The sequence below is a fragment of the Bradyrhizobium sp. CCBAU 11361 genome (genome assembly GCF_028128935.1).
Classification (GTDB): domain Bacteria; phylum Pseudomonadota; class Alphaproteobacteria; order Rhizobiales; family Xanthobacteraceae; genus Bradyrhizobium; species Bradyrhizobium niftali.
The window spans coordinates 57672-114207 of record NZ_LBJZ01000178.1 but is presented as its reverse complement, the minus strand read 5'-3'; the positions used below and the strand labels follow the sequence as shown (position 1 = coordinate 114207).

54 protein-coding genes are annotated in these 56536 nt (G+C 64.0%); 14 read left to right on the top strand and 40 right to left on the bottom strand.

What is annotated here, in order from left to right; genetic code table 11:
• Positions 1 to 34: 34 nt before the first annotated feature.
• The 3 genes from XI08_RS22430 to XI08_RS22420 all read left to right on the top strand — a co-directional run bounded on the left by XI08_RS22430 (position 35) and on the right by XI08_RS22420 (position 4267).
• Positions 35 to 1342 carry an MFS transporter gene (locus tag XI08_RS22430; RefSeq protein ID WP_271575999.1) on the top strand — a complete coding sequence of 436 codons (1308 nt, stop codon included), beginning with the start codon at positions 35 to 37 and terminating at the stop codon, positions 1340 to 1342.
• A gap of 186 nt (positions 1343 to 1528) precedes the next feature.
• Entirely contained in the window at positions 1529 to 2848 is a 1320-nt protein-coding gene (locus XI08_RS22425) for an epoxide hydrolase family protein (protein WP_271575998.1), read from the top strand.
• Between the two features lie 144 nt (positions 2849 to 2992).
• Positions 2993 to 4267, top strand: a complete 1275-nt coding sequence (locus XI08_RS22420) for a hypothetical protein (RefSeq protein ID WP_271575997.1) — start codon at positions 2993 to 2995, stop codon at positions 4265 to 4267.
• A 96-nt stretch (positions 4268 to 4363) separates the two neighbouring features.
• Here the strand turns inward: XI08_RS22420 and XI08_RS22415 are convergent, their stop codons facing one another.
• Positions 4364 to 4957 (bottom strand): DUF6647 family protein, encoded by a 594-nt coding sequence (locus XI08_RS22415; protein WP_271575996.1) that lies wholly within the window; start codon positions 4955 to 4957, stop codon positions 4364 to 4366.
• 170 nt (positions 4958 to 5127) lie between these two features.
• Complete coding sequence (locus XI08_RS22410; protein WP_271575995.1) at positions 5128 to 5871, bottom strand: hypothetical protein; 744 nt, start codon at positions 5869 to 5871, stop codon at positions 5128 to 5130.
• A gap of 575 nt (positions 5872 to 6446) precedes the next feature.
• Between XI08_RS22410 and XI08_RS22405 the strand changes: the two genes are divergently transcribed.
• The 3 genes from XI08_RS22405 to XI08_RS22395 all read left to right on the top strand — a co-directional run bounded on the left by XI08_RS22405 (position 6447) and on the right by XI08_RS22395 (position 8537).
• The gene (locus XI08_RS22405) at positions 6447 to 6746 is read left to right on the top strand and encodes a hypothetical protein (RefSeq protein WP_027545764.1); all 300 of its coding nucleotides are present in this window, start codon (positions 6447 to 6449) and stop codon (positions 6744 to 6746) included.
• Positions 6747 to 6795: 49 nt separating this feature from the next.
• Positions 6796 to 7572: a TetR/AcrR family transcriptional regulator gene (locus tag XI08_RS22400; RefSeq protein WP_442869853.1), complete on the top strand. Its 777-nt coding sequence runs from the start codon at positions 6796 to 6798 to the stop codon at positions 7570 to 7572.
• 74 nt (positions 7573 to 7646) lie between these two features.
• A complete protein-coding gene (locus tag XI08_RS22395; RefSeq protein ID WP_271575994.1) occupies positions 7647 to 8537 on the top strand; it encodes a DMT family transporter in 891 nt (296 codons plus the stop codon).
• On the opposite strand, the gene XI08_RS22390 is transcribed toward XI08_RS22395, so the two are convergent.
• Positions 8532 to 9320 carry a helix-turn-helix transcriptional regulator gene (locus XI08_RS22390; RefSeq protein ID WP_271575993.1) on the bottom strand — a complete coding sequence of 263 codons (789 nt, stop codon included), beginning with the start codon at positions 9318 to 9320 and terminating at the stop codon, positions 8532 to 8534. The genes XI08_RS22395 and XI08_RS22390 overlap by 6 nt on opposite strands.
• A 108-nt stretch (positions 9321 to 9428) precedes the next feature.
• On the opposite strand from XI08_RS22390, the gene XI08_RS22385 reads away from it, so the two are divergent.
• Positions 9429 to 10508, top strand: coding sequence for a zinc-binding alcohol dehydrogenase family protein (locus XI08_RS22385; protein ID WP_271575992.1), 1080 nt, complete (start codon positions 9429 to 9431; stop codon positions 10506 to 10508).
• Positions 10509 to 10639: 131 nt separating this feature from the next.
• Here the strand turns inward: XI08_RS22385 and XI08_RS22380 are convergent, their stop codons facing one another.
• The 9 genes from XI08_RS22380 to XI08_RS22340 form a co-directional block, all read right to left on the bottom strand.
• Positions 10640 to 11344, bottom strand: coding sequence for an ABC transporter ATP-binding protein (locus XI08_RS22380; protein ID WP_271575991.1), 705 nt, complete (start codon positions 11342 to 11344; stop codon positions 10640 to 10642).
• Positions 11345 to 11351: 7 nt separating this feature from the next.
• Positions 11352 to 12632 carry a lipoprotein-releasing ABC transporter permease subunit gene (locus XI08_RS22375; RefSeq protein WP_025575620.1) on the bottom strand — a complete coding sequence of 427 codons (1281 nt, stop codon included), beginning with the start codon at positions 12630 to 12632 and terminating at the stop codon, positions 11352 to 11354.
• A 73-nt stretch (positions 12633 to 12705) separates the two neighbouring features.
• Positions 12706 to 14025: a proline--tRNA ligase gene (gene proS / locus XI08_RS22370; protein ID WP_271575990.1), complete on the bottom strand. Its 1320-nt coding sequence runs from the start codon at positions 14023 to 14025 to the stop codon at positions 12706 to 12708.
• 152 nt (positions 14026 to 14177) lie between these two features.
• Positions 14178 to 15734 carry a copper resistance CopC/CopD family protein gene (locus XI08_RS22365; protein ID WP_271575989.1) on the bottom strand — a complete coding sequence of 519 codons (1557 nt, stop codon included), beginning with the start codon at positions 15732 to 15734 and terminating at the stop codon, positions 14178 to 14180.
• Entirely contained in the window at positions 15734 to 16252 is a 519-nt protein-coding gene (locus XI08_RS22360) for a YcnI family copper-binding membrane protein (RefSeq protein WP_271575988.1), read from the bottom strand. Before XI08_RS22360 ends, XI08_RS22365 begins: the two co-directional genes overlap by 1 nt.
• A 20-nt stretch (positions 16253 to 16272) precedes the next feature.
• Complete coding sequence (locus XI08_RS22355) at positions 16273 to 16704, bottom strand: hypothetical protein (RefSeq protein ID WP_271575987.1); 432 nt, start codon at positions 16702 to 16704, stop codon at positions 16273 to 16275.
• Positions 16704 to 17225 carry a copper chaperone PCu(A)C gene (locus XI08_RS22350; protein WP_271575986.1) on the bottom strand — a complete coding sequence of 174 codons (522 nt, stop codon included), beginning with the start codon at positions 17223 to 17225 and terminating at the stop codon, positions 16704 to 16706. Before XI08_RS22350 ends, XI08_RS22355 begins: the two co-directional genes overlap by 1 nt.
• 41 nt (positions 17226 to 17266) lie before the next feature.
• Entirely contained in the window at positions 17267 to 19726 is a 2460-nt protein-coding gene (locus tag XI08_RS22345) for a TonB-dependent receptor (RefSeq protein ID WP_271575985.1), read from the bottom strand.
• An 84-nt stretch (positions 19727 to 19810) separates the two neighbouring features.
• Positions 19811 to 20185: a DUF2946 domain-containing protein gene (locus XI08_RS22340; protein ID WP_271575984.1), complete on the bottom strand. Its 375-nt coding sequence runs from the start codon at positions 20183 to 20185 to the stop codon at positions 19811 to 19813.
• A 480-nt stretch (positions 20186 to 20665) separates the two neighbouring features.
• On the opposite strand from XI08_RS22340, the gene XI08_RS22335 reads away from it, so the two are divergent.
• The 4 genes from XI08_RS22335 to XI08_RS22320 all read left to right on the top strand — a co-directional run bounded on the left by XI08_RS22335 (position 20666) and on the right by XI08_RS22320 (position 24788).
• The gene (locus XI08_RS22335; RefSeq protein WP_271575983.1) at positions 20666 to 21064 is read left to right on the top strand and encodes a globin; all 399 of its coding nucleotides are present in this window, start codon (positions 20666 to 20668) and stop codon (positions 21062 to 21064) included.
• A gap of 136 nt (positions 21065 to 21200) precedes the next feature.
• Positions 21201 to 22223 (top strand): sugar ABC transporter substrate-binding protein, encoded by a 1023-nt coding sequence (locus tag XI08_RS22330; protein WP_271575982.1) that lies wholly within the window; start codon positions 21201 to 21203, stop codon positions 22221 to 22223.
• Positions 22224 to 22244: 21 nt separating this feature from the next.
• On the top strand, positions 22245 to 23747 hold the full coding sequence (locus XI08_RS22325; protein ID WP_271575981.1) for a sugar ABC transporter ATP-binding protein: 1503 nt from the start codon (positions 22245 to 22247) through the stop codon (positions 23745 to 23747).
• 12 nt (positions 23748 to 23759) lie between these two features.
• Positions 23760 to 24788: an ABC transporter permease gene (locus XI08_RS22320; RefSeq protein WP_271575980.1), complete on the top strand. Its 1029-nt coding sequence runs from the start codon at positions 23760 to 23762 to the stop codon at positions 24786 to 24788.
• Positions 24789 to 24965: 177 nt separating this feature from the next.
• Here XI08_RS22320 and XI08_RS22315 read toward each other — a convergent pair whose 3' ends face one another.
• Positions 24966 to 25241, bottom strand: a complete 276-nt coding sequence (locus XI08_RS22315) for a hypothetical protein (protein ID WP_271575979.1) — start codon at positions 25239 to 25241, stop codon at positions 24966 to 24968.
• A gap of 856 nt (positions 25242 to 26097) precedes the next feature.
• Here XI08_RS22315 and XI08_RS22310 point away from each other — a divergent pair.
• Positions 26098 to 27552, top strand: coding sequence for a DUF1254 domain-containing protein (locus XI08_RS22310; RefSeq protein WP_271575978.1), 1455 nt, complete (start codon positions 26098 to 26100; stop codon positions 27550 to 27552).
• Positions 27553 to 27917: 365 nt separating this feature from the next.
• A complete protein-coding gene (locus XI08_RS22305; RefSeq protein WP_271575977.1) occupies positions 27918 to 28754 on the top strand; it encodes a hypothetical protein in 837 nt (278 codons plus the stop codon).
• An 87-nt stretch (positions 28755 to 28841) separates the two neighbouring features.
• On the opposite strand, the gene XI08_RS22300 is transcribed toward XI08_RS22305, so the two are convergent.
• From XI08_RS22300 to XI08_RS22280, 5 genes are read right to left on the bottom strand one after another with little or no spacing between them, the layout of a single operon-like run.
• Positions 28842 to 29879, bottom strand: coding sequence for an ABC transporter ATP-binding protein (locus XI08_RS22300; protein WP_271575976.1), 1038 nt, complete (start codon positions 29877 to 29879; stop codon positions 28842 to 28844).
• The gene (locus tag XI08_RS22295) at positions 29872 to 30852 is read right to left on the bottom strand and encodes an ABC transporter ATP-binding protein (RefSeq protein WP_271575975.1); all 981 of its coding nucleotides are present in this window, start codon (positions 30850 to 30852) and stop codon (positions 29872 to 29874) included. The genes XI08_RS22300 and XI08_RS22295 overlap by 8 nt, the downstream gene beginning before the upstream one ends.
• Positions 30849 to 31670 (bottom strand): ABC transporter permease, encoded by an 822-nt coding sequence (locus tag XI08_RS22290; protein ID WP_271575974.1) that lies wholly within the window; start codon positions 31668 to 31670, stop codon positions 30849 to 30851. The genes XI08_RS22295 and XI08_RS22290 overlap by 4 nt, the downstream gene beginning before the upstream one ends.
• Entirely contained in the window at positions 31667 to 32590 is a 924-nt protein-coding gene (locus XI08_RS22285; protein WP_271575973.1) for an ABC transporter permease, read from the bottom strand. The genes XI08_RS22290 and XI08_RS22285 overlap by 4 nt, the downstream gene beginning before the upstream one ends.
• A 60-nt stretch (positions 32591 to 32650) precedes the next feature.
• Positions 32651 to 34240, bottom strand: coding sequence for an ABC transporter substrate-binding protein (locus tag XI08_RS22280; RefSeq protein ID WP_271575972.1), 1590 nt, complete (start codon positions 34238 to 34240; stop codon positions 32651 to 32653).
• Positions 34241 to 34540: 300 nt separating this feature from the next.
• Between XI08_RS22280 and XI08_RS22275 the strand changes: the two genes are divergently transcribed.
• Complete coding sequence (locus XI08_RS22275) at positions 34541 to 35416, top strand: hypothetical protein (RefSeq protein ID WP_271575971.1); 876 nt, start codon at positions 34541 to 34543, stop codon at positions 35414 to 35416.
• A gap of 137 nt (positions 35417 to 35553) precedes the next feature.
• On the opposite strand, the gene mtnK is transcribed toward XI08_RS22275, so the two are convergent.
• The 22 genes from mtnK to XI08_RS22165 all read right to left on the bottom strand — a co-directional run bounded on the left by mtnK (position 35554) and on the right by XI08_RS22165 (position 56081).
• Entirely contained in the window at positions 35554 to 36843 is a 1290-nt protein-coding gene (gene mtnK / locus XI08_RS22270; protein ID WP_271575970.1) for an S-methyl-5-thioribose kinase, read from the bottom strand.
• Between the two features lie 35 nt (positions 36844 to 36878).
• Positions 36879 to 37226 carry a hypothetical protein gene (locus XI08_RS22265; RefSeq protein ID WP_027548089.1) on the bottom strand — a complete coding sequence of 116 codons (348 nt, stop codon included), beginning with the start codon at positions 37224 to 37226 and terminating at the stop codon, positions 36879 to 36881.
• A gap of 94 nt (positions 37227 to 37320) precedes the next feature.
• On the bottom strand, positions 37321 to 37596 hold the full coding sequence (locus XI08_RS22260) for a DUF1467 family protein (protein WP_027548090.1): 276 nt from the start codon (positions 37594 to 37596) through the stop codon (positions 37321 to 37323).
• Positions 37597 to 37605: 9 nt separating this feature from the next.
• The gene (gene mce / locus XI08_RS22255; protein WP_157330446.1) at positions 37606 to 38010 is read right to left on the bottom strand and encodes a methylmalonyl-CoA epimerase; all 405 of its coding nucleotides are present in this window, start codon (positions 38008 to 38010) and stop codon (positions 37606 to 37608) included.
• 11 nt (positions 38011 to 38021) lie between these two features.
• The gene (locus XI08_RS22250) at positions 38022 to 39692 is read right to left on the bottom strand and encodes a ribonuclease J (RefSeq protein WP_271575969.1); all 1671 of its coding nucleotides are present in this window, start codon (positions 39690 to 39692) and stop codon (positions 38022 to 38024) included.
• On the bottom strand, positions 39692 to 40498 hold the full coding sequence (locus XI08_RS22245; protein WP_271575968.1) for a biotin--[acetyl-CoA-carboxylase] ligase: 807 nt from the start codon (positions 40496 to 40498) through the stop codon (positions 39692 to 39694). Before XI08_RS22245 ends, XI08_RS22250 begins: the two co-directional genes overlap by 1 nt.
• A gap of 1 nt (position 40499) precedes the next feature.
• A complete protein-coding gene (gene nuoN / locus XI08_RS22240) occupies positions 40500 to 41936 on the bottom strand; it encodes an NADH-quinone oxidoreductase subunit NuoN (protein WP_271575967.1) in 1437 nt (478 codons plus the stop codon).
• Between the two features lie 22 nt (positions 41937 to 41958).
• On the bottom strand, positions 41959 to 43467 hold the full coding sequence (locus tag XI08_RS22235; RefSeq protein ID WP_027548095.1) for an NADH-quinone oxidoreductase subunit M: 1509 nt from the start codon (positions 43465 to 43467) through the stop codon (positions 41959 to 41961).
• Entirely contained in the window at positions 43468 to 45546 is a 2079-nt protein-coding gene (gene nuoL, locus XI08_RS22230) for an NADH-quinone oxidoreductase subunit L (protein WP_271575966.1), read from the bottom strand.
• A gap of 8 nt (positions 45547 to 45554) precedes the next feature.
• A complete protein-coding gene (gene nuoK, locus XI08_RS22225) occupies positions 45555 to 45863 on the bottom strand; it encodes an NADH-quinone oxidoreductase subunit NuoK (protein ID WP_027523804.1) in 309 nt (102 codons plus the stop codon).
• Positions 45860 to 46498, bottom strand: coding sequence for an NADH-quinone oxidoreductase subunit J (locus tag XI08_RS22220; protein ID WP_027548097.1), 639 nt, complete (start codon positions 46496 to 46498; stop codon positions 45860 to 45862). The genes nuoK and XI08_RS22220 overlap by 4 nt, the downstream gene beginning before the upstream one ends.
• A gap of 9 nt (positions 46499 to 46507) precedes the next feature.
• A complete protein-coding gene (gene nuoI / locus XI08_RS22215; RefSeq protein ID WP_026232873.1) occupies positions 46508 to 46996 on the bottom strand; it encodes an NADH-quinone oxidoreductase subunit NuoI in 489 nt (162 codons plus the stop codon).
• Between the two features lie 13 nt (positions 46997 to 47009).
• Positions 47010 to 48077 (bottom strand): NADH-quinone oxidoreductase subunit NuoH, encoded by a 1068-nt coding sequence (gene nuoH, locus XI08_RS22210; protein WP_084302793.1) that lies wholly within the window; start codon positions 48075 to 48077, stop codon positions 47010 to 47012.
• Between the two features lie 10 nt (positions 48078 to 48087).
• Positions 48088 to 50163 carry an NADH-quinone oxidoreductase subunit NuoG gene (gene nuoG / locus XI08_RS22205; RefSeq protein ID WP_027548099.1) on the bottom strand — a complete coding sequence of 692 codons (2076 nt, stop codon included), beginning with the start codon at positions 50161 to 50163 and terminating at the stop codon, positions 48088 to 48090.
• A gap of 5 nt (positions 50164 to 50168) precedes the next feature.
• On the bottom strand, positions 50169 to 51494 hold the full coding sequence (nuoF, locus tag XI08_RS22200) for an NADH-quinone oxidoreductase subunit NuoF (RefSeq protein WP_271575965.1): 1326 nt from the start codon (positions 51492 to 51494) through the stop codon (positions 50169 to 50171).
• 15 nt (positions 51495 to 51509) lie between these two features.
• A complete protein-coding gene (locus tag XI08_RS22195) occupies positions 51510 to 51716 on the bottom strand; it encodes a hypothetical protein (protein ID WP_011087679.1) in 207 nt (68 codons plus the stop codon).
• On the bottom strand, positions 51716 to 52327 hold the full coding sequence (nuoE, locus tag XI08_RS22190) for an NADH-quinone oxidoreductase subunit NuoE (protein WP_135176018.1): 612 nt from the start codon (positions 52325 to 52327) through the stop codon (positions 51716 to 51718). Before nuoE ends, XI08_RS22195 begins: the two co-directional genes overlap by 1 nt.
• Before the next feature lie 11 nt (positions 52328 to 52338).
• Complete coding sequence (locus XI08_RS22185; protein ID WP_271575964.1) at positions 52339 to 53316, bottom strand: FkbM family methyltransferase; 978 nt, start codon at positions 53314 to 53316, stop codon at positions 52339 to 52341.
• Complete coding sequence (locus XI08_RS22180) at positions 53316 to 54512, bottom strand: NADH-quinone oxidoreductase subunit D (protein ID WP_271575963.1); 1197 nt, start codon at positions 54510 to 54512, stop codon at positions 53316 to 53318. Before XI08_RS22180 ends, XI08_RS22185 begins: the two co-directional genes overlap by 1 nt.
• Positions 54513 to 54514: 2 nt before the next feature.
• Positions 54515 to 55126: an NADH-quinone oxidoreductase subunit C gene (locus XI08_RS22175; protein WP_027548105.1), complete on the bottom strand. Its 612-nt coding sequence runs from the start codon at positions 55124 to 55126 to the stop codon at positions 54515 to 54517.
• An 11-nt stretch (positions 55127 to 55137) separates the two neighbouring features.
• The gene (locus tag XI08_RS22170; RefSeq protein WP_371090238.1) at positions 55138 to 55719 is read right to left on the bottom strand and encodes a NuoB/complex I 20 kDa subunit family protein; all 582 of its coding nucleotides are present in this window, start codon (positions 55717 to 55719) and stop codon (positions 55138 to 55140) included.
• Positions 55716 to 56081 (bottom strand): NADH-quinone oxidoreductase subunit A, encoded by a 366-nt coding sequence (locus XI08_RS22165; RefSeq protein ID WP_008136158.1) that lies wholly within the window; start codon positions 56079 to 56081, stop codon positions 55716 to 55718. The genes XI08_RS22170 and XI08_RS22165 overlap by 4 nt, the downstream gene beginning before the upstream one ends.
• Positions 56082 to 56536 lie beyond the last annotated feature (455 nt).

The following is a 56536-nucleotide window of genomic DNA, read 5'->3' as shown; positions in this document are numbered from 1 at the left end:
GGCTGGTTCCCTTGACGCCACCAATGCAGGACACATGTCTCAAGCGACCTCTCCCCGCGCGACCACGGCCTCCGCGCCCCCTCACCTCGCCATCGTCCTGTTCTCGCTCGCGATGGGCGGCTTTGCGATCGGAACCACCGAATTCGCATCGATGAGCCTGCTGCCGTTCTTCGCCGCCGACCTTCGGGTCGACGAGCCGGCCGCGGGACACGCGATCAGTGCCTACGCGCTCGGCGTGGTGCTGGGCGCACCGCTGATCGCCGTGCTTGGTGCGCGTTTCGCCCGGCGCACGCAGCTCCTGGTCCTGATGGCCGTGTTCGCGCTCGGTAATGCGCTCACCGCGCTTGCGCCGGGCTTTGGCTGGATGATCGCGGCCCGTTTTCTATCGGGATTGCCGCATGGCGCCTATTTCGGCATCGCCGCACTGGTCGCAGCCTCGCTCGTTCCTCAACATCGCCGCTCGCGCGCGATCGGCCAGGTGATGCTCGGCCTGACCGGCGCCACGATCATTGGCGTGCCCTTGGCCAATCTGGTCGGCCAGACGGTCGGCTGGCGCGCCAGCTTCGGCCTCGTGTCGTTGCTGGCGCTGCTCACGGTCCTGCTTTGCGCCCTGTTCGCGCCGCGCGACCAGGCCGGCAGGTCGGACCCGCTGCGAGAGCTCGGCGCCCTCCGAAGCGGCCGCGTCTGGATCACGCTGGCGATCGCCGCCATCGGCTTCGGCGGCATGTTCGCCGTCTATACTTACCTTGCGACGACATTGATCGAGGTCACCAAGGTCAGCCCGGCGGTGATTCCGGTCTTTCTCGCCGTGTTCGGCGTCGGCGCGACGCTCGGCAATCTGTTCGTGCCGCGCTTCGCGGACCGCGCCTTGATGCCGACGGCGGGCGGCATCCTGTTGTTTTCAGCGGCCGCGTTGCTGGTCTTCCCGCTTGCGGCCGGCAATCCCTGGCTGCTCGCGGCAGACGTCTTCGTGATCGGCGCCAGCGTCTCGCTCGGGGCTGTCCTCCAGACGCGCCTCATGGACGTCGCGGGCGACGCGCAGGCGCTCGCTGCGGCGCTCAACCATTCGGCGTTCAACACCGCCAACGCGCTCGGCCCGTTCCTGGGCGGCCTCGCCATTCGCGAAGGGCTGGGCTGGACCTCCACCGGTCCCGTCGGCGCCGCGCTCGCGCTTGTTGGCTTCCTGATTTGGATCGTCGCCGCGCGCGAGGCCGGAGCCGCGCCGGTCGCGGACACATCAAGCGACGCTGCCTTGCTGAAGACCACTCCCGCGAGGCCGGCGCCACCGCTGGCGCCGGATGACCGGAGCCGTTCGGATGCCGTCAGGGATCCGGTGGCTTAGCGGCAGCTCGAGCAACTCTTAGGGATCATCAACCGCCAGATCTGACAAACGTGCAGGTCTTTCGAGAAAGCACGACTCCACGTTCCGGATCCCGCAATCGCCGTTGATGTGAATTTGCGTGATTTGACCGCGATGCTATCTCCCGCCCGCTCTCGACAACAAAGACGAGAGAACTGGAGAATGTTCATGTCTGTCACGAACACTGGAATCGGCCGGCGAGACTTCATCGCATCCTCGCTGATCGGTACCATTGGCCTCAATCTTTCGCTCGCAGGAAGCGCCTCACCCGCACAGGCCGCAGAAGGCGCTGCAAGCCCTGCTGGTGACACCAGCATTCGCAAATTCAATATCGACATCCCTGAGTCCGCCCTCGACGATTTGCGCCGGCGCATCGGCGCGACGCGCTGGCCCGACCGCGAAACGGTGCCCGACACCTCGCAAGGCGTGCAGCTCGCGCGGCTGCAGGCGCTTTGCGGCTACTGGGCCAGGTCCTATGACTGGCGCAAGATCGAGAAGCGGCTCAACGGGCTGCCGCAGTTCATCACGCAAATTGACGGCCTCGACATCCATTTCATCCATGTCAGGTCGCCCAATCCTGACGCCCTGCCCATCATCATCACCCACGGCTGGCCGGGCTCGATCCTCGAAATGCTCAAGACCATCGGGCCGCTGACCGATCCGGTGGCGCATGGCGGGCGCGCGGAGGACGCCTTCCACGTCGTCATCCCCTCGATTCCCGGTTACGGCTTCTCGGCCAAGCCGCGCGAACTCGGATGGGGTCCGGACCGCGTGGCGCGCGCCTGGGACGTGCTCATGAAGCGGCTCGGCTATGTCAGGTACGTCTCGCAGGGCGGCGACCACGGCTCGGTGATCTCCGACGCGCTCGCGCGCCAGAAGCCCGCTGGCCTTCTGGGTATCCACGTCAACATGCCGCCGACCGTGCCTGCCGAATACGTCAGGGGCATCAATGCCGGCGACCCGCCGCCCGCCGGCCTGCCCGAGCCGGAACGCGTGGCCTTCGAGACCCTGAGCAAGTTCTTCGCGCGAAGCGCGGCCTATGGCGCGATGATGGTGACGCGCCCGCAGACGATCGGTTACGGGCTTTGCGACTCGCCCGCGACACTCGCCGCCTTCATGTACGAGAAGATCGCCGAGTGGACGGACAGCGGCAGCGAGCCCGAGCGCGTGCTGACGAAAGACGAGATCCTGGATGCCATCTCGCTCTACTGGCTCACCAATACCGGTGCGTCGGCCAGCGGGTTCTACTGGGAGAATAATAACAACAACTTCAGCTCGGCCGCGCAGAAGACCACGGAGATCACGGTGCCGGTCGCGGTGACCGTGTTCCCCGCCGAGATCTATCGCGCGCCGAAGACATGGACGCAGCGCGCATATCCGACGCTCCATTACTTCAACGAGGTCGACAAGGGCGGCCACTTCGCAGCGTGGGAGCAGCCGCAGCTCTTCGCAACGGAGATGCGGGCGGCCTTCAGATCGCTGCGCTAGGCCGTTCGATCCGTGAGCCGGGCGGTGCTGTCGTGGCCCGCCCGGCGCAATAAACGCGCACATGCATGCGACCGAAAGTTGTACGCGCGCCGATCATCATGTAACGTCAGCGTCTATCTTCACCGCGCGTGGCCCAGTCGTTACATGCTTGCCCGTATTTTGTTTCTCGTGGCCATGCTGCTTCCATGCGCACTGCATGCCAAGGAAGCGCCTGCCGAAAAAACCGGATTTGCATCGAGGCTGACGATCTATCTGGCCAAGGGAGCACCGGACGCGTGCGGGCCGGGCTGCGACCGCTGGATCGCCATCGAGGGCGAGATCGATGGGGATGCAAGCCAACGCATTCGCCGCTTCCTGGCCGGCGTCAAGGACACGCAGCGTCCGATCTACCTTCATTCACCTGGCGGAAACGTGGAGCAGTCCTACGTCATCGGCCGGCTGCTGCGCAGTCGCAAGGCGGTCGCGCGGGTCGGACGGACGATCGCGACGGCGTGCGCCGCCGGCACACAGGTGGACGCCGCGTGCTTGAAGACGAAGGCCGCCGGCGGCGAGGTCGAGGCGGAGCTCACGACCTACCATGCGATGTGCAGCTCGGCCTGCGGTTACCTGTTTCTCGGGGCGACATCGCGCGAGGTGGCTCCCGACGCCGCGCTGGCGGTCCATAACTCCAGGCTGGTCCTCGTCTTTCACGGGCATCCGGCTCCGCAGGCGGTCGCGGAATACAGGCAGCGCCGGATCGCGAATGCCGAACGCGACCGCGCCGCATTCATCGCAGCGATGGGGATCAGCCGCGAGCTCGACAATCTCATCCGGACGGTGAAGTTCGAAAACCTGCATATGCTGACGCGAGCCGAGCTCTATCGTTTCGGAATCGACACGCGAGCGTTTGCCGAAGGGATGTGGAGGCTGGAAAAGGCAACGCCGCCGTTCATCAGCAAGATTGCGGTGATGAAGAAGGAGAGCGGCTCTTCGTTCCGGACCATGGAGTGGCGCATGTTTTGCGACACCAGGAATCGTGTGCCGCTGATGTTCGCGGGCGAGATCGACGAGGCGAGCGTCGGCAAGAGTACGATCATGATGACCGCGGACGCCGACAAGGACCACGAAGCCGGAGGTTTTCCGGTGCGAGCCACGAAGTACGAGATGTGGAGCGGCAGTATCGACCCTGACATGGTCAAGGCGATCATGGCGTCCCACTCTCTCCATGTCCGGCGGACCACGCCGATGCCGGACGAAAAGGTGAACGTCACGAAATTTGACATCGACCTGACGGGCCTGGCATCGATGCGAACTCAGCTTGCGGCGGCGTGCTCGTCGGTCGCGGCCAAGCCGAAAGGTCCCTGGCCGGCGAGCCCTGGGCCAGCAATTCCGCTGCCGAACGTCACCGCACCTCCGCCCTCGGCCGTGCCGTCGCCGTAAGCGCAGGAGCGCAATTCGAAGGCCCGTGGCATAACGTAGGTTCACTCTGGGGCCGTTGCTGATTTCGCCTGCGCGACTGGGATCGACCGGTCACAATCAATACATGCATGCTGAAGAAATCAACACTGTGAACATATCGACGTCGAACTCATTCTCCAAGCTAAGTCCGAACCGCTCTAACCATTTATCCTGAGCCAGGTAGGCCAACTTCTCTCGCGCCTGTGGGCAATCAAATTTGAGCTTTCCAACATTCTGAAGGTGATGGACCATTTCGTGTACCAGGACCGATTGGTCCGTCGGCGAAGTGCCGCCCCAATCATCAGGAAGCAGGATCGTTCTCGTCTCGTTGTCGTAAAGTGCGACAACCTCGCGCTGAGCTAGTTGCCCATCGCTTTCCATGAAGCCTTGCGAAGAAGTGCGGTCCCTCGCACGCAACCTCGCCAGCTCCATCTTCGACGCAAATTCAACGACGGGACGCTGTTTGATGGCAGGCAGGTCGAAATTCGATGAGAGCCAAGTCACAATGTCATCCAACAGGGCTTCCGTAAGTTGAGCTGTATCAGAATGCAACGAAACCGAACGCGACTCGGCGGACGCGCTGCGCTCCAAAGCATATTCGCAATGGGCTTTAGTGGATGTGGCTAACGTTAGGGAGACTATCGCCGCGACCAAGAGGAATTGCTTGAACATGATCCTCTCCTCAGAGGCTGTTCGAAAAAGAAGCTCTTCAAAAAATCAGTCGGCAGTTAAACAGCTGGAACATAGCATTCGCCTGGCGACGTCGTTGTGAACCCATTCACACCCAAGAACTCACAACGCCGCTGTCAGCGCTCGCCTGCTCGAAACTCGGTTGTTCGTCTTCACGGTGGCAGCAGAGCGGCCGCGATTCCGCCGCTGAGGTCAGGCGGCCGCACGAAGAGAAGACGGGAGGTCGCCGGTATTTCCGCGTCATCCCTGCCGTCCTGGCCGATCAGGATCAATCCGGCTCCGCCATTCGCCACATTGAGAACCACCGGCTCTCCGCTCCACGTCTTGATTGGCTGCATTCCCACGATGAGGAATTCGCCCATGGGCTGATCAAGATATTGAAGGCGCAATTGCGGACCGACCTCCGCTGCCGCAAGTTCAAAGCCGAGTTGCCGGGCTCGCGCGTAAATGACGGCCAGAGGTACGCTATCGGATTTAAAGCCAAGCTCGACCGCGGATACCGCCACAAGCTCTACGTCCATCTTGCTGGAACTGACGATGAAGGCCGGTCGAGCGAGAACTTCCGCGGCCAGCCCGCCGATATTGCAACCGACGGCATCCAACGCATTGCGCAGCGCAACGGAGTTGCCAAAGGTACCGACGGCAATCGTCTTCCATGTCGGCACATCGCGGGCGGACCCGATGAGTTTTTGCGGCAAATCAACTGCGCGAACTTTGCCGAGCTTCAGTTGATTCTGTAAGACGTCACGCGCCGAGCATTGTCCCCACGCCTTGGGCGTGACCTGAAACAAGGAAGCGGCACAGAGCAATGCAACCATCAAGCAATGGCTGCCCCACCTCGCGTTCAGATGGTGATGTGGTGCGGCGCGATCCGCTCGGCTTGCCAGAATGCACATGTCGAATATCGACTTGTTGCAAAATTCAACTGAAAAGAACCCGCCTCCGAGTCAATGGGAAGAACGGAGGCCAATGAAAAACATCGTCCGACCGAGCTCAAAAGGGGAGCCGGAGGCGGGGCACTATTGGCTCAAGTATTCCAATTTCAAATGAACGGGCGGCGGTCCGTAAGCCCGATCGCTCGTCGCATCAAACCGAAAACGGAATGACGTGCTCAAACGTAGCACCACGAGTCCCTCGGTACAATCGGCAACTCCGCCCACCAGCGTGCATAGCGCGCTTCACCGCGATCGCGACGTTCGAACAACCACTCTGGCACTCGAAGTGCGTTACGTGGGTTTAACTCAGAAAATCTCAGGTTCGCCGCGAACACCACTCCGCGCGAAAACTTGCTTGCCAGTGACGGTGCGCCGCCATCCGCCGAGAAACGGCAGAGTTGCTTCCGCTTGCGAAGACTGAACCAGGATCACGCCGCTGAAGACGAACCTTCATCGAGATTGAACTGGAGGTTCGCTCCTCGAACGTTGCTCGATACATGCCTCTCGGACATTTTACACAACTATGGAGGTATCCCATGCCGATCGTCCAATTTACTCGCTTCAAAACCGACAAGGCCGAGGAAATGGTCCAGATCATCAGGCAGGCGAAGAAAATCTTTGAAAAACACGGTGCCGAATTTCTTCGGCTCTCCCGTTTCCACACCGGTCCTTGGGCAGGAGAGTTGCTGGTTACGACGCGCTACTCCAGTTGGGAAGTTTACGGCAAGGTGCAGGAGGCCGTGTCAAAGGACCCGGAGTTTGCGCAGGTGCAGGCTGACGGAATGAAGATTGCCGAACTACAGGCCCGTAACATCGCCGTTAGCATCGATCTCTAGTTGGGGCGCCGCCCCGCAAACCATATTAAGCGCGGAGGCCACTCGACATATGCCGGTGGCCTTCCCGATCCGATCACAGCAAGCGGCAGCTTGGCGGGCCAAGCCGGGTTCAATCGCCTTTCGAGCGTTCAATTTCGCCGGCCAAGAGGCATCCGGCTTCAACGCACTCCGGGCCTTGCGATTTAAAGACCACTTGGTCTATATATTGGCAATGAGCCGCCAAGCCCCAATGCAGTTGCCCCGCGGTCGCCCCCGCAGTTTCGACGTGGAAGCCGCTGTCGAGCGCGCCATGGATGTGTTCTGGTCGCGCGGCTATCACTGCACGGCGCTCCCCGACCTTCTTCGTGCGACGAAGCTTTCACGTGGCAGCCTTTACGCTGCTTTCGGTGACAAGCACTCGCTGTTCTTGCGTGCGCTTGATCGCTACATTGCCGATGCTCTGACGCGGATGGATATCGAGCTCGCCCCCCGCAGGGAGCCGGTCGACGGCCTGCGGACCTTTCTTGCCGGCTATGTCGACCGCACAAGCGGTGCCAATGGCCGGCGCGGATGCCTGCTCGTGGCCACAGCCATGGAACTGGCAGGCCAGGACGCCGAAGTCGGTCGGCGCGTCGCGAGCTTTTTCAAGGCCATGGAGGCCAGGCTGGCCGATGCACTTTCGCGTGCGGGGGCGGCGGGCAAGCTGGCCGACGGTGTCGAGCCTTCAAGAGCCGCCCGAATTCTCGTCTGTTTCGTCGAGGGGCTGCGCGTGGTCGGCAAGACGGCACCGGCACGGATGACGTCGCAAGCCACCGCCGACGCTCTGCTCGACCGCTTCATCAGGTGAACAACCCATGCCGCGCCTTGCGCCATTGTCGCGCGCCAATATTTGGACCGATCGGTCTTGAAAGGAAGGATGCCATGTCTGCCATCCAGATCGTCTGCGCGGTCGTCGTTCCCCTGCTCTGGGGTTACCAGTTCGTGGCCATTAAGGTGGGCGTGACGGAGTTTCCGCCTCTCTTCTTCCTCGCGCTGCGCTTCCTGGCCATCGCGCTGCTGCTCGTTCCGTTCGTCAAGAGGCCCGCGCGCCACGAGGTCGGCCCCGTCGCAGCCATTTCGATTTTCCTTGGCGGACTGAATTTCGGGCTCTTCTATGTTGGCCTTGGGCTCGGCTCGGGAAGCATCTCGGCGGTCGCCTATCAGCTCGCCACGCCCTTCACCGTCCTGCTCGCCTGGCCGCTGCTCGCGGAGAGGCCGTCTGCCACCACGTCCGCCGGTGTGGCGCTCGCATTCGTCGGCGTGGTCGTGTTGGCGGCGGAGCCCGGCCAGGCGGCAAACGCGCTTCCGCTGCTGCTCGTGGTCGGGGCAGCCTTCGCCTTCGCGGTGTCCAACGTTCTGACGAAGCGCTACGGCCCTTTCGATCCCCTGATGTTGATGGGATGGTCGTCGCTGCTCACGGTGCCGCAGGTCATGGTGATGTCGCTGCTCCTTGAGTATGGACAGCTGGCGAGCCTCGTCACGGCGGATGAACGTGGCTGGCTGGCCCTCGCCTATACCATCTTCATCGGAGGAATTGTCGGGTTCGGCCTCTGGTTCTGGCTGATCGCGCGCTGCTCCATGGGCCGCGTCGCACCTTTCGGTCTGCTGCTTCCGGTGTTCGCCTTGATGTCGAGCGTGCTGTTCCTTGGCGACCGCATAACCCCGAAGTTGATCGTCGGTGGGCTGCTCGCGATCTCCGGCGTCGCCATGACACAAATCAGACCGAGCGTTCGGGCCAACCTACCCCCCGGAAGCCAACGCTCGGCCTCATGAGCCGCCGCCCCTGACCGGCGTGTAGATCACGAGCTTCAGCGCGGGATCGTCGTTGGCCTGGAAGCTGGTGTGCTCGAAATGCAGCACGCCGAGGGTCGGATGCGACATGGTCTTGAGGCCCGACGACGTGCTGCGGATCTCGTGCGCCTCCCACCATTTGACGAATTCCGGACTGCCCTGCCGCAGCCGCGTCAGCAATTCCGCGAAGGCGGGATCGCCAGCCCAAACGTCGTGGGTGGCGCGAAACATCGCCACCATGCGCTTGGCGACCTCCGCCCAGCCCGCGCCGTAAGCCTTGCGCGTCTGCTTGTTGGTCATCATCAGGAGCATCGTGTTGCGATCCTCCTCCGGCAACCGGCCGAACGCAAAAACCTGCTCGGCGGCTTCGTTCCAGGCCAGCACGTCCCAGCGCCGCCCGGTGATATAGGCCGGATGCGGCAGGCTCTCGATCAGCCGCAGGATCGGCGGCGGCACGATCTCGCGCGTGAACGCCCGTCTGTCGCCGTCGCGCGCCAGCGCCTTGAGATGCGCGTGCTCGGTCTTGCTGAGGCGCAGCGCCCGGGCCAGCGCGTCGACGGTGGTCACCGACGGGCTGACGGTACGGCCCTGCTCGAGACGGATGTACCAGTCGACACCGATGCCGGCGAGCTGGGCGACCTCCTCACGGCGCAGGCCCGCGGTGCGCCGCCGGAGCCCTGCCGGAAGCCCGACGGTCTTCGGCGACAGCTTTTCGCGGCGGGACCTCAGGAAGTCGCCGAATTCGACGCGGCGAGGGTCGGCCATGATGAGTGTCCTCGATGGAGGGTCTGGAGAATACTAGGATAATACCAGGCCTTCTTGCCCCTTCAAGGGCGCCGCATATGGGTATCACCCATCTCTGAGGTGAACATCATGAAAGCTGCCGTACTGAAGTCCTTCGGATCCCCGCTGGTGATTGGGGACGTGCCCGCACCGGTGCTTGGCACCGGCGAGGTGATCGTCGACATCGTTGCCACCCGCGTGATCTCGTATACGAACGAGGTGTTGAGTGGTGAACGCAAATACGCGCTGGACCTCCCCGTCGTCCCCGGCGCGGGCGGGGTCGGCCGGGTGCGCGCGATCGGCCCGGACGCGACCAAACTTGCAATCGGTGACTGGGTGCTATGCGGACCGACGGTGCGCGCGCGCGACGACGCGATCGCTCCCGACATCCACCTGCAGGGCGTCAGTGCCCGCGGCGAAGGCGGGATGCGGCTCGAAAAGTATTTTCACGACGGCTCGTTCGCCGAGCAGATGCGGGTGCCGACCGAGAACGTGACGCGGCTCGGCCAGATCAGCGCAGCGGAGGCCAGTCAATGGTGCGCGCTGGGCAACATGCTGGTGCCGTATGGCGGCTTCCTGGCTGCCAAACTCCAGCCCGGCGAGACCGTGCTGGTGAGCGGCGCGACCGGCAATTTCGGCAGCGCCGCCGTGGCGGTGGCGCTCGCGATGGGCGCCGCCTGCGTGGTGGCGCCGGGCCGCAACGAGGCGATGTTGGCCGAACTCGTGCGTCGTTACGGCAAACGCGTCAGACCCGTGAAGCTGACAGGCAACGAGGCCGACGATTGCGCGCGCATGAAGCGCGCCGCACCCGGCCCGATCGATTGCGTGCTCGACATCATGCCGCCTTCGGTCGCGACGACGGTGGTGCGCGCCGCGATCATGACGGTGCGTCCTTACGGCCGCGTCGTGCTGATGGGCGGCGTCAACATGCAGGGCGGCGCGGGTCTCGAGCTGCCCTACAACTGGATCATGCGCGAATGCATCACCATCCACGGCGTGTGGATGTATCCAGCGGATGCAGCCGTCCGCCTGATCGCGCTGGTGCGCGCGGGGCTTCTACGCCTCGATCACTACGAGACAAAGGACTTCGATCTCGACCACGCCAACGAGGCCGTGGCGTACGCGGCCGCCAACGCCGGCCCGTTCAGCATGACGATGATCCGGCCGTAAATGGCCGTGAGGCTGCGGCGATACGCGATCGCCGCCGGTCTGCTTGCGATGTCAGATGGCTGGGCCGCCTCACCCCCGACAGTAGCCGGCCACGGCCGGCTACTGTGCATGGGGTTGTTTTCGCAGTTTTGTTATTCGAGCTCGACCACCTGGCCGTTCGACAGCGACACGCGCCGGTCCATGCGGCCGGCCAGCTCCATGTTGTGGGTCGCGATCAGCATGGAGACCTTGGTCGCCTTGACCAGCTGCATCAGGGCCTGGAAGACGTGACCGGCCGTGTGCGGATCGAGGTTGCCGGTCGGCTCGTCCGCAAACAGCACGCGCGGCGCGTTGGCCACCGCGCGCGCGATCGCAACGCGCTGCTGCTCGCCGCCCGACAGCTCCGCCGGGCGATGGGTGATGCGGTCGCCGAGGCCGAGATAGCCCAGGATCTCCTTGGCGCGCTTGACGCTCTCGGACTTCTTCAGGCCGCGGATCATCTGCGGCAGCATGACGTTCTCCAGCGCCGAGAACTCCGGCAGCAGCCGGTGCGACTGGTAGACAAAGCCGATGTCGGTGCGGCGCAGCTGCGTACGCTCGATGTCGGGCAGTTGCGAGGTCGGCGCGCCATTGACGTAGACCTCGCCGGAATCGGGCGCTTCCAGCAGTCCCGCGATGTGCAGCAACGTCGATTTGCCCGAGCCCGACGGCGCCACCAGCGCGACCGATTGCCCGGCCCACAGCGCGAGCTTAGCGTTGTCGAGGATCGTCAGCGGCACCTCGCCCTGCAAGTACTGCCGCTTTATCTCGTGGAGATAAATGACCGGTACATCCTCAGCCCCCTGTTGCTGCTCCATCAGCCCCTCACTCGTACCGGAGCGCTTCGACTGGATCGAGGCGCGCAGCGCGCCACGACGGATACAGCGTCGCCAGGAACGACAGCGTCAGCGCCATGATGACGACGGCCGTGGTCTCGCCGACGTCGATCTCGGCGGGCAGTTTCGACAGGAAGTAGAGCTCCGGCGAGAACAGCTCGGTGCTGGTGAGCCAGGACAGGAATTGCCTGATCGATTCGATGTTGAGGCAGATCACGAGGCCGACGAAGAAGCCGACCAGCGTGCCGACCACGCCGATCGAGGCGCCCGTGATCAGGAAGATGCGCATGATCGAGCCTTGCGAGGCGCCCATGGTGCGCAGGATGGCGATGTCGCTGCCCTTGTCCTTCACCAGCATGATCAGGCCGGACACGATGTTGAGTGCGGCGACCAGCACGATCATGGTCAGGATCAGGAACATCACGTTGCGCTCGACCTGGAGCGCGTTGAAGAAGGTCGAGTTGCGCTGCCGCCAGTCGACCAGGAACACCGGGCGGCCCGCCGCTTCCGTCACCGCCTTGCGGAAGGCGTCGATCTTGTCGGGATTGGTGGTGAACACCTCGATCGAGGTGACGTCGTTGCTGCGGTTGAAATAGGCCTGCGCTTCGGCCAGCGGCATGAACACGAAGCCGAGATCGTATTCGGACATGCCGATCTCGAACACGGCGACGATCTTGTAAGGCTTGATGCGCGGCGTCGTGCCCATCGGCGTGACCGCGCCCTTCGGCGCCACCAGCGTGATGCTGTCGCCGGCGTGCAGCGACAACTGGTCGGCGAGGCGCCGGCCGATCGCGACGCCCTGCCCGTCGTCAAAGCCTTCGAGCGAGCCCTGCTTGATGTTCTTGGCGATCGAGGTGAGGTTGTTGAGGTCGTCGGAGCGGATGCCGCGCACGAGCACGCCCGAGGCGTTCCAGGGCGAGGACGCCAGCGCCTGGCCGTCCACCACGGGCGCGGCAAGTCGGATGCCCTGGACCTGGCTGATGCGGTCGGCGACGTCCTTCCAGTCGGTCAGCGGCGATTCCAGCGGCTGGACCAGGATGTGGCCGTTCAGCCCCAGGATCTTGTCGAGCAGCTCCTTGCGGAAGCCGTTCATGACGGCCATGACGATGATCAGCGTCGCCACCCCCAGCATGATGCCGAGAAAGGAGAACCCGGCGATGACCGAGATGAATCCCTCCTTGCGGCGCGCCCGCAAATAGCGCCCCGACAGCATCCACTCGAATGGCGCAAAAGGCGCGGTTTTCACGGTTTCGGTCATGGTCTCATCCATCGCTCGATAATCCCATGATTCGGGGTCAATTGTGGCCGGATTGGCGGCCGCGATATCGGGCGATGAACAATATTCAGCCGACCAGCCGGGCGACCGCGTCCGCAGGCGACATCGTCTCGCGTGAGCCGTCGCTGCGCCGCTTGAGCTCGACCTTGCCGTCGGCGAGCCCCTTCGGCCCGATCATGATCTGCCAGGGGATGCCGATCAGGTCGGCAGCGGCGAATTTGGCGCCGGCGCGCTGGTCGGTGTCGTCGTAGAGCACGTCGACGCCCCTGGCCTGGAGCTCCGCATAAAGCTTCTCGCAGGCCGCATCGACCGCGGCATCGCCCTGCTTGAGGTTCAGCACCACCGCGCGGAACGGCGCGACAGCTTCCGGCCATTTGATGCCGGCATCGTCATGGCAGGCCTCGATGATGGCGCCGAGCAGGCGCGAGACGCCGACACCGTAGGAGCCGCCATGGATCGGCACGTCGACACCGTCGGGCCCCGCCACCATCGCCTTCATCGGCTCGGAATATTTCGTGCCGAAATAGAAGATCTGGCCGACCTCGATGCCGCGGGTGTTCACGCGCTTGTCAGCGGGCACTTCCTGCTCAAACCGCGCGGCGTCGTGCACGTCCTCGGTCGCAGCATAGACCGACGTCCATTGCTTGATGATCGGCGTGAGGTCGCTCTCATAGTCGACGTCCTCGCCGGGCACCGGCAGGTCCAGGACGTCGCGATTGATGAACACGCCGGATTCGCCGGTTTCGGCGAGCACGATGAATTCGTGGCTGAGATCGCCGCCGATCGGGCCGGTCTCGGCACGCATCGGGATCGCCTTCAGCCCCATCCGCGCGAAGGTGCGCAGGTAAGCGACGAACATCTTGTTGTAGGCGACGCGCGCCGCCGCCTCGTTGAGGTCGAAGGAATAGGCATCCTTCATCAGGAATTCGCGGCCGCGCATCACGCCGAAGCGCGGGCGCTGCTCGTCGCGGAATTTCCATTGGATATGATAGAGATTCAGCGGCAGGTTCTTGTAGGACTTCACATAGGCGCGGAAGATCTCGGTGATCATTTCCTCGTTGGTCGGCCCGTACAGCAGCTCGCGCTTGTGGCGGTCGGCGATGCGCAGCATCTCCGGGCCGTAGGCGTCGTAGCGGCCGCTCTCGCGCCAGAGGTCGGCGAGCTGGAGCGTCGGCATCAGCAGTTCCAGCGCACCGGAGCGGTCCTGCTCCTCGCGCACGATCTGCTCGATCTTCTTCAGCACGCGGAAGCCGAGCGGCAGCCAGGCATAGATGCCGGCCGCCTCCTGCCGGATCATGCCGGCGCGCAGCATCAGCCGGTGCGAGACGATCTCCGCCTCTTTCGGATTTTCCTTCAGGATGGGCAGAAAGAATCGCGACAACCGCATGGCAACACTCTGAGAATCAGTGAGGGGTTGCAGTGAAACCGGATTGGGAGCGAAAACACAAGACCGGGAATGAGGAAAAGCCGCTAACACGGCGGAATTCCTTGTCATTTTTCCGTCGACTTCAGGTTCAGCTTGAACCGCAGCAGTGCCCCTTACGGCGTCACCTCGAGCTCGTCCTCGAGCGTGATCTTCTCGAAGTCGGTCACCAGCGCATCGATCCGCACATGCCAGCGGCCGGCAAAGGGCAGCTCGACCTTGCGCACGTGCCAATAGCCGTCCGGCCCGAGCGAAGCGTCCCGCTCCAGCGGCTCGATACCGCGCTCGGGCAGGCTCAGGGTCAGCGTCACCTCCTTGGCCGCCAGCGGCGTCGCTTCGCCGGTCATGAGCTGGAGCACGAAGTCATCGACGCCGGCCTTGCCCGGCGAGACCAGGACCTGGAACATCGCCTTGTCGGTGTGGATGTGGATCGCCAGAGGCGTCTCCGGAACGATTGTCCGCGGCGGGGGCGTGAAGCGCCAGCCGGCGACGACGGCAAGGATCGCGAGGCCGATCACACATTCGAGCAGGATCGAGCGCTTCAGCGCCGGCGCAGCCGCCTCGTCCTGGGCCAGCGCCGGGGTCAGGCGAACGCGATTGAGCGCGGCCAGCGCCAATAGTGCAGCGACCAGCGCGAGCTTGATCGAGAGGATGAGGCCGTAGCGGGTCTCGACCAGCGCCGCCGGCTTTTCGAGCTGGACGACCGCGAGCACAAGACCGGTCAATGCCAGCATCGCGACGACAGGCACCGCGATCCGGGAGAAGCGGTTGACGACGGGCAATGCCGCCGCCGGGTTCGAGACGAGTGCAGCGAGCGGGGCCAGCGCCCCGATCCAGAACGCAACGCCGAGGCCGTGGAGGAAGATCGCCGGCCGTGTCACCATTTCGGGCGGTGCCGTTGCGGCGTGTCCGGTCATGGCCAGCGACAAGCCGACGCCGACAAACGCAATGGCCGCAAGCGCCCGCGCATACCACGCACCACGCAGCGCCAGCATCGCCAGCAGCATCGCGGTGACGGCGACCAGCACTGCGGGACCGGCGCTCGTCGCGGACGCAACCTTCCAGGGAGTAACGGTCGCGAGAGCCGCTGGCGGCAGGCCGAGGAGATCGAGGCCCAGGACGCCAAGGGCGACAACAGCGCTCGGCAGGCCAACCACGAGCGCGACACGCGCCACGGCGGCTCCTGTCATCGACCATGCAATCCAGCGCGCAAAGAACACACCGCCGACACCGACGAACAGCCCGATATAGAGACCGACTCGCACCAGCCAGATCAGCGCGTTCAATCCGCTATCCGTAGTGGCAGGAGGTTGCGTTCCCGTCGGCATGCCGATCGAGAAGATCACCGATCCCGCGACGGGATGGCCGTCTTGCGAGATCACGCGATAGCTCACAACCGCCGTGCCCTGCGGCAGGTCGGCCGGCAGCGCGACCGAGATGGTCTCGCCCGATGCGCTGACGCGCGCATCGTCCCGTGCCCTGCCCGCGCCGTCGATCAGCCGGATCGCGCCCGGCGTCACCGCCTCGTTGAAGCGCAACTCCACCGCCTTCGGTGCGGTCGCAAGCATGCTGCCGCTCGCCGGCTCGACCGCGACGATCGCCGCATGCGCAAAGGCGCCGGTCGCGAAGCCGACAACAAGAAGCAGCGTCGCGAGCGCGGCCAGCAGGCGCATCAGGGCTTTGGCAACAGCTTCAGGCCAGGTGCCGGCGACTTGCCCTCGTGCGAATGCCCCGCCCCTTCCGCCGGGATCTCGATCCAGCGGCTGACGCCGGTCTCGCATTCCTGGACGACGGGGAAGTACAGAATCGAGTTCGGCTTCAGGCTCTCGGTGAGGAAGCTGCTGATGACGAACTCGTCGTAATTGTGATCCGGCAGCTTGCCGCCGGACCACGCCACCTCCTTGACGCCGGAGGAGAGCTTGTTGCCGTGATAATCGTACTCATTGGCGTATTTGCCTTCGACCACGTCGACGCTCCAGCCCGCCTTCGGCATCGGCTTCACCGCGATCACGCCCTCCGGAATCTGCACCCGGATCTTCACCGTGGGCGAGCCCTTGCAGCCGTGCGGCACGGCGAAGACGGCCTTATAGTACGAGCCAACCGCCGCCTGCTTGGTCTCCAGCGTGATATGCGCCGACGCCGGCGATGCGGCGAGTGCAGCGATCAGGATCAGGCAGGATCTCTTCGACATGTTCAGCACCCTCGACAACGTCATTTGATCAGGATCGGCGATTCAATGCTGACATGATCGGCCTCGGAGATCGAAATTCCGAGGCCCAGCATCCAGCGTCCCGGCGTCAATTGCGCGACCTTCACATGCCAGCTGTCCTCGCCGTCGCGCGAAGCCTCGACCGGCGCGAGCTTCCTGCCAGACTGGTCCACGAGCGTCACCGACACGGCTTTAGCCTTGAGCGGCGCCTCGTCCGTCGTCTCGAGCTGGATCGCGATCTCGACCGGACCAGCCCGGCCCGGCGAGACCGTGACATTGGCCATCGCCTTCTCGGTGTGCAGATGGGTGAAGAAACTGTCGTCGTCGGTCGCCGCAGCAAGCGGTGTCGCGGCAACCGACAGCAACGCAGCCATCGCGAGCGCAAGGCCCACGAAATTTCGAGGCAAGGTCATCGGGGACTTGATCCGTTTCATCACATCTTCATTCCCGAATGATCAGGCATTTTTTTCATCATGTGCCCGCCGTCGCCGGGCGCCTGCGCGCCGACGCCCTGGACGTCCAGGGAAACGGCGACCTTGCCGGCCTTCTCGAACTGAAGCGTCACCGGCACCTTGTCGCCCTGCTTGAACGGACCCTTCAGCTCCTGGAGCATCAAATGATAGCCGCCGGGCGCGAACTTCACGGTCTTGCCCGGCTCGATCAACAGCCCCTTGTCGAGCTGACGCATCTTCATCACACCATTGTCCACCGCCATCTCGTGGACCTCGGCCTTGCCGGCGATATCGGCGGAAACGCTGACCAGCCTGTCCGCCACTGTGCCCTTGTTCTCGATGGTGAGATAGCCGCCCGCGACCTTGGCGCCACCAGGCGTCGCCCGGCTCCAGGCCTGCGAGATGACGAGATCGCCGGCCTTGACGTCGTCGGCGCGCACCGGGGCTGCAAACATTGCGGCGGAGAGCGCTGCGAGCGTGAGCATGCGTGAGAGCTTGTTCATGTCGTTTGCCTTTCTTGTCGTCGTGAACATCATCCCATCCATCAGAACGTGTACTTGCCGGCGAGAACGAAGGTTCGCCCCGGGAACGGATGGAACAGGAAATACTGCTCGTTGAAGAGATTATCGATGCCGAAGTCGAACGCGAGATTCTTCGTCGCGTTATAGTGCATCTTCAAGTCCACAACGAAAAAGTTATCGAACGCGCCGTAGACGTGGGAGACACGATCGGTGTTGTCCAGCGTCGAGTACTGCTTGCCGCTGTAGCGTGCGGCAACGGTATAGGCCCAGTTCTCGTTCGGCCGATAGGTGACGCCCAATTTGGCACGCCAGTCCGGGACGTAGGGCACGCGCTTGCCGACGACGGTCGTGGCAAGATTCGTCAGAGGATCGACACCGGCCCAGCCCGCGTCGGCCAGGATTCGCGAGTCGACATAGGTCACGCTGCCGAACAACTGTAGACCGTTGATGAGAACGTTGTCCTTATCGGCGGACAACTCGACACCCTGCAACTGGATCGCATCGACATTGCTGAACGTGGTTGCGCTCTGGGTCGCGTTGATCATGTTGGTTTGCGCGATGATCGCGTTGTTGGTCCGCTCCCTGAACAGGGTCAACCGGACTCGGCCATCATTCCAGTGACGCTCGATATTGAGCTCGCCGGTAAAGTCCTGCTCGGGTTTCAGGAAAGGATTGGCCACCGTGATCGTATTGCCGACGGTCACGTTCTGATAGAGTTCGAGAACCGTCGGGTAGCGATAGGCCTCGCCGAAATTGACCGTGATATTCCAATCCTTGTTCGGGTCGTAGGAGAGCGACGCCTTCGGCGAGAAATTCGTCGACGCAAGGCCCGGCTGGTTCTTCGTGAACGACGAGGTGATGACACCCGCCCCGCTCGCCAAGGTCACGACGTTCTGACCATCGAGCGATTGCCAGGTCTCCAGCCGCCCGCCCAAGGTCAACTTCAGATTGGGCTGGATTTTCCAGGCATCCTGAAGCCAGAGCGCGCCGGTGCGGGTTTCCCCCTGACTGTTCGCGTAAAGCTGTCCCGTGCCGGTCGAGGCCTGATACCAGACGGCCGAGCCATAAGTCGGGTTTTCCAGGCGGTACCGGTCGCCGTGGATGCCGAAGCTGATCTCGTGCGCCCCGCCGTAACCGAGCGGACGCCAGATGCCCTTGGCGTCGGCGTTCTGCCAGTTGGTGCCGTCCATGCGCTGGATCTTGCCGTTCTGCGAGAAGCCGACGCCGGTGGGAGTTACGGTATAGGGGTTGAGCTGGGTGTCCTCGAGATAGTTGTAGCTCGAGGCCGACAGATCGAAATCGAAAGTGCCTTTGGTGTCGCTCTTGATCGCGACCGCGTTGCTCACATGGGTTTGGTCCCAGATATATTTGGCGTTCGCGAAGGTCGTGATGTTGTTGAAGGTCGGCAGCCCGGTCGCCGCCGACCGCAGGTAGGTCTGCGGATCGGAGACCTGATGGTTGTTCCAGATCCCGAATGAATAAGTCGCCTGCACCTGCGCCGTCACGTCATAGGCGAGGCGGATATTTCCGGAAGTCTGCTGCGAATGCGCGAGGATGCCCGTGCCGACAACATTGGCGGGAACGCCTTGCTTGTTCAGCGCGGGAAACGTGCCGGTCGTACCGGCCGGGATCGTGCTGCTCGTCGTATAGGTCAGCGGCTGCTGAAAACTGTCGAGATAATTGGCGCTGACAAGCCAGGACAGTCTGCCGTCGCGATTGCCCGCGGCCGCACTGGTCTGGCTGGTCACGTAGGTGTCCTTGGTGCCGTACTGATTCCACGGCATCACCGAGACCGTTTCCTTGGCGACCGCAAATGGCTTGTCCGGCATCTTGGACGAGATCAGCAATACGCCGCCGATCGAGTTGCCGGGATAGGCTGCGGCGAACGGGCCATTGAGGTAGTCGACCCGACCGATCGCCTCAGGCGAGATCAGGTTCCACCTTGGCGAGGAGTTCGTGTTGTTGTTGCCGATCAGCGCCGAGATGAGGAGGTCGTCGTAATAGATCAGCGTGCGCGCGCTCGAGTTCACGCCCCAGCTTCGCGTCGCCAGCACCGCCTGGTTGTCGCCGTCGTTGCGTTTCCGCACCAACAGGCTCGGCATGTATTTGACGGCGTCCTCGGGGTCCTTGAGGTTGATGGTCTCATCCACCTCCTTCGCGGTTATGCTGAATGACCGCTGCGGCAATTGATAGCGCGCCACCGCAACCGGCGGCTCCAGTGATGCGCGGGCACCGCCCGCCCCCTGCTCGCCCGTGACGGTGGGAGCCGCCCGCTCGCCGGCGGGCTTTGCCGACCGGCTCCTGGCGGCGGCCGTACTCACCGCCGGCTTGCGTGGCTTGGGTTGAACTGCGGCGGGCGCGTCGACGGTCACCGGCGGCAGCACTGCATTGCTGCTTTGGGCGAAGGCTCCGCTCGACGACGCAAGCAGCGCGGCCTGAACGGCAACGACGCTCACGCCGCGGCGGGCATGACAACGTAACATGAGGCATTCCTGACGCCGGCTCTCTTCCCGGCTGTTCGACAGCGTCAATCGCCAGCGGACGGACCGCGGCGACACCGAGGGTCGTCAGGAAAAGCTTGGAGGCGCGCGCGCCTGGGCGTTTCCGCCCTTATGGACGCAAACAGCGGACGTATCCGCCACGTGCCACGTCACGCGCTCGGCGTGGCGGAAGGGAGCGGCCAGCGCAACCTCTGGCGACGAATCGAGCGACGCGTTGGCCTGGGCCAGACAGCAGAGCGCGCACGCAGTGCCATGCGCGGTTGGGGTGCCGGTCTGATCGTTCAGGCCGCCCTGTTCATTCGCACTGTGGCAGATGACGGCGGCAGACAGCGGATCGGCCACAGCCTGACCGGCCGCCCAACAGGCGGCAATCGGCGCCAGCACCTGCATCACCAGGGCGAGCAGGACCAGGGGTAGGAATTTTTGCAGCCGAGCGCGCATCCACCGAACCATTCGTTCGTGCGCTAACTAAACACCTCGCCGGGACCCGAGTCGAGGTCAGTTCCGCCGCCCGCTTGGTCCAGCGCAAATTTGCCGAAAGCTGTGGTCGGAGCGCCCCATCGGGGGTCGGGTCCGGCATTTGAGGCAGCCGACCCGCCCCGCCCATCCGAAGATTTCTTATATTTGTCATATGCTTACACGGCCAAGAGCCCGATCGTTTCGTTAGCTGCTCTTATTTTGAACAATCGTTGCTGAAAATGATGACAAGTGAGAAAAGTTGATCTAGCATCCCTCTTGCTCAGGCTGGCCGAGAGGTCGAAGTCTGGTGGTCCAAGTCTCGGGAGGAGCCCCTGGCGCGCAAAACGCAGCGTCGCCCCGTCAATCAAGAGCAAATCTTAGAATCGGGGATAATAGGGTCGACACAATTTTTGAGCGGGGCTAGGGCCCCGCTCTTTTTTTGTCTGCATGGCGCTTACGCCGATGAATGTCTCCCCCAATCCGGTCGAACAGAGCTTTGAACGCGCGGCTTTGCGCTGCGCGGATCTCTCGCCGCTGGTCTACCAACGTCTTTTCACTGAGCACCCGGAAACGCGAGCGATGTTCCGATCGCAAGGCAGCGAGCTCGTGAAGGGATCGATGCTTGCGCTGGCGATCGAGGCGATCCTCGACTTCGCCGGCGAACGCAGCGGACATTTCCGGCTGATCGCCTGCGAGGTCGTCTCGCACGATGCCTATGGCACGCCGCGCGCGCTGTTCATCGCCTTCTTCGCCGTCATCAGGGATACGCTGCGCGAGCTGCTCGGCGCCGAATGGGCGCCAGATATCGCGCAGGCCTGGGACACGTTGCTCGTCGACATATACGCCGCCGCTCAGGCCTGACGCTTTGCGCTGCACCAACGCGGCTGCGGCGATCTCGCGACTGATTGCAGATTGAGTGGCATCAACTCTTGTGAGACACTTTCGGACATCGGTCGCGCAATCAATGACGCGCCGACTAAATTTATGGGAGCGAGCGATGTCCGGGACGAAAGATTTCTCGACGACGAGGCGCGATCTTCTTCAGGCGGCAGCGACCGCCGGCGCCGCAACTGCCATCCTCGGCAGCATGGGCATAAACCCCGCCCTTGCAGCCGAAGTCGGACGATCCGAGAAGCCGCTGAAGGCGGCGTTCTCCAACGCAGGTCTCCAGGCGACCTGGTGCGCGCAGGGCAAGCAGGCCGCGGAATTCTGGGGCAAGCTGTTCAACGTCGAAGTCACCTGGTTCGACGGCCAGCTCGATGCGGTGAAGCAGCGCGCCGCGATCGACAACATGGCCTCACAGAAATGGGATTTCGTCGCGATCCAGGCCTTCGGCATCGGCACCCTCACCCAGCCCGTGCAGAAGATGATCGATGCCGGCACGCCCGTGATCGACATGGACACGCTGATTGCTCCGCTCGACCAGATCAACGTCCACTCCTTCCTCGCCCCCGACAACGAGTTCATGGGCGCCTCGGTGACGCAGGCGCTGTGCAACGCCATGAGCGGCAAGGGCAAGATCATCATGACACAGGGCGCGCTCGGCCATACCGGCGCGCAAGGGCGCGCCAAGGGCTTCAACAGTGTCGTCAAGCAATTCCCGAACATCGAGGTGCTCGACACCCAGCCCGCCGATTGGGACGTCTCCAAGACCGCGCGCCTCTGGGAAACCTATCTGACCAAATATCCGCAGATCGACGCGGCGTTCTTCCACAATGACGACATGGCGCTCGCCGCCGCGAACATCATGAAGGCGCGCAATCGCACCAACATCCTGATCGGCGGCGTCGACGCGATGCCACCCGCGATCCAGGCGGTGAGCGAGGGCCGCATGTTCGCGACCGTGCGCAATCCGTCCTGCCGCATCCATGGCGGCGCGATCATCGCGGGCGTTTCCGCCGTGGTCGGCGGCGAGAAGAGCGGACAGGGCATCCCCAAGAACGTCGTCACCGACGGCCCGGTCGTGACCAAGGCCAACGCCGCCGGAATGCAGTGGATGCAGGATCACTTCCTGATCTGAGCCTCCAAGATCTGAACTTTCATGCGAGAGGATCGTTCGCCCATCCTGGAACTGCAAGGCATCACGAAGAGCTTCGGCGGCGTCGAGGCGCTTCGTGGTGTCGACTTCGCGCTTCATCCCGGCGAGATCCACGGTCTCGTCGGCGAGAACGGCGCCGGAAAAAGCACGCTGATGAAGATCATCGCCGGCGTGCACACCGAATTCACCGGCCGTTTCCTGGTCGACGGCAAGGAGACCCATTTCCGCTCGGCGCGCGACGCGCATGCGGCCGGGATCGCCATGGTGCATCAGGAACTCAGCGTCGCGCCCGACCTCACGGTCGCCGAGAACGTCTTCCTCGGCAACCAGCCGACCAACGCCCTCGGCCTGGTACAGTGGCGGCGCATGGCGCGCGAGGCTGGCGAGCAGCTTGCCCGCTTCGGCATCAACGTCGATCCCATGAGCCGGCTCGGCGACCTTCCGATCGGGCTCCAGCAGCTGATCGAGATCGCCCGCGTGCTGTTCTCCGGCGCCCGCATCGTCATCCTCGACGAGCCGACCTCCGCCCTCTCCCCGCCCGAGGTCGAGCGGCTGTTCGCGACGCTCAGGCGCCTGCGCGAGGCAGGCACTGCAATCGTCTTCATCTCGCATTTCATCGAGGACATTCTGCTCGTGTCGGACACGGTGACAGTGTTCCGCAACGGACGGAAGGTCGCGGAGACAGCGAGCGCTGCGACCAGCAAGGGCGCGCTGATCGAGGCCATGATCGGCCGCGGCGGCGAAGTGCTCGAGCACAGCTACACCGACGATCTGATGCTGCCCCAGCCGAGCGACAGCTCGGTGATCCTGAAGGTCGACCAGCTTTCGCTGGCCCGCAGCCTGAAGGACATCTCCTTCGAGGCGCGTGCCGGCGAGGTGCTCGGCATCTACGGCTTCATGGGCTGCGGCCAGCAGGAGCTGTCGCGCATCCTGTTCGGCAAGCTGAAGCCGGACGGCGGCACGCTCGCCGTCGAGGGCACGCCCAAGACCTTCGCCAGCACGGCAGCGGCCCGGCGCGCGGGCGTGGCGCTGGTGCCGGAAAGCCGGCGCGACATGCTGTTCCACCAGGAGCCGGTCTACAAGAACATCTCGATCAGCATCCTGGGCCGCATCTCATCGCTGCTGCTCAAGCCAGCGCAGGAGCGCGACATCGCCAAACGACAGGTCGAGCAGCTCCAGATCCGGCCGCCCGTGGTCGGCCTCGATCTCGGCATGCTCTCCGGCGGCAACCAGCAGAAGGTCGCGCTGGCGAAATGGCTGACCTATCCGCCAAAACTGCTGGTGCTGTGCGAGCCGACCCGCGGCATGGATGTCGGCGCCAAGAACGACGTCATCAACATCGTCCGCGACCTCCGCGCCAGGGGGCTCGCCATCATCGTGCTGTCGACCGAGCCGGAAACGGTGCTGTCGCTGGCCGACCGCATCCTCGTGCTCAAGCGCGGCGCGGTGGTGCGGGAGTTCAAGAACGAACCGGTCAGCAAGGACCGCCTGCTGGAAGCGGCGTGACGGAGAAGCACAATGGCGAGCAGTGAGACGGCCTTTGCTGAAGCTCATCGGGCGCGTGGTCTCGCGCCCTTCCTGCGCTCGCAGATGCGCAACATAGCACCGTTCCTGACCCTGATCTTCCTCTCTGGCTTCTTCTGCTTTGCGAGCCCCTCCTTCGCGACACTCGACAATCTCGGCAACATCCTGACGCAGGTGTCGGTGACCGGCATCATCGCCGTCGGCCTCACCTTCGTGATCCTCTGCGCGGAGATCGACCTCTCCATCGCCAGCATCGCCAACGTCACCGGCATCGCGGTCGCCTATTTCACGCTGCAGGAGTCCTACGTCAACATCGCCAACATCCCCCTGCCCGGCGCGGTTGCGATCATCCTGTCGATCCTCCTCTGCGCCCTGCTCGGCCTCGTCAATGCGCTGGGACTGACCGTGATCGGCATCCCCTCCTTCATCATGACCTTGGCGATGATGCAGATCGCGGCCGGCATCTCGGCGCTGCTGGTGCGCGGCCAGATCGCCTACAAGGTCCCCGGCCTGATCACGACGCTCGGCTCCGGCTCGATCGGCGGCATCCCATGGATCGTCATCGTCGCGGCCATCATGCTGCTCGGCGGCCACCTGGTGCTGACCTACACGCGCTTCGGCCGCTACGTCTACATGGTCGGGGGCAATCGCGAGGCGGCCGAATATTCCGGCCTCAACGTCAAGCTCATCCTCGGCGCCGTCATGGTGATCTCGGCGGTGTGCTCCGGCATCGGCGGCATGCTGGGCGTCGCGCATTTCGGCAGCGCGCAGCAGAACGAGTTCGACACCTATCTGCTCGACTCCATCGCCGCGGTCGTCGTCGGCGGCACCAGCCTGTTCGGCGGCCGCGGCGGCATCGGCAACACCATCGTCGGCCTGTTCGTGCTCGGCGTCCTCAACAACGGCCTCGACCACGTCAACATCGACAGCTTCCTGAAGATCCTGATCCGCGGCCTGATCCTGCTGGCAGCGCTGGTCATCAACGTCTATGCGCAGCGGCTGCGGGAGAAAGCGGCGGAGTAGACCGCCCTCAAAAACAAAAACTGCGAAAACAACCCCATGCACAGTAGAAACTGTGAGGAAATTCAGCCGCTTACCAAACCCGCGATTGCGCAAGTGCGACCGCGCCGACGTTTGACTCGTCGGGCAAGACAGGAGCACAACGCCATCATGGCGCCGATCCCGTAGGGAGCACAGAGCTCAGGGGAGCGGTTCGACCTTTGCCGCCATGTCGGGGACGCGGGTAATTCTGAACCTGGCGTTGCTACATTTCAGAACCCAAACGTCGCGATCAGGTTGAGACAACCTCGCATTTTTCTTTGCGCCGAGTGGCTTTTCGCAAGTGAAGCCTTGTGTGCGGATCTGGGCCGCCAGCATTCCCTGAATCGTTTCGGCCGGAATTTGCTGCGCCCGCACTTGCGGACCAAAAAGCATAAAAGCAAAGGCAAACAGTAATGATCCAGATGCTCTGTGCATGATTTCAACCCTTGAAGCAGCCGCCCCGCGAGTTCGAATGTCGCACTATAGCAGAAACACCGGTGTTGTCCGCGCCTGGGCGACCCCGCCTTAGCGCGGCCTGCTCCAGTTAGCCTCCATGCTCACGAATACGCCGTATAGGAACTGACCCACACCAGGATCGAGGCGAGCAGGCCGATCACCCCTGCATTCCCGGCAAAGTAGTGGCGCTGCCGGACATTTCCAGACGAAGCGAGTCACGGCTCATCCCATCAGATATCGATATCTCTGCCGGAAACACCGTCGTACTGCCAAGCGCGTTTGTATGCGCCGGCCCATAGCACGCAAAATAATGACCAAGGCTGGTCCTCACTGGACGGTTGTGCTAGCGTTCTATTCGCAAGGAGGTTTCAAGAAATACCTCATCGCAACTTTTTCACTGCGCCTCATTTCGATTCCCGCATACGCCGTCAGGCGTTTGATGCATCGCATATTGCTGGAAGATGCGCGCCCTGGCGCGCCCAAGCACGAGTGTTTCAAGTCGTTCCGTGGTTTTTGTGTACGAGGAATGATGTCATGCGTATCACAATGCTGAATCACATTTTCGGAATGCTCGCCGTAACCGCGACGTTGCGCGAGACCGAAACAGCGTTCGCCCGCAACGCGGTAGCCCTGCCTTCACCCTATCATTGAGATGATCGAAGACGCGGAGAACGCGCGCGACACGTGGGCCAAGGCTCCGGCGATATGATGTGGATCAACTGATCGAAAATACGCCGGGCTCGACCGTCACGAGAGGCGAGACGATTCCGACGTTGGACAAGGAGAATTGAACGAAGCCGTAAATCCCAATCAAAATCAGCAGAGGAGGTTCGAGATGTTTCGAGGATTCCTGCCACTGACATTGTCTCTCTGCCTTGGTGCGGCGACAGCACCAGCAACGCTGGCTCAGTCGGCGCCGCCGATCACCGAACAGGAGGCGCACGCCATCGCGGTCGACGCCTATGTTTACTTCTACTCCATCATGTCGATGGACGTATCCCGCAAGCAATTCACCAACGGCACGACCGATTTCAGGGGGCCGATGAACACGTTCGTCAACGTGCCCGAATACCCGCCGGCGGATTTCAAAGGCGTGGTGCGTTCCAACTTCGATACGCTGTATTCCGCCTCCTGGCTCGACATGACCAAGGAGCCGGTCGTCATCTCGGCGCCGGATACCGATGGGCGCTACTATCTGCTGCCGATGCTCGACATGTGGACGGACGTCTTCGCATCGCCGGGCTGGCGCACGACGGGCACCAAGGCCGGGACGTTCCTGGTGGCGCCGGCGAACTGGCGGCCGGATCTGCGCGACAGATTCGCTGAGGAGTTCAAGCTTCCAAAAGACACCCAGCGCATCGACGCGCCAACGCCCTACGTCTGGCTGATCGGCCGGACCAAGACCGACGGGCCGCCGGATTATGATGCGGTCCACAAGATCCAGGCCGGCTACAAGGTCACCCTGCTTTCCGAGTATGGCAAAACGCCCAGGCCGGTCGAATTCAAGCCGGACCCAAGCGTCGACATGAAGACGCCGCCAAAGACGCAGGTCGATACCATGACGGCGGGGGTGTATTTCGCCTATGCCGCGGAATTGCTGAAGCTGCATCCGCCTCACGTCACCGACGAACCGATCCTCGCGCAGATGAAGAGAATCGGCATCGAGCCCGGCAAGAGCTTTGACATCGGCAAGCTCGACCCGGCCGTGCAAAGGGCGCTGGAGACCGCACCGCAGGACGCGCAGAAGCTGATGGCATGGAAGGTGCCGACGCTGGCGCGGGTTGCCAACGGCTGGGGGATGAACACCGACACGATGGGTGTTTACGGCAACTACTACCTGAAGCGGGCCATTGTCGCGCAGCAGGGGCTTGGCGCCAACGTGGTCGAGGATGCCATCTATCCGCTCAATCTCGCCGACGATACCGGTAAGCCGCTCGATGGCGCGAACAAATACACCCTCACTTTCGAGAAGGGCGCCACGCCGCCTGTCAACGCGTTCTGGTCGATCACCCTCTACGATCAGGACGGCTTCCAGGTCGGCAACACGCTGAACCGCTTTGCGGTCTCTAGCTGGATGCCGTTCAAGTACAATGCGGATGGTTCGCTCGACCTCTATTTCCAGAACGCGAGCCCCGGCAAGGAGCTCGAGGCCAACTGGCTTCCTGCACCGAAGGCGCCATTCAATCTGACCATGCGCCTGTACGCGCCGAAGTCGGAAGCGCTGACCGGAAAATGGAATCCGCCGCCGGTTGTGAAGTCACAAACAACGGTTGGCATATCGGCCCAATAAAAGTTGACGGCACGCCGGCGCTTCGGCGCCGGCGTCCGGCAGCGCGAACGCGAAGCAGGCGTCTAACCGTCGGCGACTACACCAACGGCTTTATCGCCGGAGGACACTTGAACCCGCGGCTTGGCGGTCAGGCTCAAAGGCTCTGGTGCAAGCCAGTCGCTGAAGGGTCAGCACTCCTTCCATAATTCTCCAAATACGAACATAGTTCCGCCCTCCTCGGCTGCGTTAAAAATCAACACCGAGCGGCTGGCAAGAAACAATCCTCGCAGGCCCAATTACCGATGCGTTGAGTGTTCGCTCGCCGTTGCGCACGCGCGCGGATCGCTCTTACGCGAATGCCATTGCATTTTGATACGGAGCATCAAATGAACTCCATGCTGGACGACAGGCTCGTGGAAGGGCAGATCGCAAGCTTGGAGGAGCAACTGTCGAACCTGGCACGCGAAGCAGGAGTCAGTTCTTCGGCCGCGCCGACCGGCATCAAGCGGTTTCCCATCCCGCTGGCAACGCTTCAGGCGGATTGGCGCTATGTGGCTTTCGTCGGCTCCCTGTTGGCAGCATCCCTTGGTGCGGTTGCCTGGTGGTGGTCATTCTCCGCCGATACGGCAAAGATGCCTCCCTCAGACCCGGCAATTCTGGCGCGCGCTGTCGCGCCGGAGGCTGTCGTGCCGACTGCCGCTGCCCTGCGTCCCGAGTCGTTGCAGCAGTTCCAAACGACGGCGCGTGATCTTGCTGCCTTGAGCCAAACGGTCGAACAGCTTAAGGCGAGGCAGGAACAATTGATCCGCGACAATGACAATCTGGCAAGCCAACTCAAGGAGAGTCGAGAGGAATCGGCGCGCAACAACGGCATCATCTTCCAGATCAGGGCCGATCAGATCCAAATGGCGCGCGAAAACCAGACGCTCACCGAGCGGCTCAACGCAAGTCATGACCATCTCGCCCGCGTCATCGCCAACGCTTCAGAGCCAAAGGCAATGCCCGAAGCGTCACCAGCGACGATCCCCGAACAGCCAAAGACGGTGCCCGAAGCGTCACCAGCGGTGAGCTCTGAAGAGCCCAAAGTGGTACCCGACATACCGCTGCCACGTCCGCGGCAGTCGGCCAATGTCGTCCAAACGCAAAGGCCGGCGCGCCCCCCGGAGCGGCCGCAAGCCAAGAAGCCGCAACCGTCAATCTCATGGCCATGGTCCACGCGCTAAAGCGGGCATCGACGATCCACAGAAATTGACGCTGCGAGCGGTGGCAGCCGGCGAGCTTGGGATGCGCCAACGGACGCGCTCTCCATTCTAGGGATGTCCGCTTTCGGTCGAGGCCAATGCCATCTGGCCGGCAATTTCGTCAGCTCGCCAACACCGCACCGCGTGTCCGTCGGCTCGCGTCTCCAGCGACGGCCCCGGCTCCCGGCGGCACACGTCCTCGGCATATCGACATCGCGGACTGAACGCGCAGCCGTCCGGCGGATCGAGCGGATTGGGAAGGTCGCCCCCTGTCGTCGCCAACGGTGCATGGCGCAGCGGATCGGGGATGGCGGCGATCAGGGCTTGCGTATAGGGGTGCGCCGGCCGCTCGAAGATCTCGCGCCAGTCGCCATTCTCGACAATGCGGCCGAGATACATCACGGCGACCCTGTCGCTCATGTGCTCGACGACGCCGAGGTCGTGGCTGATCATGATGTAGGAGAGGCCGAGCGTCTCCTTCAATTCCAGCAGCAGATTGATGATCTGGGCGCGGATCGAGACATCGAGCGCCGACACGGGTTCGTCGCAGATGACGATTCTGGGATTGAGGATCAGGGCGCGCGCAATGCCGATGCGCTGGCGCTGGCCGCCCGAGAATTCATGCGGGTAGCGATTGGCCTGTTCGGGCCGCAGCCCCACATGCCGCAGCATCGTCGCGACGCGGTCCTCGATCTCGCTTGCGGCGGTTACGCCATGCACCCGCAGGGGATCCTCGAGCGTGCGACGCACGGTCTGGCGCGGATTGAGCGAGGCATAGGGATCCTGAAACACCATCTGCACAATGCGGGCCAACGCCTTGCGATCGCCGGATTGCCTGTTGGTCACGACCTGTCCGTCCAGCACGATCCGGCCGCGCGTCGGCGTCAGCAGACCAAGGATCGACAATGCGACCGTCGACTTGCCGGAGCCGGACTCGCCGACGAGGCCGAGACATTCGCCGCGCTTCAGCCTGAGATCGACACCGTCGACGGCACGGAGCAGCCGCCGGCCGCGCCCCAGCAAGCCGCCCCCGAGCGGAAAATGAACCGCGAGATCCTCGATGCTGAGAATGACGTCGCCGTCCGGCCTGCCCTGCGGTTCATGCATGGTGGTGACACCTCACCAGACCGCCCGCCTCCAGCCATGTCGTCTCCGGCGCTGTGGTCCGGCAAATAGCGGTCGCCTTCGCGCAACGCGGATTGAACCTGCAGCCATCAGGGAAAGCCGTGATCGCCGGGACGACGCCCGCGATCTCCTGCAGCCTGGTGCGGCCAAGCGCGGCGCGACTGCCGAGCCGCGGCAGCGAGTCGACCAGTCCTTGCGTATAGGGGTGCGAAGGCGCACGGAAGATATCGGCCGAGCCGCGCTCCTCGACGATGCGGCCGGCATACATCACGGCAACGCGGCGACAGACATTGGCGACCAGGCCGAGATCGTGGCTGATCATCAGGATGGCCGTTCCTCTCTCGGCGCAGAGATTGCGCATCAGCTCGATGATCTCCGCCTGAACGGTCACGTCGAGGGCGGTGGTCGGCTCGTCGGCGATCAGAAGATCCGGGCCGCAGGCGAGCGCGATGGCGATCATCACGCGCTGGCGCATGCCGCCCGACAGCTGATGCGGGTAGTCCTTCACGCGTCGCTGGGGCGCAGGGACGCGGACGCTCGCCAGCGCCTCGACCGCCAGCTGGTCGGCCTCGCGCCAGCTCTTGCCCTGGTGCAGCACGAACATCTCGGCGATCTGCCGTCCCACCGGCGAGACCGGATTCAGCGCCGTCATCGGCTCCTGGAAGATCATGGCGATGCGATTGCCGCGCAGCGCCCTCTGCCCGGCAGCTGGGAGCCGCTGGATCTCCCGCCCCTCAAACCGGATGACGCCGCCGCCGATCGACAAGGGCGGCCGCAACAGGCCGATCAGGGCCAGCGCCGTGATGCTCTTGCCGCAGCCGGACTCGCCGACCAGGCCGAACGTCTCGCCGCGATCGATGCGGAACGAAACGCCCTCCACGGCGGGAACCTGGCTGGAACCGTGGTTGAGGTCGATGCGCAAATCCTCGACTTCGATCAGCGGCGAGCCCGTCATGTGCGCCGGCTCCGCGATTGCGGATCGAGAATGTCGCGCAGGCCATCGCCGAGCAGGTTGAGGCCGAGCACCGTCAGGAAGATGGCAAGGCCCGGAAACACCGAGAGCCACGGTGCCGTGGTGATCTGGTCGCGGGCTTCCGACAGCATGCTGCCCCAGCTTGGAAAAGGCGGGCGGACGCCGAGGCCGAGGAACGACAACGCGGCTTCGGACAAGACCGCGCTGCCCATGCCAAGCGTGCCGATGACGACGATGGGTCCGAGCATGTTCGGCAAGAGCTGCGTGACCATGATGCGCACATCGCCGTAGCCGAGCACGGTTGCAGCCTGCACGTAGCCCTGGCTCCTCAGCGACAGCGCCGAGGCCCGTGCGAGGCGACAGGTGAAGGACCAGTTGGTCAGCCCGAGTGCGATGAGCAGGCTGGTCAGGCCGGGTCCCAGCACCGCCATGATGGCGAGCGCGAAGATCAGCGAGGGGATCGCGAGCATCAGATTGGTCAGGGCGTTGACGACATCGTCCCACCAGCCGCCAAAATAGCCGGCGCTCAGGCCCAGCGCGACGCCGATGACGCTGTTGATGAGCTGGGAGACGATGCCGACGGTCAGCGAGACGCGTGCGCCGTACAGGACGCGGGAATAGATGTCGCGGCCCTGCCCGTCGGTGCCGAACCACCAGGTCCAGCTCGGGGGTTCCTCCGCATTCATCAGGTTGGCGTCCATGACGGGGTCGGTGTGCGCCAGCCAGGGCGCGAGCAGGCCGACGACGATCGCAAGCGCGAACAGCGATCCGCCGATAACGAGATTGGCGCGGAGCTTCATGCGTATCTGATCCTGGGATCGATCACGCCGTAGAGCACGTCGATCAGCAGATTGATCGCGAGAAAGAACAGCACCACCACGAGAATGGAGCCCTGGACGGCGGGAATGTCGCGCTGCAGGACGCTGTCCACGAGCAGCGAGCCGATGCCCGGCCAGGAGAACAGTTTCTCGACGACGACCGCCTGCCCCATCAACGCGCCGAACTGCAGGCCCATTGTCGTGAGAATCAGGACAAGCGCGTTGCGCATCACGTGCCACTTCACGACCCTGGTCTCGCTCATGCCCTTCGATCGCGCCGTGCGGACGAAATCAGCGGTCATGATCTCGAGCACCGCGGCGCGCGTCGTCCGCGCCAGCAGCGCCATCGGCGAGACGCCGAGCGTCACGGCCGGCAGGATCAGATATTTGAGGCCGCCGTCGCCATAGCCGAAACTCGGAAGCCAGCCGAGTTTCAGCGCGAACAGGTACATCAGCAGCAGTCCGAGCCAGAACTTGGCCATCGAAAGTCCCGACACCGCCACGACCATCGCTGCGCTGTCGACAATACCACCCGGCCGCAAGGCCGCGACGAAGCCCAGCGGCACGCCGACCACGACCGCAAACGCCATGGACGCGAAGATCAGTTGCAGCGTCGGCCCCATCCGCTTGGCGATCATGGCCGTGACCGGCTCGCGCGTCCGGAACGACGTCCCGAAATCGCCGGTCGCGAGCTTCGCGACATAGGCGCCGAACCGCATGTAAACGGGCTCGTCGAGGCCGAGCTGCTTTTTCATGCGCGCCTCGACCTGCGGGTCGCTGTCGTCGCTCATGGTCGAGACAATGCTGCCAGGAACGACGCTGAACAGCACAAAGACCAGCATCACGACGGCCAGTACGGTCGGAACGGTTTGCAGGAGTCGACGGATCAGAAAGGAGAGCATCGGCACTTTTCCTCTCTCCCTCCATCTGACGTCACGATGGAGGGAGCGCGATAGCGCATGTCACTTCGCGGGCGAGGTCTCGTCGACCCAGAGGTCTTCGACGTTCTGATGGGTCAGCTCCGTCGCGTTCAACTGAACTCCCTTGAGCCAAGGCTGCACGGCCATGACCGCCTTGTTGTAGTTGAAGAACCAGACCGGCGCCTCTTCATAGAGCAGCGCGTTGGCCTTTTGCAGCAGCTGGCCGCGCTTTGCGGCGTCGTCGGTCCGCCCGGCCTCGTCGATCAACTTGTCGAAGTCTGCGTTCTTGAAGTTCATGTAGTTGCAGGCCGATTGCGGCGTCGACGAGTGGAAGCATTTGAGGGCGGCCTGCGGATCCGGGCCGCTCTGCTGGGAGTAGACAAAGGCCTGGTAGTCGCCGCTGCGGACCACCTCCGCCAGAATCGCGGTCTCGACCTGCTTGACCTTCGCCTTGATGCCCACCTTGTCCAGCATCGGGATGACGGCCGTGACGATCGGCAGGCCCCAGCTCTCGTTCTGGCTCGTGGTCCATTCGAACTCGAAGCCTGAGGGATAGCCTGCATCGGCGAGCAGTTGCTTGGCCTTGGCGGGATCGTAGGCGTAGGGCTTCATGGTCTTGTCGTAGAGCGGCGAGGTCAGCGGCAGCCAGCTGGTGGCGCGATAGGCCTTGTTCTTGACCAGCTTGTTGATGATCAGGTCGGTGTCGATCGCATAGTTGATCGCCTGCCGGACGCGCTTGTCGGCGAACGGCTTGAATGCGGGATTCATCCCCATGTAGCGCGTGAAGACCTCGGCGACCTCGACGATGGTGCCCTTGAGGTCCGCGTCGGACTGATAGGCGACATACTGCGCAGGTCCCAGTACCGAAGTGTCGATCTCCTTGTTGCGGAAGGCGACATCGCGGGCCGCGGCCTCGCCCATGACCGACACGATGACCTTGTCGGCGTAGGGCTTGCCGGGCTTGTAGAACCGGTCCCATCGTTCGAGGACGATGCGCGATCCCGGCACGTGCTCGACGAACTTGAACGGTCCAAGACCGATCGGTTTCTGGATAAAGCCCTCCTTGGCGGCCTCGTCGGCGGGATAGATCGAAGTCAGCGCGGTGAAGAAGTAGAAGCCCGGATCGACCTTCTCGGTCAGCTTCATTTCGAGGGTGAAGTCGTCGATCTTCTTCAGGCCGGAAATTTCCTTGGCCTGGCCCTTCTCGACCGCGGCGGCGCCCTCGATCACGCGGACATAGCGCGCGCCGGGATAGGCCTTGGCGCCGTCCATGATGCGGTTGTAGGACCAGATGACGTCGTCGGCGGTCATCTTGCGGCCGTTGTGGAAATAGGCGTCGTCGCGCAGCTTGAAGGTGTAAACGAGACCGCCGCCCGAGACGACTGCCTCCTTGGCAAGCTCCGGAACCGGCTTTCCTTCCGCGGAATCCCAGATGTAGAGCGAGCGATGCAGCGCCTTGGCGTAAATCTCGTCCTGGGCGCGCTGGGTCGTATGGATGTCCAGACTGGTGAAACTCGAACCGTAGGGCGCGGTCATGCGGATGGTTCCGCCCTTGCGCGGTGTCTGGGCCTCCGCCGTGGCGGCGAGCGCCAGTCCCAAACCCGCGACGATCGCCACTATCCTGAACATCATGGTCCCTCCGACAATGCAGGCGTATTCCAGTCAGCGAGTTGACCATTCGCAGCACGTCGAGCGCAAGCTCCTCTTTTCGTCTTGGATGCCGCAGTTCCTTGCAACGCGTCCTCCAAAACGCCCGCCCCGGGGGCAACCCCTCAGGACGAGGCCGTGCTCTGCGGGCTGGACCTTCAACCCATCGAGAATCGGAAGCGGAAACAACGATCTACGAACGGTGAACGCCTCGCGCGATCGATGCGACCAAGCTCAGGACAAGGGCCTTGGCCCAAAGATCTCGTCGCGATGGGAATCCGAAAGATGAAAAGCCGAACCCTGGGTGTCTTGCTCGTCGGCGGTCTGGTCGCCGCGACGGCCGTGCTGGCAAGCCCGGTCGCGGCCAGCCTCGGCCGGTACAGCGAGGCGGACAGCATCCGGTTCGGCTGGAGTCGCACCACCGGCGTGAGCGACTATCTTGACGAAACGGGGTGGGCGGTCCGGGGCCATGACACTCCGGATAATTTCGTCGAACGACTGCTCAGCATCCCCGTCGGAGCGGTCGCACGGGGCGCAGGTGCGGGTTTCGAAGCCAGGGTTTCCCAGGGCACCGGTCTGCCACTGCCAGAGAGCTGGAGCATCGCCACGGCGAAGAATTCGCCGTTCATCACGTCGGTCTACGCCGAGACCCCGCGCGATCTCGCGGCGGTGCTCGGCTTCTATCGCGCCGAGCTCGGCAAGCGTGGCTGGATCGAGACGGTGGTCGAACCAGACCGGGCCGTGATCACCTTCACGACGGCCCGTGGACCGGTCCTGCTCCGGCTTTCCCGTCAGAACGACAGGACAATCGCCGAACTTTCGCTGCGCAAGCCGGGTATCGCGAATGCCGGCCTCCTGCCGAGGCCGAGGCAGGCAAAGCTGATGCTCGGCAACAAGTCGGACGAGGTGGCGGTCATCACCGTCGCCGACCAGACCATGAAGCTGGCGGCGCACGCCGGCGAGAAACTGGCGCACTCCGACTCCGCCGCTTCCGAAATACCGGACAGCCAAAAGATCGATCTGCCGCCCGGCAAGTACAAGGTCACCCTCAAGGTCGAGGGTGGCACGGTCCAGATCCGGGAGTTCGAGGTCGCGGCCAACGAGACCTGGGGTCTGCTGGCCGGCACGGACGGCGCCCTGCTGCCGATGCGGCTCTATTGAGGCCGCGCGACGATCTCTCGCCTCGTCATTGCGAGCGCAGCGAAGCAATCCAGACTGCATCCGCGGAAAGGTTCTGGATTGCTTCGCTGCGCTCGCAATGACGGAGCGTGGGGTGGGCTCCTCACCATGCGGCTCTTTCAGCCGGACAATTCCGGCATCCAGTCGCGCAGCTTTCGCGCGGCGCCTGTGACGTCGGCGATCGTCCGAAATGCCTCCGTCTCCACCATCATCGCCCGCGCCAGCCGCACCGCGCGGGCCTCGCTGATCGCCCGCCTCCGCGGGTCCTCGATCAGCTCGAAATCGATGTTGTGGGCGAGGCCGAAGATGCGGCGGATGGTTTTGGCGGCGGCGAAGCCGACGGTATCGGCGAACAGGCGCTGCATGTAGGCCTGCCGCTCGGCCTCCAGGCGGGCGGCGCCCGTCTCGCCGGCGAAGAGCGAGACCGGATAGGCGTCGCCGGCGGCTCCGCCGCGCCAGAGGTCGAGGAATTTGCGGGCGAACTCGGTCCAGACCTGCTCGACCGTCTCCATTACCCAGCCCTCGAACGCGGCCCGCTCGCCCGGCGCGCGCTCGTGACCGGCGGAGGCGAAATAGGCCATCAGCAGATTGGCCAGCACGGCGCCGACGTCGAACCCCATCGGGCCGTAGAACGCGAATTCGGGATCGATCACCCGCGTCTGGCTGTCGGTGACCATAATCGAGCCGGTGTGGAGATCGCCGTGGAGCAGTGCCTCGGGACTTGCCATGAACTTCAGCTTCAGCCGGGAGATGGCGACGTGCAGGTCCATGTCGTCGCGCAACGACGCGGCCAGGCCGTCGAGGTAAGGCGCGGTCCAGCGGTTCTGCTCGGCGATGCGGTAGGGATCGGTGAAGATCAGGTCCTCGGTGATCTTGCACAGCGCATGGTTGCCGGCGAAGGCGGCGATGCCCTCCTTCTTCTCGGCCGCGGAGAGCGCGAGGTCGGACGTGAAGAACAGCGTCCGCGCCATGAAGGTGGTGATGTCGCCCGCAAACCGCGGATATTGCGCTGCCGCGACCAGCCCCTTGCGCATGATGATGTGGGGCTCGAGCAGCTCCATCACCGTCAGCGCCAGTGTCTCGTTGTGGTGCAGCAGCGCCGGCACGAGGCCGGGCGCGAGTTCGGCCTGCTTTGACAAGGCGAGATATTCGTAATGAGCCCGCGACAGCGGCAGCGGCCAGCTCTCGCCGACGAGGCGGACATAGGGCAGCGCCTGCTTCACGGCGACGCCGCCGCGATCGCCCTTGACGATGAAGACGAGATTGAGATTGCCGTCACCGACCTCGGTGATCGACCAGGACACCGGCTCGGCGCCGAGCAGCGCCACGAGATCCGGCAGACCCGCGAGATAATCCCGCAAGGCCGCCTCATGCAGAATCCGGTAGTCCCCTGCCCGATCCCCGGTCATGACGATCCCATCCCATGCTTGGCATGGCCGGATCGTTACTCCCGTTCCAGGAAGCTCGAGCCGATCCCGGCCTTTCTTTTGATGGGATCGTAATCACAATAGACCCCGTCCGCCAACAGCGTGTAGCTGGCGCTGACGTTGTATTTGTCCAGCTTGACCGAGTTCAGCCCGATCACCGAGGTGCTCTTGCCGCCGTTCCACTTGAACGGCGTCGAGCTCTTGGCCTGCTCGCAGGCCATCACGGCTTCGTTGAAGACGTAGCCCTCGACGAATGCCTTCAGCGTCCGCACCTGCACGGCCATCTTCCACTCGAAATAGCCGATGGCGCCCAGGCCGGCGACGATCAGCACCAGAAGCGCGACGACGATCCTCTGAAAAGTCATTCGTTCCCCCAAAACAATATCGTCAGCAAAAAACGTCTTTTTGTTTGAGCATGATCTGCTCGGAAAACCGCTGCACACTTTTCCGGATCATGCTCTAGAACGGCATGCCCATCAATTTCGACAGGCGTTCGATCGAGAGATAGCCGGCGTGGTAGGCGGCAAGGCCCGCGCCGTAGATGATCGCCGAGATGATCGTGGTCCAGATCAGCTTCGGTCCCATCCGCGTCAGGATCGGCGCACCGGGATCGGTCCCGGGCGCGCCCACGCCGTCCTCGTGCTGGCTGCGCACGCCGAACGGCAGCGTCAGGAACAGCGCGATCCACCAGATGACGAAGTAGATCGCGATCGCGGTCGATATCTGGATGGCCATGGGGCGGCCTTATGCCTGCTCGATTTCGACCAGCGCGCCGGAAAAGTCCTTCGGGTGCAGGAACAGCACCGGCTTGCCATGGGCACCGATCTTCGGCACGCCGTCGCCGAGCACCCGCGCGCCTTCCTTCACCAGGGTGTCGCGCGAGGCGATGATGTCCACGACCTCGTAGCAGACATGGTGGATGCCGCCATCGGCGTTGCGCTCCAGGAACTTTGCGATCGGCGAGGCTTCACCGAGCGGCTCGATGAACTCGATCTTGGTGTTGGGCAGCGTCGCGAACACGGTGGTGACGCCATGCTCGGGCAGCGGCACGGCCTCCGAGATCTGCGCCCCGAACGCGGCGCCATAGATTTTTGCAGCCTTGACGGCATCCTTGGTCGCGATCGCGACATGGTTGAGCCGGCCCAGCATGTTCTTCTCCCTTAGACTGTCAGTACGTGTACCAGACAGGCGGGCTTTTTGCCCCAATGTTCGTTGATCACGGCCCGGACCGCGCGTCGCACCGACTCGGCCAGGGCGTCCGGATCGCGGCGGCGCGCTTTTGGCAGCCCCTCGATCGTGGACATCACGGCTTCGAAGACCAGATCGTCGAAAGCCTCGCCCGCCCTGTTCTTCTCGGGAACGCCGACGAGATCGACCTCGGGTTCGTCGACGAGCTCGCCCTGCGCGGTCATGGCGATGGCGACGAAAGCGCAGCCGGAAAAGGCCATGCGGCGGCGTTCGACCACCGCGCGGGACTTGGAATCCTCCAGGATCGTGCCGTCCTTGTAGAGACGGCCCGAGGGCACCTCGCCGACGATGCCGGGATCGCCGGGGCCGAGCTTGACGAGGTCGCCGTTGCGGCAGACCAGCACGCGCGGCACGCCGGCGGCGCGCGCGAGCTTGGCGTGCTCGTGCAGGTGCAGGGCCTCGCCATGGACCGGGATCAGGAGCTGCGGGCGCACCCAGGCGATCATGTCGCGCAGCTCGTCGCGGCGGGGATGGCCGGAGACGTGGACCAACGCGTCGCGGTCGGTGATGACCTCGACGCCCTGGAGCACCAGATTGTTGATGATCGACCCGACCGCCTTCTCGTTGCCGGGAATGGTGCGCGAGGAGAAGATCACGCAATCGCCGCGGTTGAGCGTGATCTCGGGATGGTCGTCATTGGCGATGCGCGCCAGCGCAGCGCGGGCCTCGCCCTGGCTGCCGGTGCAGAGCGCCAGCACCTTGTCCTGCGGCAGATGGCCGTAGACGTCGGTCGAACGGAAGTTCTGCACGCCGTCGAGATAGCCGGTCTCGCGCGCGACCTGCGACACGCGGTCCATGGCGCGCCCGACCACGACGACCTCGCGATCGGCGGCCTTGGCGGCGTCGGCGACGGCTTTGATGCGGGCGACGTTGGAGGCGAAGGTCGTCACGGCAACCCTGCCCTTGGCGGCCTTCACCAGCCCGGCAATGGTCTTGGCGACCTCGGCTTCCGAGGGCGAGCGGCCGTCGCGCACCGCGTTGGTGGAATCGCCGATCAGGGCGAGCACGCCCTCGTCGCCCAGTTCGCGCAGCCGTTTTTCGTCGGTCGGGCGGCCGATGATCGGGGTCGGGTCGATCTTCCAGTCGCCGGTGTGCAGCACGATGCCGGCTTCGGTGTGGATCGCCAGCGCGTGCGATTCAGGTATCGAATGCGCGACCGGGATGAACTCGACGTTGAACGGGCCGATATCGACGCGGCCTCCCGACGGCACCACCGTCACCGGAATCTTCGGCGCGTTGCGCTCGGCGGCGCATTTGGCCTCGAACAGCGCCGCGCTGAACTGGGTCGCATAGATCGGGCATTTCAGCCTGGGCCAGAGGTCGATGATGGCGCCGAAATGGTCCTCATGGGCGTGGGTCAGCACCAGGCCCATCAGGTTCTTGCGTTCCTTCTCCAGGAAGCTGATGTCGGGCATGATCAGGTCGATGCCCGGCAGGTGCTCCTCGTCGCCGAAGGAGACGCCGAGATCGACCGCGAGCCAGGCGCGCTGATGGCGGTTGCCCAGGCCGTAGATCGACAGGTTCATGCCGATTTCGCCGACACCGCCGAGCGGCGCAAACACCAGTTCGTCAGGCCGTGCCATCACGCAGCTCCCACGGAGGCGGCCGAGCCGAAGAACACCTCGCCGGCCGCCACCGGCAGGCGTCGGCCATCAGCAGTGCGGACGATCAGGCAACCGGTGTCGTCGATCGTGTCGAAAATGCCTTCCAGCGTCGTCGTTCCCGTGTTGATCGCAACCTTCTCGCCAAGACCGGCGGCCCGCTCCAGCCAGAGCTTGCGGATCTCGGCAAAGCCGCGGCCATTGTCCCAGATGCCGCGGAACTCGACCCAGGCGTCGGACAGGGCGGAGAACAGCTCCTCGGCGCCGATCTGGACGCCAAGCGCGGCCAGCGACACCGCTGGCGTCGGCGTGCCCTCCGGCGCGGCGACGACGTTGGTACCCATGCCGACGACGACGGCGAGGCGGTCGCCGATGATTTCGGCCTCGAGCCCGATGCCGACCAGCTTCTTGCCGCCGACCAGCACGTCGTTCGGCCATTTCAGGGCGTAGCGGGGACGGCCCTCGCCGAGGCGCAGCGCGGCCTCCAGGCTCACCTTCTCCAGCGCCGCCTCCTCCGCCAGCCCCGCGGCAAAGCCAAGCGTGGCCGCGACGGCGGGGGGTACATTCATGACTTCGAGGATGCTGGCGGCGAGATTGCCCCGCGGCGCGATCCAGGCGCGCTGGCGCCGGCCGCGGCCGGCGGTCTGCTCGGATGTGACGAACCACATCGGGCCGCGTTCGCCGCCCCTGGCGTGCTCGATCGCCTCGGTATTGGTCGAGCCGGTCCGCTCGAAAGCTGCGAGCTTGTAGCCCGCCGAGAGTGCGCGAGGACCGAGCGCGAACCCCATCCTAGAACAGCGACTTTGCGGCGGCAGAGGCGACGCTCACCACCGGCCCCGCGAACAGCGCGAACAGGATGTTGAACAGGCCCGCGACCGCCAGCACCGTCTTCACCTCGACGCGCACCGGGTCAACCTGACCGGCCGGCTCGTCGAAATACATCGTCTTGACGATGGCGAGATAGTAGTAGGCACCCACCACGCTGGAGAGCACGCCGATCACGGCGAGCGTGAACAGGTTCGCCTTGATGGCGGCGACGAAGACGTACCATTTGGCGAAGAAGCCGGCGAGCGGCGGAATGCCCGCAAGCGAGAACAGCAGCATCGCGAACATGAAGGCGAGCAGCGGATTGGTGCGCGACAGACCGGCAAAATCGCTGATCTGCTCCACGGCCTGGCCGTTGCGCTTCATGGCGAGGATGATCGAGAACGAGCCGAGCGTCATCGCGACATAGATCACGATGTACATCAGGACGCCCTGCGCGCCCTCGACGGTGCCGGAGGCGAGGCCGACCAGGGCAAAGCCCATGTGGCCGATCGAGGAATAGGCCATCAGGCGCTTGATGTTGCTCTGGCCGATCGCGGCGAACGAACCCAGCACCATCGAGGCGATCGCCACGAAGACCAGGATCTGCTGCCACTGCGAGACGATGCCGGGGAAAGCGGTCAGCGTGACGCGGGTGAAGACGGCGAGCGCGGCCACCTTCGGCGCCGAGGCGAAGAAGGCGGTGACCGGCGTCGGGGCGCCCTCGTAGACATCAGGCGTCCACATGTGGAACGGCACGGCCGAGACCTTGAAGCAGAGGCCGGCGAGGAGGAAGACGAGACCGAACACCAGGCCGACATTCGCGGCCGTCGCGGCGGCCGCGATGCCGGTGAAGCTGACCGTGCCGGTGAAGCCATAGATCAGCGAGGCGCCGTAGAGCAGCATGCCCGAGGACAGTGCGCCGAGCACAAAGTACTTCAGGCCGGCTTCGGTCGACTTGGCGTTGTCGCGGTTCGAGGACGCCACGACGTAGAGCGCGAGCGACATCAATTCGAGGCCGAGATAGAGCGAGATCAGATCGCCGGCCGAGATCAGCACCATCATGCCGAGGGTCGAGAGCAGCACCAGGATGGCGTATTCGAAGATCCGACGCGAGGGGTCGGACAGGAACTCTGTCGACAGCACCAGCGTCACCGCCGAGCCGATCAGGGCCAGAATCTTCATGAAGCGGGCGAAGTCGTCGACGATGAAGCTGCCGCCGAAGGTCACCTGCTTGCCCGCGGGCAGCATGTATTCGAGCACGCCGACCACGACCAGAAGCAGGACCGCCAGCGTCGTGATCGCCCTGGTCGTCTCCTGCCCGCGATACGCGCCGAGCATCAGAAGCGCCATGGCGCCGACCGCGAGCACGAGCTCGGGCAGCACCGGCGCCAGTTGATAACCTGCAGTCGAAAAGCTCATGGCGATATCCTGACCTGCCCGATCACTGGAGCAGTGCGGCGGCCTTCACGGCCGTCACAGCGGTGTTGTAATTGTTGACGAGTTGCTGGACCGAGGCGGCCGACATGTCGAGCACCGGCTTCGGATAGACGCCGAACAGGATCGTCAGCGCGATCAGCGGGAACAGCGTCACGCACTCACGCAAGGTGAGATCCTTCATGCTCATCAGCGACGGCTTGACCAGCGCCCCGAACACGACCTTGCGGTAGAGCCACAGCGCGTAGCCCGCCGACAGGATCACGCCGAAGGTGGCGAAGAACGCAGTCGGGATCGAGACCTTGAACGTGCCGAGCAGCGTCATGAACTCGCCGACGAAGCCGGACGTGCCGGGCAGTCCGACATTGGCCATGGTGAAGATCATGAAGGTCAGCGCGTAGAGCGGCATCCGGTTGACGAGGCCGCCATAGGCCGCGATCTCGCGGGTATGCAGGCGGTCGTAGACGACGCCGACGCAGAGGAACAGCGCGCCGGAGACGATGCCGTGCGAGATCATCTGGAACATGCCGCCGGCGACGCCCTGCATGGTGCCGGCGAAAATGCCCATGGTGACGAAGCCCATATGCGCCACCGAAGAGTACGCGATCAGCTTCTTCATGTCCTCCTGCATCAGCGCCACCAGCGAGGTGTAGACGATGGCGATGACCGAGAGCGTGAAGATCAGCGGCGCGAAGTCGTGCGACGCCAGGGGGAACATCGGCAGCGAGAAGCGCAGGAAGCCGTAGCCGCCCATCTTCAGCAGGATCGCGGCCAGGACCACGGAACCTGCCGTCGGCGCCTCGACGTGCGCGTCGGGGAGCCAGGTGTGCACCGGCCACATCGGCATCTTCACCGCGAAGGAGGCGAAGAAGGCGAGCCAGGCCCAGGTCTGCAACGACCGCGGCACGGCGGTGTGCATCAGGGTCGGGATGTCGGTGGTGCCGCCGTTCCAGTACAGCGCCATGATGGCGAGCAGCATCAGCACCGAGCCGAGCAGCGTGTAGAGGAAGAACTTGAAGGACGCGTAGACCCGGCGCGGGCCGCCCCAGACGCCGATGATCAGGAACATCGGGATCAGGCCGCCTTCGAAGAACAGGTAGAACAGCACGAGATCGAGCGCCGAGAAGGTGCCGATCATCAGCGTTTCCAGGATCAGGAACGCCATCATGTATTCGCGGACGCGGCTGGTGATCGCCTTCCAGCTCGCGATGATGCAGAACGGCATGATGGCGGTGGTCAGGATCACGAGCGGCAGCGAAATGCCGTCCACACCCATGTGGTAAGTGATGCCGGTGGCGAGCCAGGCCGACTTCTCGACGAACTGGAAGTCGGCATTCGCCGGATCGAAGCGCATGACCAGGATCACCGACACCGCGAAGGTGATCAGCGTGGTCCACAATGCGATCCAGCGCGAGTTGCGCCGCGCCGCCTCGTCGTCGCCACGGCTGAGATAGACGATCAGCGCGCCGACCAGCGGCAGGAACGTCGTGACCGATACAATGGGCCAGGTCGTCATTTACTGGCCTCCAAAGCCGAACATGAACCAGGTGATCAGGCCGGCGGCGCCGATCAGCATGGCGAATGCGTAGTGATAGAGATAGCCGGTCTGGATCTTCACGACGTTGCGGGTGACGTCCAGCACGCGGGCCGAGACGCCGTCGGGCCCGAGGCCGTCGATGATGAAGCCGTCGCCCTTCTTCCAGAGCTGGTAGCCGATCCACTTCGCCGGACGGACGAAGATGAGGTCGTACAGCTCGTCGAAGTACCATTTGTTGAGCAGGAACTGGTACAGCATCGGCTGCTCTGCAGCGAGCCGAACGGGGATGTAGGGCCGGCGGATGTAGAACAAGTACGACACCAGGAAGCCCAGCACCATCATCACCGTCGGCAGCAACGCGATGGTCTCGGGGATGTGGTGCATCTCCTCGATGATGTGCGGGTTCATCTTCACGGACTCGCGGAAGAACTCCTCGACGCCGTGGCCCGCGAACAGCTCCTTGAACGGGAAGCCCGCGACGATCGAGCCGACCGCGAGCACGCCGATCGGGACCAGGATCCAGAGCGGCGCCTCATGGGCGGCTTCATAGTGATGCTCGTCATGCGGCTCGCCGTGGAAGGTCTTGAAGATCAGGCGCCAGGAGTAGAACGAGGTCAGGCCGGCGGCGACGACCGTCATCAGGAAGCCGTACATCGCGAACGGATTGTGCGAGGCGTAGGCCGATTCGATGATCGCATCCTTGGAGAAGTAGCCGGCCGTGAGCGGGAAGCCCGTGAGCGCCAGCGTGCCGACCACCATCACCGCGTAGGTGTAGGGGATCTTCTTCCAGAGGCCGCCCATGTTGCGGATGTCCTGCTCGTGGTGCATCGCGTAGATCACCGAGCCGGAGCCTAGGAACAGCAGTGCCTTGAAGAAGGCGTGCGTGAACAAATGGAACATGCCAACCGAATAGGCCCCTGCTCCCATCGCCACGAACATGTAGCCGAGCTGCGAACAGGTCGAGTAGGCAACGATGCGCTTGATGTCGTTCTGGACGAGGCCGATGGTCGCGGCGAAGAACGCCGTGGTGGCGCCGAAAAACATCACGACGGCCTGCGCGTTCGGGGCGAGCTCGAACAGCGGCGACAGGCGCGCCACCATGAACACGCCCGCGGTGACCATGGTCGCGGCGTGGATCAGCGCGGAGACCGGGGTCGGGCCTTCCATCGCGTCCGGCAACCAGGTGTGGAGCAGGAACTGCGCCGACTTGCCCATCGCGCCCATGAACAGCAGGAGGCAGGTCAGGGTCAGGGCGTCGGCGTGCCAGCCGAGGAAGTCGATGGTCTTGCCGGTGAGGCCGGGCGCGGCATGGAAGATCGTCTCGAAATCGGTCGAGCCGACCAGCATGAAGATCGCGAAGATGCCGAGCGCGAAGCCGAAATCGCCGACGCGGTTGACCACGAAGGCCTTGATGGCGGCGGCGTTCGCCGACGGCTTCTGATACCAGAAGCCGATCAGCAGGTAGCTGGCCAGACCCACGCCTTCCCAGCCGAAGAACAGCTGCACGAGGTTGTCCGCCGTTACCAGCATCAGCATGGCGAAGGTAAACAGCGAGAGATAGCCGAAGAAGCGCGGCCGGTACGGATCCTCGTCCATGTAGCCGATGGAATAGAGGTGCACGAGCGAGGACACGGTCGTCACCACCACCAGCATCACGGCAGTAAGCGTGTCGACCCGCAGCGTCCAGTAGACCTGGAGGTCGCCGGAGAGGATCCACGGCAACAGCGGAATCCGCATGTCATGGTGCATGAAGCCGACATCGACCAGCGTCATCCAGGACAGCCCAGCCGCCACGAACAGCAATGCCGTCGTGATCAGCTCGGCCGCGCGCGAGCCCGCCGCTGCCGGCTCGACCGGTCCGTGCCCGTGGTCGTCGTGACCGTGATCGTCGTGGCCATGATCGTCATGGGCCGCCGACGCATGCGCATCGCCGTGACCGTGGTCGCCGTGATGCTCGACCTCGTCGCCTGAGGGGTTGCGGGCATGCGCGCCGAACAGCGCAATCAGGCCGGCCAAGATGGCGCCCAGGAGCGGCAGGAATACGATTGCCTGAACCATGACTGAGCTCAGCCCTTCATCAGATTGACGTCCTCAACCGCGATCGAGCCGCGGTTGCGGAAATAGACCACCAGGATGGCGAGACCGATCGCGGCTTCGGCAGCGGCGACCGTCAGCACCAGAAGCGCGAAGACCTGGCCGACGATGTCGCCGAGGAAGGTCGAGAACGCGACGAAGTTGATGTTGACCGAGAGCAGGATCAGCTCGATCGACATCAGGATGACGATGATGTTCTTGCGGTTCAGGAAGATGCCGAGGATCCCGAGCGTGAACAGGATCGCGCCGACCGCCAGATAGTGTCCGAGCCCGATCGTCATTTCACCCACTCCGCCGCATCGGCATCCGAGAGCCCCTGCCCTGGCGCCACCTTGCGCATCGCCATCGCCATCTCAGGCGTGCGCGCGTTCTGAACGTTGATGTCCTGCCGCTTCACGCTCGCCTTGTGCCTGAGCGTCAGCACGATGGCACCGATCATGGCGACCAGCAGCACCATGCCCGCGAGCTGGAAGTAGTGGATGTACTTCGTATAGAGCACGAGGCCGAGCGCCTCGGTGTTCGAGACGTTGGTCGGGATCGCCGCCGTGATCGTCTTGGAGACGCCGGGGTTGATGACCCAGAAGCCGACGGTGAGCAGCAGCTCGAACATGAAGATGCCGCCGATCACGAGGCCGACCGGCAGGTACTCGATGAAGCCCTCGCGCAGCTCGAGGAAGTCGACGTCGAGCATCATGATCACGAACAGGAACAGCACCGCGACCGCGCCGACATAGACGACGATCAGCATCATGCCGAGGAACTCGGCGCCCATCAGCACGAACAGGCCGGAGGCGTTGACGAAGGCCAGGATCAGGTACAGCACGGAGTGCACGGGATTGCGCGAGACAATCACCATCACCGCCGAGGCGACGCAGATGCCGGCGAAGAGATAGAAGAACAGCGCGGAAACGATCATGCTCTCATCTCACCGGTACGGCGCGTCGAGCTCGATCGCTTTCGCGATCTCGCGTTCCCAGCGGTCGCCGTTGGCGAGCAGCTTGGCCTTGTCATAGAACAGTTCCTCGCGGGTCTCGGTCGCGAACTCGAAGTTCGGACCTTCGACGATGGCGTCGACCGGACAGGCCTCCTGGCAGAGGCCGCAATAGATGCACTTCACCATGTCGATGTCGTAGCGCACGGTACGGCGGGTGCCGTCGTTGCGGCGCGGGCCGGCCTCGATGGTGATGGCCTGCGCCGGGCACACGGCTTCGCACAGCTTGCAGGCGATGCAGCGTTCCTCGCCGTTCGGATAGCGGCGCAGCGCGTGCTCGCCGCGGAAGCGCGGCGAGATCGGGCCCTTCTCGAAGGGATAGTTCAGCGTCGGCTTCGGCTGGAAGAAATAGCGCATGGCGAGGAAGAACGCCGAGACGAATTCCGACAGCAGAAGCGAGCGTGCAGTGGCGTTGATGTTGATACCCATGACGGCCTCACTTCGGCGCGATGCCGGCGAAATGCAGCACGCCGGCCACCACGATCACCATCGCCAGCGACAGCGGCAGGAACACCTTCCAGCCGAGGCGCATCAGTTGATCGTAGCGGTAGCGGGGCACGATCGCCTTCGCCATCGCGAACAGGAAGAACATGAAGAAGACTTTGAGCGAGAACCAGATGATCCCCGGCACCCAGTTGAAGGGCGGCAGGTCCACCGGCGGCAGCCAGCCTCCGAGGAACAGGATCGTCGCCAGCGCGCACATCGTGACGATCGCGACATACTCGCCGAGCATGAACAGGAGGTACGGCGTCGAGCCGTATTCGACCATGAAGCCGGCGACGAGCTCGGATTCGGCTTCGACGAGGTCGAACGGCGGACGGTTGGTTTCCGCCAGCGCCGAGACGTAGAACACCACGAACATCGGGAACAACGGCCACACATACCAGTTCAGGATGGTAAGCTGCGGCAGTCCGATCAGGCTGGCGAGGCCTCGGGCATGCTGCGCTTCGACGACAGCCGAGAGGTTCAGCGTGCCGGCGCAGAGCAGCACGGTGATGATGACGAAGCCGATCGAGACTTCATAGGACACCATCTGCGCGGCCGAGCGCAGCGCGGCCAGGAACGGGTATTTCGAGTTCGACGACCAGCCGGCCATGATGATGCCGTAGATCGACAGCGACGAGATCGCGAAGATGAAGAGGACGCCGACATTGATGTCGGAGATCACCCAGCCGAGATTGGTCGGGATCACCGCCCAGGCGGCGAGCGCGAGCACGCATGAGACCAGGGGAGCAAGGAGAAACACGCCCTTGTTGGCGCCGGCCGGGATGATCGGCTCCTTCAGGACGAACTTCAGCAGGTCGGCGAAGGACTGCAGCAGGCCCCAGGGGCCGACCACGTTCGGACCGCGGCGGATCTGCACCGCCGCCCAGATCTTGCGGTCGGCGAGCAGGATGTAGGCGATCGCGACCAGCAGGACGACGAGCACCAAGACGCTCTCCGCGACCATGATGATCAGCGGCCAGAGGAAACCGGTCCAGAATGCGCTTTCGAAGAATTCCATCAGATCACGCTCACTCCGCTGCGGTCAGCATCTGCCCGGAGGCAAGCCGCGAGCACTCCGCCATCACGGCGGACGCACGGGCGATTGGGTTGGTCAAATAGAAGTCCTCGACCAGAGGCTTGAACGGCGCCTTCTCCGGCGAGCCGCCCTTCCCTGCCAGCTTCTTGATCTGGTCGGCCGAGCCGGCCGCGATCTGGTCGAGACGGATCAGATGCGGCACGGCCTTGAAGATCGCCTGGCGCAGGGCGGCAAGCGAGTCGTAGCCGAGCTTCTTGCCGAGCGCTTCCGAGAGCGCGCGGACGATCGCCCAGTCCTCGCGGGCTTCGCCCGGCGGGAATGCGGCACGTCCCGTCATCTGCACGCGGCCTTCGGTGTTGACGTAGATCGCGGACTTCTCGGTGTAAGCGGCCGCCGGCAGGATCACGTCGGCGCGGTGCGCGCCGCGGTCGCCATGGGTGCCGATATAGACGACGAAGGTGCCGTCCGGCGCCTTGATCTCGTCGGCGCCGAGCAGGAACAGCAGGTCGAGCGTCCCGAAGGTCGTCATCTGCGCGGCGTTCAGGCCGCCGGCGGTGGCGGAGAAGCCGATGTCGAGCGCGCCGACGCGCGAGGCGGTCTCGTGCAGCACGCCGAAACCGTTCCAGCCGTCCTTGACCGCACCGACATCCATCGCGAGCTTGGCGGCGGCGGCCAGAATGGCGGCGCCGTCGTGACGCGAGGCCGCGCCCGCACCGACCAGGATGATCGGGTTCTTGGCGTTCTTCAGCACGTCCATGAAGGAGTGCTTGCCGGCCGCGAGCTCGCCGAGCGTCTCGGTGCCTGCGCCGAGATGGTCGTAGTCATAGGTCAGGTCGGCCTTGGCGCCGATCACGCCGACCTTGAAGCCGCCGGAGCGCCAGCGCTTGCGGATGCGGGCGTTGAACACGGCCGCTTCCTTGCGCGGATTGGCGCCGATGACGAGCAGCGCGTCGGCCTGCTCCACGCCTGCAAGCGTCGGGTTGAAGATGTAGGAGCCGCGGCCGAGCGCCGGATCGAAGGCGTCGCCGCCCTGCACCGCCAGATTGCTCGAGCCGTATTTGGCGAGCAGATCCTTCAGCGCGAACATCTCCTCGACACCGGCGAGGTCGCCGGCGATCGCGCCGATGCGCTTGCCGTCGGTGCGTGCCGCTTTCGCTGCGATCGCGGCAAAGGCCTCGGGCCAGCTCGCCGCGCGCAGCTTGCCGGCTTCGCGGATATAGGGCCGGTCGAGGCGCTGGGTGCGCAGGCCGTCGACGATGTGGCGGGTCTTGTCCGAGATCCACTCCTCGTTCACGGCCTCGTTGATGCGCGGCAGCACGCGCATCACCTCGCGGCCGCGGGTATCGACGCGAATCGCCGAGCCAACGCCGTCCATGACGTCGATCGACTGGGTCTTGCCGAGCTCCCACGGGCGGGCCGCGAAAGCATAGGGCTTCGAGGTCAGCGCACCGACCGGGCAGATATCGACGAGGTTGCCCTGCAACTCCGACGTCAGCGCATGCTCCAGATAGGTCGTGATCTCCATGTCCTCGCCGCGACCGGTCGCGCCCATTTCAGGGGCGCCGGCGACTTCCGCCGAGAAGCGGACGCAGCGCGTGCACTGGATGCAGCGGTTCATCGAGGTCTTGACCAGCGCGCCGAGATACTTGTCCTCGACCGCGCGCTTGTTCTCGGCGAAGCGGCTGGTGTCCACACCATAGCCCATCGCCTGGTCCTGGAGATCGCACTCGCCGCCCTGGTCGCAGATCGGGCAGTCCAGCGGATGGTTGATCAGAAGGAATTCCATCACGCCTTCGCGCGCCTTCTTCACCATCGGCGAACGGGTGGAGATTTCCGGCGGCTCGCCCTTGGGACCCGGACGGCAATCGCGCACGCCCCAGGCGCAGCTTGCGACCGGCTTCGGGCCGCCCTTCACCTCGACGAGGCACATCCGGCAATTGCCGGCGATCGACAGCCGCTCGTGATAGCAGAAGCGCGGAATCTCGGCGCCCGCGGCTTCGCACGCCTGGAGCAGCGTGTATTCCGGCGGGACATCGATCTCTTTGCCGTCGATGATGAGCTTGGTCATTCTTCCTACTCCGCCGCGACCATGTTCACGGGATCGCGGACGCCGATATCGTCGATGTCAGACTTGTGCGAATACTGGTCGATGCGCGCTTCGATCTCATGACGGAAATGCGCGATCAGGCCCTGGATCGGCCAGGCGGCTGCGTCGCCGAGCGCGCAGATGGTGTGGCCTTCGACCTGCTTTGTGACTTCGAGCAACATGTCGATCTCGCGCTTGTGGGCGCGGCCTTCGGCCATGCGGGTCAGGACGCGCCACATCCACCCCGTGCCCTCGCGGCACGGCGTGCACTGGCCGCAGCTCTCGTGCTTGTAGAAGTACGAGATGCGGGCGATGGCACGGATCAAATCGGTGGACTTGTCCATCACGATCACGGCCGCGGTGCCGAGGCCCGAGCGCAGCTTGCTCAAGCTGTCGAAATCCATCGGCGTGTCGATGATCTGCTCGGCCGGCACCATGCGCACCGACGAGCCGCCGGGGATCACGGCCTTCAGATTGTCCCAGCCGCCGCGGATGCCGCCGCAATGCTTGTCGATCAGCTCACGGAACGGAATGCCCATGGCCTCTTCGACGTTGCAGGGCCGCTCGACATGGCCGGAGATGCAGAACAGCTTGGTGCCGACATTGTTCGGACGGCCGATGCCGGCGAACCAGGCCGCGCCACGGCGCAGGATGTCCGGCGCCACTGCGATCGACTCGACGTTGTTGACGGTGGTCGGGCAGCCGAACAGGCCGACATTGGCCGGGAACGGCGGCTTCAGGCGCGGCTGGCCCTTCTTGCCCTCGAGGCTTTCGAGCAGCGCGGTTTCCTCGCCGCAGATATAGGCGCCGGCACCGTGCGCGACGTAGATGTCGAACGGCCAACCGTTGACGTTGTCCTTGCCGACGAGCTTCGCCTCATAGGCCTGGTCGATCGCGGCCTGGAGATGCTCGCGCTCGCGGATGAACTCGCCGCGGACATAGATGTAGCAGGCATGCGCGTTCATGGCGCAGCTGGCGATCAGGCAGCCCTCGATCAGGAGATGCGGATCGTGCCGCATGATCTCGCGATCCTTGCAGGTGCCGGGCTCGGATTCGTCGGCGTTGACGACGAGATAGCTCGGCCGGCCGTCGGTCGATTCCTTCGGCATGAACGACCATTTCAGGCCGGTCGGGAAGCCGGCGCCGCCGCGGCCGCGCAGGCCCGACGCCTTCATCTCGTTGATGATCCAGTCGCGGCCCTTGTCGATGATATTCTTCGTACCATCCCAGGCGCCGCGGCGCCGCGCACCCTCGAGCCCCCAGTCATGGAGGCCGTAGAGGTTCTTGAAGATGCGGTCCTTGTCCTCGAGCATATCAGTGCTTTCCGATCAACGATTGGACTGCTTGTAGGCAAGTCCGGCGGCGCAGACGGCGAAGGTCAGCGCCCAGAGCAGGCTGGATTCCAGCGACGCGTTCAGGCTGAAACGCTGAAGCAGGAAAATGAAAATGGCCGCCACCGCGGCATGCATCGCGATGAAGCCCCACTTCTTCATGGCACCGCTCCCCTCCACTGCCGGCGACGAGAGATCCCGCATCAGGTGATCTCCTTCAGCGTGGTCGGCCCGTTGATCGGCGCCGAGAACTGACGGCCGTTCTGCGGACCGGGCTTGGGCGGATTGCCGGAGGCAAAGCCGTCGAGCACCTTGCCAAAGCTCTCCTTGGTCAGGTCCTCATAGGTGTCCTTGCCGATCAGCACCATCGGCGCGTTCACGCAGGCGCCGAGGCACTCGACCTCTTCCCAGCTGAAATTGCCGTCCTTGGAGAGATGGAAGGGCTCGTGATGGATGCGGTGCTCGCAGACGTGGATGAGGTCCTCGGCGCCGCGCAGGCGGCACGGCGTGGTGCCGCAGACCTGGACGTGGGCTTTCTTGCCGACGGGGGCGAGCTGGAACATCGTGTAGAAGGTCGCGACCTCGAGCACGCGGATATAGGGCATGTCGAGCAAGTCGGCGACGGCGCGGATGGCGGCTTCCGACACCCAGCCTTCGTGCTGTTCCTGGACGCGCCAAAGGATGGCGATGACAGCGGAGGCTTGCCGGCCGGCCGGATATTTCGCGATCTGCTGCTTGGCGAACGCGAGGTTCTCCTCCGTGAACGCAAAGCTCGCGGGCTGGACTTCCTTCGGTGCTAATCGGCGGACGGACATCTCTTAATCTCTCACTGCATGCGGCGCGTGGTCTTGGCATTCAGAGTCTTGGCATTCAGGGCATCGATCCTGTCCTGCCAGAATGCGCTTGCGGTGCCGAAAACGTTGTAGCCGACGTGGGTCGAGACCTTGATGCGGTCGAGGATCGACAGCTCTTTCACGGTCTCCATCCGGTTGCTGCGCGGATCGAACACGATCAGCTTCAGCGGGGTCTGTTCGAGGATGTAGCGCGACACTGCGTGGCTGCGGTCGCTGCCGTGCTCCTCGCACATGATGACGCTGTCGGTCTCAAGCAGCCGGGCGCCGCCCTTGATCGCCTCGATCTCGACGCCCTCGACGTCGAGCTTGATCAGGTATTTGCCACTCGCCGCAACCTTGCCGTCGTCGATGAGGTTGTCCAGCGCGATGACCGGCACCTCCTCGCCGCCCGACGACGGATCGCCGGCGATGCTGAAGGCCTCGTGCTTGGTGCCTGACAGCCGCGCGGTGCCGCGAGCGGCGCCGATCGCGCATTTCAGGGTCTCGAAGCGGCCAGCGTTGACGCGGGCGTTGTTGGCGAGCTTCGGATAGTTCTGCCCCGACGGCTCGATCGCGATCGCCTTGTGCGAGCCGAACGGCCTGCTCGACACCAGCACCGACCAGTAGCCGTAATTGGCGCCGCAATCGAGCAGCGTGTAGTCGACGTCGATGGAGTCGGCGAACAGGAGCTCCAGCTCGTCTTCATAGATATAGGAGCGGTTGAGCAGCTTGCTCCAATAGCCGTCGCCATAAGGGAATTCGAACACGGCGTCGGGATTGAGCTTGATCGCGATGTTGCGCTCGGGCAGCGTTTTTCGCAGCAGGTTCGCGCAGGCGATGTAGCCCATATGCGAGAAGTGCGACGAGATCTTCGATCCCGTCACCAGCGCCAAGGCAGCCGTCCGCTCCCACAGGTTGGCCCCTTCAAGGGCCCCCGAGGCGCGGTCAAACTGGATTGGCGCCTGCGCCATCACCGATCGACCTCTCCGAACACGATGTCGAGCGAACCCAGGATCGCCGAGACGTCGGCGAGCAGATGGCCCCGGCAGATGTGATCCATGGCCTGGAGATGGGCGAAGCCCGGCGCGCGGATCTTGCACTTGTAGGGCTTGTTGGTGCCGTCGGCGACGAGATAGACGCCGAACTCGCCCTTGGGCGCCTCAACCGCGGCATAGACCTCGCCGGCCGGCACGCGGACGCCTTCGGTGTAGAGCTTGAAGTGGTGGATCAGCGCTTCCATCGAGCGCTTCATCTCGCCACGGCGCGGCGGCGCGACCTTGTTGTCCTCGACGACGACGGGGCCCCTGCCCTCAGGCGCGTTCAGCTTCTGGATGCACTGCTTCATGATGCGCACCGACTGGCGCATCTCTTCCATGCGGATCAGGTAGCGGTCGTAGCAGTCGCCGTTCTTGCCGATCGGAATGTCGAAATCCATCTCGGCGTAGCACTCATAAGGCTGCGACTTGCGCAGGTCCCAGGCGGCGCCCGAGCCGCGCACCATCACGCCCGAGAAGCCCCACGCCCAGGCTTCCTTGAGCGGCACCACGCCGATGTCGACGTTGCGCTGCTTGAAGATACGGTTGGCGGTGAGCAGCCGGTCGAGGTCATCAACCACCTTGAGGAACGGATCGCACCAGGCTTCGATGTCGTCGACCAGCTTCTGCGGCAGGTCCTGATGCACGCCGCCGACGCGGAAGAAGGCCGCATGCATGCGGCTGCCCGAGGCGCGCTCGTAGAACACCATCAGCTTCTCGCGCTCTTCGAAACCCCACAGCGGCGGGGTGAGCGCGCCGACGTCCATCGCCTGCGTGGTGACGTTGAGCAGATGCGACAGGATGCGACCGATCTCGCAATAGAGCACGCGGATCAGCTGGCCGCGGCGCGGCACCTCGATGCCGAGCAGCTTTTCGGCGGCGAGGCAGAAGGCGTGCTCCTGGTTCATCGGCGCGACGTAGTCGAGCCGGTCGAAATAAGGGATCGCCTGGAGATAGGTCTTCTGCTCGATCAGCTTCTCGGTGCCGCGGTGAAGCAGGCCGATATGGGGATCGACACGCGCGACGACTTCACCGTCCAGCTCCAGCACCAGGCGCAACACGCCGTGCGCCGCCGGATGCTGCGGGCCGAAATTGATGGTGAAGTTGCGGAGGTTTTCGGGTTGCTCGTTCATGGTCAGACCTTCGGCCCCGCCTTCTCGTCACCGGGAAGCGGATAGTCCGCCCCTTCCCACGGCGAGAGGAAATCGAACTTGCGGAATTCCTGGTTGAGCCTGACAGGCTCGTACACCACCCGCTTCTCCTGGTCGTCGTAGCGGACCTCGACGAAGCCGGTGGTCGGGAAATCCTTGCGCAGCGGATGGCCCTCGAAGCCGTAATCGGTGAGGATGCGGCGCATGTCGGGATGGCCGACGAAGAACACGCCATAGAGGTCGTAGGCCTCGCGCTCGAACCAGTCGGCGCCGGGGAACACATCGATCAGCGACGGCACCTGGGTGGTCTCGTCGGCCTGGGCCCTGAGCCGGATCCGCGTGTTCAGCGTCGGTGACAGAAAGTGGTAGATCACGTCGAAGCGCTTCTCGCGATCCGGATAGTCCACCGCCGTGATGTCGGTGAAGTTGACGAAGCGGCAGCTCGGATCGTCGCGGAGGTACTTGACCACCTCAACGATCTTGCTGGCCTCGACATCCACCGTCAGCTGGTTGAAGGCCACCGAATGACCGGTGGCCGCGCCCGGAAGCGCGCTAACGATCGTTTGCCCAAGGGCGTCGAGCTTGCCATCGTCCATGACGTAAAACCTTAGCGTTCGATGGTGCCGGTGCGCCGGATCTTCTTCTGAAGCAGCAGCACGCCATAGAGCAGCGCTTCCGCCGTGGGCGGGCAGCCCGGCACATAGATGTCGATCGGCACGATGCGGTCGCAGCCGCGCACGACCGAATAGGAATAGTGATAGTAGCCGCCGCCATTGGCGCACGAGCCCATCGAGATGACGTAGCGCGGCTCGGGCATCTGGTCGTAGACCTTGCGCAGCGCCGGGGCCATCTTGTTGGTGAGCGTACCCGCGACAATCATCACGTCGGACTGACGCGGCGAGGCACGCGGCGCGAAGCCGAAGCGCTCGACGTCGTAGCGCGGCATCGACACCTGCATCATCTCGACCGCGCAGCAGGCGAGACCGAAGGTCATCCACATCAGCGAGCCGGTGCGCGCCCAGGTGATGAGGTCGTCGGTCGCGGCCACGAAGAAGCCCTTGTCGGACAGCTCCGAATTGACCTCGAGGAAGAACGGATCATTGGCCCCGACCGGCTTGCCGGTCGACGGATCCAGAATGCCCTTGGGGGCCGGCGCGAGAACCGGACCGGCGGACGGTGCAGGGTTCAATCCCATTCCAGTGCCCCTTTCTTCCATTCATAGGCGAACCCGACCGTCAGCACGGCGAGGAACACCACCATGGACCAGAAGCCGGTCGCGCCAAGCTTGCCGAACGCCACCGCCCAGGGAAACAGGAACGCCACCTCGAGATCGAAGATGATGAAGAGGATGGCGACCAGATAGAAGCGGACGTCGAACTTCATGCGGGCGTCGTCGAAGGCGTTGAAACCGCACTCATACGCCGACAGCTTTTCCGGGTCCGGCTGCTGGAACGCCACGATGAAAGGCGCAATCAGCAGCACAAGGCCGATGAGGCCCGCTACCCCTATGAAGACAACGAGTGGAAGATAGTTCTGTAGAATGCCGCTCATTGGCGAGCCCTTTTTCCCGCGACGTCGGGGGAGCCGCGGATTCGTCCCGATTTGGAATTATTCTGAGCCTTAGCGCAGTGCACCAATGGGCGCAAGACACGCTCTTTTTAGGCCCTTTGCCGCCCCAGAACGGTAGAAATCCCGGAATCACCCCGCGGCTGGTATGGAGCAGATCGACCGCCCCAGCAAGGGCGATCCCGATCAGTCCAAGTGCGCTCGGCGGTGAGATCCGCTGTTGGGGAAGCTCACTTTATCGAGGCCGCGCAGCAAAATCTACAACGAGGACAGGCGCCCAGCGTCATCCGGGCGACATACTGGCCGCGCCTTCCTCGGAGCGGTACAGCCAGGGGAGCCGGTGATGGTCGCGACCGCGGTGCAAGAAAGACACGTATCCACAGGCGCGACGGTCAGACGAGCCATGCATCACGACGGGACCGGGGCTCGTCCGGCGAATG

Coding starts and splice junctions, on each gene's coding strand:
- XI08_RS22430 (WP_271575999.1), top strand. CDS start 35: ATGTCTCAAGCGACCTCTCCCCGCGCGACCACGGCCTCCGCGCCCCCT.
- XI08_RS22425 (WP_271575998.1), top strand. CDS start 1,529: ATGTCTGTCACGAACACTGGAATCGGCCGGCGAGACTTCATCGCATCC.
- XI08_RS22420 (WP_271575997.1), top strand. CDS start 2,993: ATGCTTGCCCGTATTTTGTTTCTCGTGGCCATGCTGCTTCCATGCGCA.
- XI08_RS22415 (WP_271575996.1), bottom strand. CDS start 4,957: ATGTTCAAGCAATTCCTCTTGGTCGCGGCGATAGTCTCCCTAACGTTA.
- XI08_RS22410 (WP_271575995.1), bottom strand. CDS start 5,871: ATGTGCATTCTGGCAAGCCGAGCGGATCGCGCCGCACCACATCACCAT.
- XI08_RS22405 (WP_027545764.1), top strand. CDS start 6,447: ATGCCGATCGTCCAATTTACTCGCTTCAAAACCGACAAGGCCGAGGAA.
- XI08_RS22400 (WP_442869853.1), top strand. CDS start 6,796: ATGCCGGTGGCCTTCCCGATCCGATCACAGCAAGCGGCAGCTTGGCGG.
- XI08_RS22395 (WP_271575994.1), top strand. CDS start 7,647: ATGTCTGCCATCCAGATCGTCTGCGCGGTCGTCGTTCCCCTGCTCTGG.
- XI08_RS22390 (WP_271575993.1), bottom strand. CDS start 9,320: ATGGCCGACCCTCGCCGCGTCGAATTCGGCGACTTCCTGAGGTCCCGC.
- XI08_RS22385 (WP_271575992.1), top strand. CDS start 9,429: ATGAAAGCTGCCGTACTGAAGTCCTTCGGATCCCCGCTGGTGATTGGG.
- XI08_RS22380 (WP_271575991.1), bottom strand. CDS start 11,344: ATGGAGCAGCAACAGGGGGCTGAGGATGTACCGGTCATTTATCTCCAC.
- XI08_RS22375 (WP_025575620.1), bottom strand. CDS start 12,632: ATGGATGAGACCATGACCGAAACCGTGAAAACCGCGCCTTTTGCGCCA.
- proS (WP_271575990.1), bottom strand. CDS start 14,025: ATGCGGTTGTCGCGATTCTTTCTGCCCATCCTGAAGGAAAATCCGAAA.
- XI08_RS22365 (WP_271575989.1), bottom strand. CDS start 15,734: ATGCGCCTGCTGGCCGCGCTCGCGACGCTGCTTCTTGTTGTCGGCTTC.
- XI08_RS22360 (WP_271575988.1), bottom strand. CDS start 16,252: ATGTCGAAGAGATCCTGCCTGATCCTGATCGCTGCACTCGCCGCATCG.
- XI08_RS22355 (WP_271575987.1), bottom strand. CDS start 16,704: ATGAAACGGATCAAGTCCCCGATGACCTTGCCTCGAAATTTCGTGGGC.
- XI08_RS22350 (WP_271575986.1), bottom strand. CDS start 17,225: ATGAACAAGCTCTCACGCATGCTCACGCTCGCAGCGCTCTCCGCCGCA.
- XI08_RS22345 (WP_271575985.1), bottom strand. CDS start 19,726: ATGTTACGTTGTCATGCCCGCCGCGGCGTGAGCGTCGTTGCCGTTCAG.
- XI08_RS22340 (WP_271575984.1), bottom strand. CDS start 20,185: ATGCGCGCTCGGCTGCAAAAATTCCTACCCCTGGTCCTGCTCGCCCTG.
- XI08_RS22335 (WP_271575983.1), top strand. CDS start 20,666: ATGAATGTCTCCCCCAATCCGGTCGAACAGAGCTTTGAACGCGCGGCT.
- XI08_RS22330 (WP_271575982.1), top strand. CDS start 21,201: ATGTCCGGGACGAAAGATTTCTCGACGACGAGGCGCGATCTTCTTCAG.
- XI08_RS22325 (WP_271575981.1), top strand. CDS start 22,245: ATGCGAGAGGATCGTTCGCCCATCCTGGAACTGCAAGGCATCACGAAG.
- XI08_RS22320 (WP_271575980.1), top strand. CDS start 23,760: ATGGCGAGCAGTGAGACGGCCTTTGCTGAAGCTCATCGGGCGCGTGGT.
- XI08_RS22315 (WP_271575979.1), bottom strand. CDS start 25,241: ATGCACAGAGCATCTGGATCATTACTGTTTGCCTTTGCTTTTATGCTT.
- XI08_RS22310 (WP_271575978.1), top strand. CDS start 26,098: ATGTTTCGAGGATTCCTGCCACTGACATTGTCTCTCTGCCTTGGTGCG.
- XI08_RS22305 (WP_271575977.1), top strand. CDS start 27,918: ATGAACTCCATGCTGGACGACAGGCTCGTGGAAGGGCAGATCGCAAGC.
- XI08_RS22300 (WP_271575976.1), bottom strand. CDS start 29,879: ATGCATGAACCGCAGGGCAGGCCGGACGGCGACGTCATTCTCAGCATC.
- XI08_RS22295 (WP_271575975.1), bottom strand. CDS start 30,852: ATGACGGGCTCGCCGCTGATCGAAGTCGAGGATTTGCGCATCGACCTC.
- XI08_RS22290 (WP_271575974.1), bottom strand. CDS start 31,670: ATGAAGCTCCGCGCCAATCTCGTTATCGGCGGATCGCTGTTCGCGCTT.
- XI08_RS22285 (WP_271575973.1), bottom strand. CDS start 32,590: ATGCTCTCCTTTCTGATCCGTCGACTCCTGCAAACCGTTCCGACCGTA.
- XI08_RS22280 (WP_271575972.1), bottom strand. CDS start 34,240: ATGATGTTCAGGATAGTGGCGATCGTCGCGGGTTTGGGACTGGCGCTC.
- XI08_RS22275 (WP_271575971.1), top strand. CDS start 34,541: ATGAAAAGCCGAACCCTGGGTGTCTTGCTCGTCGGCGGTCTGGTCGCC.
- mtnK (WP_271575970.1), bottom strand. CDS start 36,843: ATGACCGGGGATCGGGCAGGGGACTACCGGATTCTGCATGAGGCGGCC.
- XI08_RS22265 (WP_027548089.1), bottom strand. CDS start 37,226: ATGACTTTTCAGAGGATCGTCGTCGCGCTTCTGGTGCTGATCGTCGCC.
- XI08_RS22260 (WP_027548090.1), bottom strand. CDS start 37,596: ATGGCCATCCAGATATCGACCGCGATCGCGATCTACTTCGTCATCTGG.
- mce (WP_157330446.1), bottom strand. CDS start 38,010: ATGCTGGGCCGGCTCAACCATGTCGCGATCGCGACCAAGGATGCCGTC.
- XI08_RS22250 (WP_271575969.1), bottom strand. CDS start 39,692: ATGGCACGGCCTGACGAACTGGTGTTTGCGCCGCTCGGCGGTGTCGGC.
- XI08_RS22245 (WP_271575968.1), bottom strand. CDS start 40,498: ATGGGGTTCGCGCTCGGTCCTCGCGCACTCTCGGCGGGCTACAAGCTC.
- nuoN (WP_271575967.1), bottom strand. CDS start 41,936: ATGAGCTTTTCGACTGCAGGTTATCAACTGGCGCCGGTGCTGCCCGAG.
- XI08_RS22235 (WP_027548095.1), bottom strand. CDS start 43,467: ATGACGACCTGGCCCATTGTATCGGTCACGACGTTCCTGCCGCTGGTC.
- nuoL (WP_271575966.1), bottom strand. CDS start 45,546: ATGGTTCAGGCAATCGTATTCCTGCCGCTCCTGGGCGCCATCTTGGCC.
- nuoK (WP_027523804.1), bottom strand. CDS start 45,863: ATGACGATCGGGCTCGGACACTATCTGGCGGTCGGCGCGATCCTGTTC.
- XI08_RS22220 (WP_027548097.1), bottom strand. CDS start 46,498: ATGATCGTTTCCGCGCTGTTCTTCTATCTCTTCGCCGGCATCTGCGTC.
- nuoH (WP_084302793.1), bottom strand. CDS start 48,077: ATGGAATTCTTCGAAAGCGCATTCTGGACCGGTTTCCTCTGGCCGCTG.
- nuoG (WP_027548099.1), bottom strand. CDS start 50,163: ATGACCAAGCTCATCATCGACGGCAAAGAGATCGATGTCCCGCCGGAA.
- nuoF (WP_271575965.1), bottom strand. CDS start 51,494: ATGCTCGAGGACAAGGACCGCATCTTCAAGAACCTCTACGGCCTCCAT.
- XI08_RS22195 (WP_011087679.1), bottom strand. CDS start 51,716: ATGCGGGATCTCTCGTCGCCGGCAGTGGAGGGGAGCGGTGCCATGAAG.
- nuoE (WP_135176018.1), bottom strand. CDS start 52,327: ATGTCCGTCCGCCGATTAGCACCGAAGGAAGTCCAGCCCGCGAGCTTT.
- XI08_RS22185 (WP_271575964.1), bottom strand. CDS start 53,316: ATGGCGCAGGCGCCAATCCAGTTTGACCGCGCCTCGGGGGCCCTTGAA.
- XI08_RS22180 (WP_271575963.1), bottom strand. CDS start 54,512: ATGAACGAGCAACCCGAAAACCTCCGCAACTTCACCATCAATTTCGGC.
- XI08_RS22175 (WP_027548105.1), bottom strand. CDS start 55,126: ATGGACGATGGCAAGCTCGACGCCCTTGGGCAAACGATCGTTAGCGCG.
- XI08_RS22165 (WP_008136158.1), bottom strand. CDS start 56,081: ATGAGCGGCATTCTACAGAACTATCTTCCACTCGTTGTCTTCATAGGG.